We start from the raw sequence: 54,207 nt of genomic DNA, 5'->3' as shown, positions 1-54,207 counted from the left end.
CGGCATGGCGCGCCCACTCAAGGGCTGCGCGCGCGGCCTTCGTCTTCAGGCGCCGCATGGCGATGCCGGCAACCGCGAGTTCATGCGCGGCGCGTGAGGCCGGCGGAAGCGGCGACGGATCGAGCCCAGCCAGCACGTCTTCAGCCTCGTCGAGGCGGCCGATCAGCAGCAGGCGGCGCACTTTGAGATGCCCGGCATGCGCCGCGTTCAGCCGGTCGCCATGCTTTTCCAATGTCGACCGCGCCGCGTCGAGCGCCTTGGACGGCCAGCCGAGATCACGCGAAACAAGTGCGATCTCGGCTTCGGCGACAACGCACCTGGCGCGCGCCACCGCCTCCTTTGGACCGAAGGCACGGCCGGCCCTACGCAACAGTACTTTGGCGCGATCGAAATCGCCGAGCTGCGCCATGGCAATGCCGCGCAACGCCAGCGCCGGGGCATCCTCGCGCAAGGCGACGCGGTCGAGTGCCGCCAGCGGATTGCCCGCCGCCAGCGCCAGCCCTGCCGCGGTGATCAGCGAGTCCATGCAAATCCCGTCACATTTGTAACTCCCACCGCTCCCCTTATCGGCCCTAACTTAAGTCACCACCGCCAAGCAGCAAGCCGCGGACGGCGACCTAGCCATCTGGACTGGTTGAAGACGCCCAGGCCTGCGTTGACGGCAATATTCGCATTCGCTAGCCTGAGCATCTCAGACAGTCGCGTTAAGCTTCTCAATAAGGAAAAACCGACCATGCCTGCTTCCGAGAACTTCGAGCCCACCGTGCGGCCTCGCCACCCCTGCTGCGGTGGCCCGCCTGCAAATGCCGTCACATTTGTAACTCCGCCCTCGCCGCCTCGCGGCCCTAGCCTGCCTCACGATCAACAGGCAACGACAAGCCACAACGGCTCAACAACTGGCAAAGGAAACAAGCAATGACCAAGCACGTGGCAATGAAGACCCCACCGGTCGTTTCAAGGCAAGAATGGGAAGCCGAGCGCGAAAAGATGCTGGTGAAGGAAAAGGCAACGATGCGCGCCAGGGACGCGCTGTCGGCCGAGCGCCGGCGCATGCCATGGATGGAAGTAGACAAGGCCTATGTGTTTGAAGGTCCCAACGGCAAAGCGAGCCTGCTCGATTTGTTCGAGGGCCGGCGCCAGTTGATCGTCTACCGCGCCTTCTACGAACCCGGCGTCCACGGCTGGCCCGAACATGCCTGCCGCGGCTGTTCGCTCGGCGCCGACCAGGTCGGCCATCTCGCCCATCTCAACGCCCGCAACACCACGCTTGCCTATGCCTCCCGCGCGCCGCAGGCCGACATTGCCAGCTTGAAGCAGCGGATGGGTTGGGAGATGCCCTGGTACACAATCACCGACAGTTTCGACAAGGATTTCGGCGTCGACGAATGGCACGGCCACAACGTGTTCATCCAGGACGGCAAGAAAGTGTATCGCACCTACTTCATCAACAACCGCGGCGACGAGCAGATGGGCACGGTCTGGAGCTACCTCGACGCAACGCCGCTCGGCCGCCAGGAAATCTGGGAGGATTCGCCCGAAGGCTATCCGCAGACCGAGCTCTACAGCTGGTGGAACTGGCACGACAATTACGACGCCGCACCCGACAAGACGTGGGAGGAAGTGTCGGCGGCCAGCGAAGCCGCGTTCCGCAACAAGGACGGCAAGTAAGGACCTGGAGCGGCGCCCATCCAGCTTGGTTTCCTGTCCCTCACGGGACAGGAAACCCGGGCATTGATCATCAAGGGATTACGACCATGAGCGATATCGGCACAGGGACCGACAGTGAGGTCCCTAAACGCTCCGATGCAGTTTCTCTCCGCACCGCCGACTGGCTGTGCCTCGCCGCGGCCCCTGTTTTCGCCGTGATGGCGCTGCTTACCTGCATTCACGCTGGCGACGGCGTCATGTCGTGCCTGGGGGCCGATGCCTCCCCGCTCACCGGCATGCCGCTGATGTATCTCTTGATGAGCGCCGTCCATCTGGCGCCTTGGCTGCGCGTGATTTCCGGCCGGCCGGTCCGGCGATAGGCTGGACCGCCGCCGCCATGCTAACGCTCTTTACGTCGGAGAGAGACTATGAAGCTGGTCAGGCTGAGAGCGCCGGGCGGGTTGGACAAGCTCGACCTGGTCGAGGTGGATCAGCCCCGGCCTGGGCCGGGAGAAATGCTGGTCAGGATTCGCGCCTGCGCGCTGAACATGCGCGACGATTTCGCCGTACAAGGCAAGGTGCCGCTCGCCGAAGGCCGCGTGCCGCTGTCGGATGGCGCCGGCGAGGTGATCGCGATCGGTGACGGCGTCGACACGTTCAAGCCGGGCGACAGCGTCGTCAGTGTTTTCTACCCCTGGTGGCTGGCCGGCGACATGAGATCCGATACAAGCCGCGACATTCCCGGAGACAGTTTCGACGGCTTCGCCAGCGAGTATGTGTGCATGCCGGCGCACGCATTCACCAGGGCGCCGGCGGGCTATACGCATCTCGAGGCGGCAACGCTGACCTGCACGGGCGTCACCGCCTGGCGCGGGCTGGTGACATGCGGCAAGGTAAAGCCCGGCGACACGGTGCTGATCCTTGGCACCGGCAGCGTGTCATTGTTTGCGCTGCAATTTGCCAAGGCCGCCGGCGCAAGGGTCATCGCCACCTCGTCCGATGAAGGGAAGCTGGAGAAGCTCAGACGACTCGGGGCCGACAGCGTCATCAACTACAAGGCGGTGCCGCAGTGGGGCGGCAGGGCCAGGGAACTGACGGACGGACGCGGCGTCGATCATGTGATCGAGGTCGGCGGACCGGCGACGCTGGCGCAGTCGATAGCGGCCTGCCGGACAGGCGGGCATATCGCACTCATCGGCGTCCTGACCGGCTTTGCAGCAGAAGTTTCAATCCCGGCGCTGTTTTCAAACCAGATCCGCATCAGCGGAATTTCCATCGGCAGCAAAGCCGACCAGCAGGACATGATCCGTGCGATAGAGGTCAACCGCCTGAAGCCTGTCATCGACAGCAGCTTTCCACTGCAGGATATCGCCGCCGCCTTCAGGCACTACGAAGCGCAAAGGCATTTCGGCAAGGTCTGCCTCGAGCTTTAGATCCTGCGATCGGCATTCCTACCCAGCGGCCGGCGCCAGCGTCCCGCTTGCCATCAGGCCCCAGAGCTGATCGGCGGTCAGCTGTTTGGCCGAGCCGTCGTAAGCCACCCTGCCGAGGCTGAGCACGACGATCCTGTCGGCCAGCGCCCTGACCGTCGACAGGTCGTGCGTGACCAGGATGACGCCGGTGCCGCTGGCGGCGATCGAACGGATCAGCTTGACGACCTGCGCGGTCTGCTTGACGCCGAGCGCGGCGGTAGGCTCGTCGAGGCAGATCAGCTTGACGTGATCGGCAAGCGCGCGGGCAATGGCGATGGACTGCCGCTGGCCGCCCGACAGCGAGCGCACCAGAACGTTTTCGTCGCGAAGCGTGACGCCCAGCGCGGCAAGCCGGGCACGACACTGCTCGGCGGCCTTTCGGTCGTCGCGAACCGGGAAGACACCGAGCCAACGCCGCGTTTCCTCACGCCCGAGGATCATATTGTGGGCGACGCTGAGGTTCGGGCAGAGCGCCAAATCCTGATAGACGGTCTCCAGGCCGGCGCCGCGTGCATCCTGCGGGCTCCTGAAGGAAATCGGCTGGCCCTCGAGGGTCATCGCGCCGGCATCGGGCTGGATGGCGCCCGAAATAATCTTCACCAGCGTCGACTTGCCGGCGCCATTGTCGCCGAGCAGACAGACGATCTCGCCTTTGCCGACCGTGAAACTCGCCTCTTCCAATGCCGTCAGCGCGCCGTAGGATTTGCGGGCGCCGGCAATCGAGAATGCCGGACCTTGCGGGGCCTCTCCATTGCCCTCCGTCACGGCAGGGCCGGCCGAGGCGACGGCACCATTGTCCGCCACCGTGAAGTTGGTCGCGGCGGCCCGAGCGCGCCGGCCGCGAAAACCGATCGCAGCCTGGTCGGCCACCAACGCCAGCAACAGCATGCTTCCCACCGAAATGGATTGCCACCATGATTGCAGGCCGACGAAGATCAGTCCTGCATTGAGGATGCCGATGGTGGCAACGCCGATGGCGATGCCGAGCGGCCGGCCGGAGCCGCCGGAAAAAGCGACGCCGCCAAGGATCGCGGCGGTGAGCACGTCGAGCTCGAAGCGAACGCCGATGGTCGGCGTGATGCTGCCGAGACGACCGGCGATCAGAACCGAGACCAGGCCGATCAGCAAGCCATTGGCGGCGTAGAGGCCAACCACCGTGCGCCCCACCGGAATGCCGCAGAGTTCGGCTGCGCGCGGGTCGCCGCCTATGGCGTAGAGCCTCAAGCCGGTGACCGTGCTGGTCAAGATAAAGGCTCCGATGACAAAGACAGATGCGGCGATGATCACGGTGTACTGGATGCCGAAGATCTTGCCCCGCCCCAATTCGAGCAGAGCCTCGGGAAAACCATAGACCGCGGTGCTGGAGACGACGAAGGCAAGGCCGCCATAGAGCGCCAGCATCGCCAGCGTGACGATCAACGGCGAGATGCTCAGCCTGCGCACCAGCAGACCGTTGAGCAGACCGAGCAAAAGGCCGAGACCCAGGCCGACGCAGATTGCCAGCGGCGCGCTCTGCGTCGCCACCGCAACCTTGGCAGTGATGATGCCGATCAAGGCGACCATGCTGCCGATGGAGAGGTCGACATAGCCGGCGATCAGCAGCGCGGAGGTGCCGAGCACGGCGATCAGGATCGAGGTCGAGTTGACGCCGATGACGACGAAATTGTCGAGGCTGAAGAACGATTTGTTCAACAGCGAGAAGGCGATGATCAAGCCCAGCGCGACCAGCGCCAGCCCGATGCGGCCAGACGCTTCGCCCGGCGCCTTGACGCCCGGCAGCAAGGATGAAAACCGGCCCGTTTGCAGCGGTGTCGTCCCCGTTCGAAGGCTGTCTGTGCTCATGCTTGCCTCTCACTGAAGCGGGCGGTTTCAGGTCAGGCTGAACCGCCCGTATCGCGCGGGAAAAACAGGCGCTACTTTGCCTCGGATGACCAGGGGAAATTCACATACTGGTCGCGCGTATCGTAGCAAATGTTGCCGTACATCCTGAGATAGATGTCGCGGCGCTTCGGTCCTTGTAGACCGCGGCCGGGTCGGCGACATCGGCCTCGTACTGGGCCATGTAGTCGCTGGTCAGCGCCACGGGCAGGATATCCATCGCCTGCGGGATGCTCTTGCCCTCCAGCCAGTCGGCCGCGTGCTGGCCCATGGCATAAGCGAAGACTGGCGACGCCAGGCTGGATGCTTGCCTTGTAGGGACCGCCGCCTTTCTTGATCGCGGCGACTGCCTCCGGTTCGCCGTCGATGCCGCCAAGGAACTGGTCCGGCCGCGCCTTGCCCGCCGCTTCCAGGGCAGCCAGCGCGCCGAGCACGACCGTGTCGGCGCCGAGCACGACATCGACGTCGGGATGGGCCTGGAGAATGGTGCTCATCGTGGCAAAGCCGCCTTCCTTGTTGACGGGATTGGGTGAGATGTCGGCGACGATGGTGACATCAGGCATGGCCTTGAAGATGTCGCGCATGGCGGCAAAGCGCGGCGCCAGGAATTCCATGCTGTCATGGGACAGGATGACGACATTGGCCTTGCCGCCGAGCTTGTCCTTTATGTAGGCTGCGGCCGCTTCGGCCAGCACCTTGCCGGTCTCGTATTGCGGCGCATTGAGCAGCGACGTGGCTGGCGGCGGCACGATGGTGCCGACATAGGCGCCCGACCAGATAAGCTCCTGCAGGCTGCGGCTCATGGAGGCCGGGTCCACAGGCGCCGCCACCAGACCGCCGATCTTGGAGGCGAGAAACAATTGCACCTGCTCGACCCCCTTGGCGGCGTCATTGTTGGCAAGCGCGCGGCGATATCCCAGCCCGCGATCCTTGGCGGCGGCGGCCAGGCCGCGGTCGACGCCCTGCATGAATTCACGCTCGTTATCCTGCGCGAAGGCCAGCACCTTGTTCAGGCCGGGCGGTGGGCTGCAGGCCGGCGCCTTCGGATCGAACGGCGCAAATACCGCCGGCTTGGTGAGCCCGGCCGGGCCGTCCTGCGCGCCTGCCAGAATGGTACCGCCCGCGAGCACACCGGCAACGCCGAGCAGCGTCGCCAGCATCATGTTCCTGTCAGATCGCATTTCACTTCCTCCCTGTCGTTGATTGTTGCCGCGCATCGCAAGCCTCGCGGTCGCTACTCTTCCCAGTCTCCCCAGATACCCACCTTCCCGCTCGCAAGTCAAAACTTTTTCCAGTGGAATTAATTAATCAGAGATAGTCGGGTGACTCGCCCACGCGATCACGCCTTGCCGATCAGCGACTGGACGACTTTGGCCAATTCCGTGCCGAGCACGCGATGCGCGTCGCTGTCGAGGTGAATGCCGTCTACCGCGCTCGACTCGACGACATCGCCGGCGTTGAAGAACGCGGCGCCGGCGCGCCGGGCGGCATCACGGAACAAGCCGGCAAAGTGCATCGACTTTGAAGCGCCGCCCAGGAACATCTGGCCGAACCAGTCGACCTCCAGCATCGGCGGCGGCGCAACAATCAGGACCGCGGGCGCCACGCCTGCGGGGCCAGCTTCGCTGCGCAGCACAATTCTGGCCAAGATCTCAATAGAATCAGCGACATCATTCGGCGTTACCGAGAACCTATGCTTGAGATCGTTGGTGCCGAGCATAAGGATGACGAGGTCGAGCGGCATATGCGTTTCCAGGCACACCGGGAGCGATTTGAGCCCGTTCTTGTGGAGACCTTCGATCGGATCGTCGTGCACGGTGGTGCGCCCGCCCTGCCCTTCTTCGATCACATCCCATCCGCTGCCGAGCTGGCGGCGCATGATGCCCGGCCAGCGCCGGTCGGGCGTGAAGCGGTGCCGTCCGACCCGGGCCAGGGTGGGAATGGCGCCATAGGTATTGGAATCGCCAAAGCACATGATGGTCCGGGTCTGCGTCACGGCATTGCTCCTCCAGGCCTGCATACTTTGAACGACAGCGGGCCGGCCGGCGTCAACTACATTTTTCCATCGGGTGGATTTAAATGTTGCCTTGCCAGGCCCGCATTGCTACGTCAGCGCTTTGATCGGCTCGCCTTGCGGCCAACCTCCTTGCGCAGGGGAAAGCGTGACCGGCACCAGCTTCTTCAGTCTCGAAAAGATCGCCGAGGGCCGCAGCGGCGGAACCACGCAGGCCGAGAGCCGCGTCTACAACGAACGCCTGATCGTCTCGCTGATCCGCCGGCACGGCCAGCTGGCAAAGACCGATTTGACGCGGCTGACCGGGCTGGCCGCGCAAACCATCACCACCATCGTCAACCGCGCCGCCGACAACAAGCTGCTGCTGCGCCTGGAGCCTTTGCGCGGACGGCTGGGGCAACCCTCGGTTCCCTATGCGTTGAACCCGAAAGCCGCGTACGCCTTCGGCCTCAAGGTCGACCATCGCAGCGCCGATGTCGCCCTGGTCAATTTCGTCGGCGACGTGATGGCGTTCGAACGCACACTGTTCGACTATCCGACGCCCGTCGAGGTGATGAAATTCGCCAAGGGCGCCATCGCGCGCATGTGCCGCAAGCACAGATCGATAGAGCAAGACCGCATCGCGGGTCTTGGCATCGCCTCGCCATTCCATCAGTGGAACCTGAGCGAAGAGGGCGCGGTGCCGGCGAGCAGGCTGGATGCCTGGAGGGAAATCGACATTCGCGCCGAACTGGACCGGGCGTTCGACTGGCCGGTGTTCCTCTACAACGACGCCACGGTGTCGGCCGCGGCCGAACTGATGTTTGGCGCCGGCGGATCGCGCGCCGACTTTCTCTATGCCTATGTCGGGCACTTCATCGGCGGCGGCCTGGTGCTCGATCATCACTTGTTCCCCGGCCGCAACAAGCTGGCCGGGGCGCTGGGCGACATGCCGGTGCCCGCGCCGGGGCGCAAGGGCGACCGGATGACCCCGTTGCTGCGCGTCGCTTCGCTGCATTCGCTGGCCGGCAAGCTCAACGACCAGGACAATGGGGACGAGGGCGCCGGCCGCATCTGGTCGTCGCCCGACGACTGGGGCGACCTTGGAGAGCCGCTCACCGCGTGGATCGATGAGGTTTCGGACGGGCTTGCCTATGCCACCCGCAGTGCCGTTGCCTTGCTCGACATCGACAATGTGGTGATCGATGGCGCCATACCGAATGGCGTGCGCAAGGAGATCGCCAAGGCCATGCGCAGAAAGCTGGCACGGATCCTTGTCGATCGCCCCGAGCCGTTCTCCGTCATCGAGGGGACGTTTGGCCATCTCGGCCCCGTCATCGGCGGCGCCAGCATTCCGCTGCTGGTGAAATATTCGAACGACAAGGAATTGCTCTTCAAGGAATAGGCGCGCAGCCGCCGGCACCAGGCATTCCCCCAAAACAGCGAACTGTGAGACTTGTCACATACCTGCTCGTGAAGCGCGTGCTACTTGCACTCTGCGGTCGGTCGACGCCGAAAGAAATCGCCTGCCATGGTCTGGCGGTGACGGGCCTTTCACTTTATGCTGTGGCAGGTTGCATACTCTCAACGGACCTTGATGCCGCAAGCGGTGTTCTCGTCGGCGTCAGGCGGCGACCAGGAGTTTTGTCATGCTCCGACTTTGCGGATTCATCGCGGCCTTCATCCTTGCCGGCCTCACAAGCTTCGAGGCCTGCGCCGATCGAAGGGTCGCGCTTGTCATCGGCAATTCCGAATACCGCAACATTCCGGCGCTGAAGAACCCGGCCAAGGATGCCCAGGACGTATCGGCCGCGTTCCGGCTGGCGGGCTTCGAGGTTTTCGTCGCCGAGAATCTCACCAAGCAGCAGTTCGAAGGCCAGTTCCGGGACTATCTGGCCGCCGCCGACGGCGCCGATCTCGCCGTCGTCTACTATTCCGGGCACGGCTTTCAGATCGGTGGCGAGAATTTCCTGATACCGGTCGACGCCTCGTTGAAGAAGGCGGCCGATATCGAGGTCCAGGCCATCAAGCTCAACGACGTGCTGGAGCAGTTGCGCTCGAAGTCGAAGATCCAGGTGATCATCCTCGATGCCTGCCGCAACAACCCCTTCCCGCGCAACAATTACTGGCTGCGCGACCAGCTTGTCACCGCCGGCAATACCGGGCTGGCGCAGGTGCGAAGCTCGCTCAACACGCTGATTGCCTTCGCCACCGAACCAGGTGCGGTCGCCTATGACGGCAGCGGCGACCTGAGCCCGTTTTCATCGGCGTTTTCGCGGCGCGCGCTGGCGCCGAACCAGGAGATCCGCGCGGTCATGTCGGCGGTGCGCCGCGATGTCGTGCAAGCCACCAACGGCATGCAGGTGCCCTGGGAAAATTCCTCGCTGATCGACGACGTGGTGCTGGTGCGCCGCAACAATCGGCCTTCGCTGCCGCCAGTGCTGGAGAAGGTAGTGCTGTCGGGGGTCGGTCCTGTCACTCTCGGCCTGCCGGAGCCGGTCGATGTCGATGGCGGCGCTATTACCGTCAGCATCGAAAGGCCGCCCGCAATGGGCCGCCTGATGCTGGACGGCAAAGACGTCGCGGTGGGCGAACCGATCGCCGGCAAGGACCTGCCACGCCTGCAGATGGATATCCCCAAAGGGGCCGCCACGCAGGACGAGGTGGATATGCTGGCCTATGCCACGCATGACAATTGGGGCGGCGGAAGCCAGGGCATATTGGTGTTCCGCGTCAAGAGCGGCGAAGGTGCAGCGGGCCAGCAGATCATGGCTTCGCTTGAGGCCGAGCAGAAGCAGCAGGTGCTGGAGCGCGGCATCCACATCACCGGTGCCGCCGAAGCAATCGAGAACCGCAAGCTTGATATTCCCGTCGGCGTCGGCCCGGTCGCGCTCAATCTGGATTTCCCCACCGACGATCCGGCGGTCAGCCTGAAGGTCTCGGGGTATCCGGCAACGGGAACGCTGTCATTGCCTGATCGAACCTTGTCGCCGCAATCCAGCCTTCTGGCCGGTGAAGTCGACCATCTCCGTTACGAGCCGCAGATCGGCGCCGGCGCGCCGGTCGAGGTCGGCTTCGAAATCCGGGCCGACAGCAGCTCGGCTAAGCCCGCGACAATGAAGCTGTCGCCGACGGTCGATGCCTGCGATACCGCCGCCGGCGAGCCTCTCGACCTGCAAGGGGTGGTGCCCGGTCTGCTGCCGAACGAGATCGGCGCCGGTGCGGTGGCAGCCTGCGAGGCGGCCGTGAAAACCTATCCAGACGTCGCCCGCTTCCACTACGAGCTCGGCCGCGCCCTGCTTGCGGCAGGCCAGGTTAGAGAGGCCAGGACAGCCATCGAGGACGCCGCCAAGAAAGGCCATGTGCGCGCCGTCTTCGAACTCGGCTATCTCAACGCAACCGGAACCGGAACGACCATAGACCGCACCCAGGCCAACGCTCTCTACAAGGCTGCCGCAGACAAGGGCGATCCTTACGGCATGACCTCGTGGGGACGCGCGCTGTTCAATGGCTATGGCGTCAACCGCGATACGGCCAAGGGCCTCGACCTGCTGCTCAAGGCGGCGGCCATGGGGCACACTTATGCCATGAACGATCTTGCCGCCATCTTCACCGAGGGCCGCAACGGCGTGCCTGCCGATCCGGCCCGCGCCGTCGCCTTCCTGCAAGCGGGGGTGCAGCGCCAGGACATGTATTCGATGAACCTGCTCGGCCGCAATTACCTCGCCGGCCAGGGCATCGACAAGGATCCGAAGACGGCGCAGGCGCTGTTCCAGCAGGCCACCGATCTTGGCCAGCCCTACGCTCCGGGCAGCCTCGCCCGCATGTACAGGGATGGCGCCGGTGTGCGTCAGGACCCGGCGGAAGCGCAAAGGCTGTTCGAACTGGCGACCACGCGCGGCGATCCGTCGAGCGCCTATGATCGCGCGGCGCTTGAAATGGCGAAAGGCGACAAGGCCGATCAGGCTGTCGCGGTGCGCTTCCTGGCATTCGCCGTCGCGCTCGATCTGCGCAAGGAGCTGCCGGACGCCAAAAAGGGCCTGGCGCAGTTCGGCACCAAGCCGAAAACGGCAGCTTTGGACGCCCTGCGTCAGGAGCTCAAGTCGAAGATCCCCCCATCCGGTTCGCTGGACACGCAACTGGTCAATGCGGCCCGGGGGGTTTGGGAAGAAGCCAATCCTCGTCGGGATTTGTTCTGAACAATAAGGAGGCCATGGTGGGCAAGGCATTCAAGCAGACATTCGGGCAGGCATTCATCGGGATAATTCTATCCGGCGTTCTGGCCGGGCTCGTGGGCTGCACCTCGGTGTCGCCGATGTTTGAGCCGGCACCGCCGGTGAAACATCGCAAGGTGGTTCGCGCAGCACCCCAGCCAAAGGTGGTCAGATACAAGAAGGCGGCCACCGGCAAAGTGGTCAAGCCGGCCGAGGAGATCCCGCAAAAGCCGCCCGTGATTCCTTCTCTCGGCGGCAGCGGAGGCGGCGGTGGGGCTGGCGGCGGCGGCGGCGGTTGGGGATGAGATCGTCGACCAAGGGCGCTGCACTCAGCGGCCCCAAAGGGTCTTGCTAAATTCCGCATGAGCCTTGGACAACGTCAAGCCGAAATCGTCCATCCCTGTCGCGGCATCGGTTGGCCAGCGGACAATTCGGCGCAGCGCTGCACGGAAAAGGCAGCGGACGAACGCTGCCAGTGCAGAGGCCACGACCGCCGCCGGATCGAGTCTGCGAGCCGCCAATGCCCGATGGGCCTGTTGTGTTTCGAGATAGCGGGCCAGCGCAATATCGTGACGCGATGGTGCGCCAAGCTCCTGCCGGTCGCGCCCGGGGTCGTCATGCCAGATGGGCCACTCGGTCGGGCCAGGGTGATGCACGGTATCCTCCTGCGAAAAGAGATCCAGTGCGAACAATCTCCTCAAGCGCCGTGAGCAACGCGTGGGAACCTGCGTGATGGAATCGTGAAAAGCGCCTCGGCGGCGGAATAAGTGTTGAAATGGACCGAGCTTGAGCGGATCGTCGTCGCGCTGTGACCGTGGCGGATCCGATGACCGGACCTTATCTTCACCTGCTGGGTGGTTTCGACTTTGCTGGCGTCGGGGCCACGGTTCCAGCCATCAGCCGCAAGGCGCGTGCGATGGTCGCCTATCTCGCGCTGCAGTCGGGGCATTCGCAGTCGCGCGAGAAGCTGGCGACCCTGCTCTGGGGCATCAACAGCGAGGCGCAGGCGCGAATGAGCCTGCGGCAAGCGGTATCGTCTGTCAGGAAGGCCATGCAGACGTGCGGCGGCGGCCGCTTCCTCACCGATGGCAACAGCGTCGCTCTGCATCTCGACGGCCTTGATTTCGACGTCGCGCGGTTCGAGGCGCTGGTCGCCAGCCCGGCACCCGAAGACCTCGAACTGGCGCTCAATGTCTACCGCGGCGACCTGCTCGACGGCTTCGGCCTGAAGGAGGAGCCATTCGAGGACTGGCTGAGGATCGAACGCGAGCGGCTGCGGGCACTGGCCGTCGCGGCGCTCGACAGGCTCGTCGCGCATTATGCCGCGACGAACGATCCTGCCGCATGCGTGCGCGCGGCGGCGCGCCTGCTGGCCATGGACCCGTTGAGGGAGGATGTCCACCGTGCCCTGATGCGCGCCTATGCGGCGCAAGGCAGGACCAATCTCGCGCTGAAGCAATATGAGCACTGCCGCACCGCGCTTCTACGCGATCTCAAGCTGCAGCCGGAGCCGGAGACGCGGCAATTGTTCGAGACGCTGCGCACACGCCGCACAATGGCGCCGGCACGGCCACCCACGACTGATGCGGATGACGCTACCGGCTTCAGCCACGAACTCGCAGCCCCCCCGACCCACTATGTCAAATCGGCCGGGATCAACATCGCGTATCAGGTGACCGGCGACGGTCCGGTCGACCTGATCCATGTGCCGGGATGGGTCTCCAACCTCGACCACGCCTGGGGCTCGCCGCGGCTTTCGCATGTGCACCGGCGGCTCGGCACTTTCTCGCGCCTAATCCGCATGGACAAGCGCGGCACCGGGCTCTCGGACCGCAATGTCGGTCTGCCGACCCTGGAAGAGCGGATGGAAGATGTGCGGGCAGTGCTGGATGCGGTTGGCTCGAAGCGCACGGTGCTTTTCGGCAGCTCCGAGGGCGGCCCGATGTGCATGCTGTTCGCGGCGACCTATCCCGAGCGCACAGCGGCACTCGTGCTCAATGGGGCCTACGCCCGCGGCAGGTGGTCACAAGACTATCCGTGGGCGAAGACAAGCGAGCAGGTGGAAGAGGATCTGGCGATCGTCGAGAAAGAATGGGGAGCGGCGGCGGATATGAGCAACGCGGCGCCCAGTCTGATGAGCGACACGTTCGAGACAGAATGGTTCGCCGCCTATCTCAGGAATTCTGCCTCGCCCGCCGACGCGATCGCCCTGTGGCGCTGGGGAGCCGAAATCGATGTTCGCGACATTCTGCCTGCTGTCCATGTTCCGACACTGATCATGCAGACGACTGGCGACGGCTGGGTGAAGCGGGAAGAAGGACGTTACCTGGCGACGCACATCGAGGGCGCCCGATACATTGAGTTCGCCGGCCGCGACCACGTCATCTGGGGCGAGAATTCCGATCGGATCGTCGACGAGATCCAGGCTTTCGTCACCGGCGCCTTGCCGGCGGCCCCAGGCGAACGGCTGCTTGTGTCGGTGCTGTCCCTCGATATGACGGGCTCGCCTTTCGGCATCGACCCGGCCGAGCGGCACGCCGAAGCGCTCCGTGGCGAACTCCTCGCGGCCGAAGGCAGAGAGATCAGCCGATCGGACGGCAAGGTGCTCGCGGTGTTCCAGCGGCCAACGCGGTCGATCCAGTGCGCGATCGCCATCCGCGATCGCTTGCGGCAATCCGGTGTCGAGGTCCGCTCGGCGGTGCATATCGGCGAGTGCGAGCAGCGGGGCCATCAATTTTCAGGCGCGGCGATCGAACTGTCATCGCGTCTGCTTGACCATGCGCGGCCGGGCGAAATCATCGCATCAAGGACGGTGCGCGATCTCGTGGTCGGCTCCGGCCTGCGGTTCGAGGAGCGTGGCGAAATGGCGGCAAGCGGGCTGCCCGGCGCGTTTCGGTTCTATGCGGTCGATGGTTCGGCTTGAGCCGCTAGGTCACCTCTTCCCTGCCCCGAACCGCAGCCCGTCCATCAGCAGCTTGACCAGCCGGCGCGAGCGGTCGCGCCAGTCCTTGGTGTCGGGGGCCGAGTAGATGCCGCCGAGTGCGTGCAGCACATCGGAGGCGTCGACGTCGCTGCGGATCGAGCCTTCGGCCACCGCCGCCTCGACCAGTTGCCGCAAGGCCAGCGACACCCGGCCCGACATGTCGGAGAACACGGCGGAATTGGTGTTGAACAGGATGCGCAGGCTGGCCGCCAGGCCGCGCTTGGTGGCGATGTAGTCGACGAAGCGCTGCATCCACTGTTCCAGCGCCATGTCGGCCGAATGGTGGCTGGCGAGGTCATCGGCCGCCGCACAGAGCGCCTCGACTTCACGCCGGTAGACCACTTCGACCAGATGCTCGCGGGTTGGGAAATGCCGGTAGAGCGTGCCGATGCCGACGCCGGCCTGGCGCGCGATCTCCTCCAGCGAGGCATCGACACCGTGCTCGGCAAAGGCCGCTGCCGCAACCTCGACCAGCCGGTCGCGGTTGCGCTGCGCATCGGCGCGCAGCGGCCTTGGCGCTGCGGCTTCGCGCTTCTCGTCGGCAATTGCTTGCGACTGCTCGGTCAATTTTTTCTCCACTGTCGATATATGGGGGCTTGAACCCAAAGGGGTAAGTCCCCAACTAGATAAACGGAGGCGCCTCCGTTTTAGTGGAGCAGTCTTATCATATAATCAGGGGAGCCGGTATGTCACGTGTTGAGATTGTGAAGACTGAAGCATCCCTGCCCGCTGGAGAGTTGGGGCGGCAGAGCTGCCAATCTCCCCACTCGTGGGGGAGATTAGGCGCACCGTCGCCTCTTCCCTTGTCCTCTCCCACTCGAGCCCATTTCAATCCCCTAGCGTCAAGCAACTGGAGCCAGACGCCTCATGACCGACCAAACCAAATCCACCACTATCCCAATCCGTCTCACCATCAACGGACACAGTCACGAACTGCAGGTCGAGCCGCGCGTCACGCTGCTTGACGCCTTGCGTGATCGCCTCGACCTGACCGGCACCAAGAAGGGTTGCGACCAGGGCCAGTGCGGCGCCTGCACGGTGCATGTCGAGGGACAGCGCGTGCTGTCCTGCCTGACGCTTGCAGCACAGGTCGAAGGCCGCGAGATCACCACCATCGAAGGATTGGCCGGCGATGACGGCACGCTCAACGCGGTTCAGGCTGCTTTCCTCGACCAGGATGCTTTCCAGTGCGGCTACTGCACGCCGGGACAGATCATGTCGGCGGTCGCCTGCATCCGCGAGGGCCATGCCGGCTCGGATGACGAGATCCGCGAATACATGGCCGGCAATCTGTGCCGCTGCGGCGCCTATCCGCACATCGTTGCCGCCGTGCGCCAGGCGGCACTGGAGGTCGCGTCATGAGGGATTTTTCCTACGTTCGCGCCGATAGCATCGATGCGGCACGACAGGCAGCCGCCCTGCCTGGGGCCATGCTGCTTGCCGGTGGCACGACGCTGGTCGATCTCGCCAAATGCGGCGTGGCCGAACCCGACAGCCTGGTCGACATCACCCATCTCAAAGGGCTCGACGCCATCAAGGTCGACGCTGACAGTGCCATGATCGGCGCGCTGGCCAAGATGAGCCACGTCGCCGACCATGCCGAGATCAAGACCCGCTTTCCCGCGGTCTCCGAAGCGCTGTGGCAAGCGGCTTCCGCGCAACTGCGCAACATGGCGACCATCGGCGGCAATCTGATGCAGCGCACGCGCTGCCCCTATTTCCGCGATCCCGCGAATTTTTCCGCCTGCAACAAGCGCTCGCCCGGCACCGGCTGCTCGGCGATCGGCGGCGTCACCCGCGGCCATGCCGTGCTCGGCACCAGCGACGCCTGCATCGCCATGTATCCCGGTGACCTCGCCACCGCGCTGGTCGCCTTCGATGCCGTGGTTCATCTTGGCGAACGCCAGGTTGCCGTCGACGACTTCTTTCTCCTGCCCGGCGCCACGCCCGACAGGGAACATGCCATCCAACCGGGCGAGATGATCACCGCCATCAGCATACCGGCTTCCGGCACGGCCCGGCGTTCGACCTATCTCAAGATCCGCGACCGGCAGTCGTATGAGTTCGCGGCTGCAAGTGCCGCAGTCGGCATCGACTTCGAAGCCGATGGCCGCACCATTCGCGACCTGCGCGTCGCGCTGGGCGGCGTCGCGACGAAGCCGTGGCGGGCGCACGCCGTGGAAGCGGCGTTGAAGGGCAAGGTGCTCAGCGAAGACAGGGTGCGGGCAGCCAGCTTGCTCGCCGTGGAAGGGGCCATCGGCCACGGCGCCAACCACTACAAGATCGAACTGGCGCCGCGCGTCGTCGCCCGCGCCATCCTCAAGACGGGAGCCATGGCATGACCATTCACGACCCCAGGACACGGCACGGCGACGCTTCGGACGGCACTGCCGATCAGGTTGGCGGGCGGCTGTCGCGCGTCGACGGCCCGGCCAAGATTACCGGTGCGGCAAAATATGCCGTCGAGCAGCAGCTCGACGGGCTAACCTACGGCGTCCTGGTCGAAAGCACGATCGCATCAGGCAAGGTGCGCTCGATCGACACGTCAGCCGCCGAGGCGGCACCTGGTGTGCTCAAGGTGCTGACGCCGGACACCATCATGCCGCTGAAGACTGCATCGGACTGGTTCGGCACACCGCCGCCGGACAAGCCCTACTGCCCGCTGGCGCGCGATATCACCTTTTCGGGCCAGCATGTCGCCGCGGTCATCGCGGAGACCTTCGAGCAGGCCGTTGCGGCCGCAGCCCTGGTCAAGGTCAGCTATGACGAGACGCCGGCCATCGTCGACCTCAGCGACGCCAAGGCGGGCGACGGCATTCCGATCGCCGCCATGACCAAGGAATGGGGCGATGCGCAGGCCGCTTTCGCCGCTGCCCCGGTGCGCGTCTGCGGCGCCTATAACACGCCGCGCGAATACCAGGCGCCGATGGAGCCGCATGGCCTCATCGCCCGCTGGGAGGGCGACAAGCTCACCGTGTGGGAACCGAGCCAGTGGCTCGACGGCATGGCCCGCACCTATGCCGAATGGTTCGGCGTGCCGTTCGAGAATGTGCGGCTGGTCTCGCCCTATATTGGCGGCGGCTTCGGCTCCAAGGCGCTGGCGCTCGGCCATGGCGCGGTGGCTGCTGCCGCAGCCAAGATGCTGGGACGTCCGGTGCGGGTCGTGATGACGCGGCCGCAGACTTTTACCGGCTATGGCGGCCGCGCCGCGACCCGCCAGACGGTGACGATCGGCGCCGACCGTGACGGAAAGATCCAGTCGATCGTGCATCGCGGCGTCAACGAAACATCCATAGACGGAATGTGGGTCGAGCCGTTGGGCGTCGTCACCTCGATCATGTATGCGACGCCCAACTTCTCCTCGAAGCAGAATGTCGTGCGGGTGAATTCGGTGGTGCCCGGCGCCATGCGCGCGCCGGGCGAAAACCCTAGCGCCTTCGGCATCGAAAGCGCCATTGACGAGCTCGCCTACGAGGTCGGCATCGATCCGCTGGAGATCCGGCTGAGGAATTACGCCGAGCAGGATCCGCACGCAAAAAAGGCTTGGTCGACGCGGCAGTTGCGCGAGGCTTTCGCGGCTGGCGCCGAACGCTTCGGCTGGGCCCAGCGCACGTCCAAACCGCGTTCGATGCGCGACGGCAACCAGCTGATCGGCTGGGGCGTCGCCGCCGGCACCTATCCGGTGCGGCGCGCTTATGGCGAGGCCATCGTGCGTATCCTTGCCAACGGCTCGGTCGAGGTCGAAAGCTCCTCGATCGACATGGGCCAAGGCACGTACACGATCCTGGCGCAGACGGCGGCCGAAACGGTCGGCGTGGCGGCCGACCATGTCGTCGTGAAGCTCGGCGATTCCCGGTATCCCCGCGCCGGCGTGGCCGGCGGGTCGCGGCTGGCCGGCGTGATGACGGGCGCGGTCTACAAGGCGGCGACATCGGCGCTCGATCAGCTTGTCGGACTGGCGATCAGCGATCCGCGCTCGCCCTTCCACGCGCTCCAGGCCAACACGCTGGTCGTCGCCAATGGCCGCATCAGGTCGCCGCGCGGCGATGGTCCCGATGTCTCGATCGCCGACCTGCTGGCCAGCGTCGGCCGCGACCGCATCGAGGCCACCGGCGACACCATGCCGGCGAACTCGACCGCCGAGGATCGCTACAAGAACTACACCACCATCGCGGCGGCGCTGCCGCACACCGAGGGCGATTACTCGCGCCACTCCTGGTGCGCGCATTTCATCGAGGTGCGCGTCGACGAGGATTTCGGCACGGTGCGCGTGTCGCGCGTGGTATCGGCGCTGGATTCGGGCCGGCTCTACAACCCCAAGCTGGCCGAAAGCCAGTGGAAGGGCGGCATCATCATGGGCATCGGCCAGGCGCTGCTGGAAGAAGGCATTGTCGACCGCAGGCATGGCCGCATCGTCAACAACAATCTCGGCGACTATCTGGTGCCGACCAATGCCGACATCCCCGATATCGAGGTCATCTCGGTCGGCATTCCCGACCTGCACTCTTCGGTGCTCGGCGGCAAGGGTGTCGGCGAACTGGCCATCGTCGGCGTAGCGCCAGCGATCGCCAGTGCGGTGTTCCATGCGACGGGAAAAAGAGTGCGGGATTTGCCGATCACGCTGGAGAAGTTGATCTAGGAAGCGGCGTGCGTAATCTCCCCCCTTGAGGGGGAGATGTCGCCGAAGGCGACAGAGGGGGTCGCCTCTCGTAGAGCGCCAACCTCCTTCCGCCGCAGTAGGTCGAGCCCGGTCGGACCGACCCCCTCTGCCCTGCCGGGCATCTCCCCCTCAAGGGGGGAGATTGGCAGCTCGCGCGCCTCGGTTACCAGTCGAGCTTGAACGCAAGCTTGCCGAAATGCTGCCCGCCTGCCGCCATGTGCGCGTAGGCTTCGGCCGCCTGCTCCTGGCTGAACACCTTGTCGACGACCGGGTCGATGCGGGCGGCGGCGATGGCGCGGACGGCGGCGCGAAGGTCAGATACCGACCCGGTGTTGTTGCCGATCACCTTCAGTGCCTTGATGATGATCGGCAGCAGGTCGACCGTGGCCTCGGCGCCGGTGACGAAACCGATGGTGAACAGCGTGCCGCCAGGCGCGGTGGCGTTGACGGCGCGGGCGAAGGTGGCGGTGCCGGCGGTCTCGACGACGAGGTCGGCGCCGAGGCCGCCGGTCAGTTCCAGCACCTTGCCGTCCCAGTCGGGCGTTGCGCGGTAGTTGATGAGATGATCGGCGCCGAGTGCCTTCGCCCGCTCCAGCTTCTCGTCCGACNCGCTCCAGCTTCTCGTCCGACGAAGAAGTGATGATGACGGTTGCGCCGGCGGCTTTCGCCAGCTGAAGGGTGAAGATGGAGACGCCGCCGGTGCCGAGCAGCACGACGACCGAGCCCGGCCCGACATCGGCGGCGCGGACGGCGTTCCAGGCGGTGGTCGCGGCGATCGGCAGGGTCGACGCCGCCTCGAAGGAGAGACGAGCCGGTACCGGCACGAGCGAGTTGGCCGGCAGCGCGACATATTCGGCGAGCGACCCCGGCAGCGAAATTCCGCGCATCTGCGTCATCTCGTTAGGCCGGGGCGGACCGCCGATCCAGCGCGGCTTGGCATGGGCAACGACGCGATCGCCGACGGCGAAATCCGTAACGCCCTCCCCCAGCGCGACGATCTCGCCGGCGCCGTCGGCGACGGGAATGAGCGGAAAGCCGGGCACGCGATAATTGCCGCTGGCCACCGCCACATCGACGAAATTCAGGCTCGCGGCGCGCTGGCGGATCAGCACTTCGCCGCGCTGCGGTTCAGGCGTGGCAATGGTGGTGGCGCGAAAGGCGTCCAGCTTGGCGGCGGTCAGTTCGATGGCTTTCATGGCTCACGCATTCCTGTTTAAGGGGTCAATCGTCAGGATTGAGTGAAGCTATCTGCTGCGCTACAAGCAGATAATCTGGAATTTTTACATTTGAATCCTGTGCTTTATGCAGCAATCACACGACCCCGCCAGCCTTGCCGAAATGGCCGCCTTTGCGGCCATCACGGAAGCGCGCTCCTTCACCAAGGCAGCGTTGCGCGTCGGGCGCGACTCGACGGTTCTGTCACGCCGCCTGCAATCGCTGGAGGAGCGGCTCGGCGTGCGGCTGCTGCACCGGACCACCCGAAGCGTCTCGTTGACGGAGGCCGGAGCGGAGTTCCTGGTACGCGTCCGCGCCATCCTGGCCTCGGTAGACGAAGCCGAGGCAGCTGCTTCCGCGCATGCCAGCGGGGCGGCGCGGGGCTTGCTGCGGCTGGCGCTGCCGGGAACCTTTGGCCGTATGTGGATCGGGCCGCTGTTGCCGCAATTTCTAGCGACGTTCCCGGATGTCCGCATCGAGGCCGAGTTCTCCAACCGGTTCGTCGATCTCGTTGCAGAGAACTTCGATGTCGCCGTCCGTCTCGGCGCGCTGGAGGACTCGCGCCTGGTGGCGCGCAAGATCGCGACACGGCGGCGGTTGCTGTGCGCTGCTCCCTCCTACCTCGCCCGCCGGGGCACGCCGGAAGCGCCGGAAGCGCTCACAGAACACGCCTGCCTCGGCTTCTCCGGCTTCCAGACCTTTCCAACCTGGGAGATGACCGACAGTTCGGGACGCCGCGTCAACGTCGACGTCTCGGGGCCGATGGTGTGCGACGATGCAGAGGTGCTGGTCGAAGCCGCGGTGCAGGGCCTCGGCCTGATGATGAGCACCGACTGGCTGGTCGGACGCGAACTCGCCGACGGACGGCTGGTGCCGGTGCTGGCGGACTGGACGCTGGCCGACGAAGGCGCGGCCTATGTCGTCATGCCCTCGGCCAAGGGACAAGCCGCCAAGACACGCGCCTTCGCCGAGTGGATCGGCAAGCGCTTCGCGCCGGAGCCGCCCTGGACGTCAAGGCCGGTCTCAAAGGCTTGATCAATGGGGCGCGCCGGGGGCTAAGACGGCATATGCCGCTATCACCAGGCCTTTTGTCCTGTATGATCTCGTTGAAGGAAGCTTGGGAGGTGATCATGCAAAGTGCATTGGCGAAGTTCATGATGGCAGGTTCCGTTCTGGCCGCGCTGCAAGCCGCGCAGCCGGCTTTTGCCGCGTCCTGCAACTGGAGCGCCAAGATGGAAGAAGACGAAGGCGGCAGCGTGCTGACGGCTTCGGTGTGCGGCGGACCGAAGGCCGATGCGCATCTGATGCTCGTCTGTTTCGACAAGCCGGTGCTGAGCTACGATCTGGGTGGGGCCGGCCAGCAGCTGGAGCCCGGCATCAGCGCTTCCTTCACCTTCAAGGGCGGTGACAAGAGCGTGACCAAAAAGCTCGACCTCGAGGCCATGTATAATTACTTCACGGCTGAGCTGAGCAAAGACGATCCACTGCTCGGCCTGTTGCGCGGCAAGGGCGACGTCACGGTTACGGCCGACAAATATGGCGAGAACAGCTTTCCGCTGACGGGCTCGAGCGCTGCGATCGGTAAGGTGCTGGCGCAGTGCGGCAAAGGTTCGGCCGGCGAAGCGGACTGAAGCTCCCTACTTTCGACCACGCAGCTTGGTCCCGCGCCTCCGTCAGGGCAAAGCCAAGCAGGTTCTCGCCGCGCCCGGTTTGCCGTTTCGCTCATCGACGGGGGCACGGGTTTTGGAGGCGGCAATATGCGGCCTGAGTTTTCAACGCGAGCTGCGCTCTCCCTCCGGTGTCGCCACCACCAAGGCGGCGGCGGCATTGGCCGTGGCAATCGCCGCTTCTATCGGATGGCCACGCGCAAGGCCTGCCGCGAAGGCGCCGACGAATTCGTCGCCGGCGCCATGGGTGCTGACGACTTTTACCGGAATGGCGCCCAGCGCGAAGGCCGCGCCCGTCCGGTCGCAATAGGCGACCCCCTCACCGCCGGCGGTGACAATCGCCGAGGGGTAGGCATCGATAAGCCGCCGTGCGGCTTCGGTTGCGCCGGCGAGCGTATCGACCGGAACGCCGGCCAAAAATTCCGCTTCGATGGCGTTGACGATGACGATGTCTGTCAGCGCGGTCAATTCGGCCGACAGTGTTCGCGCCGGTGCGGCGTTGAGCACGACGCGGCCGCCGGATGCCTTCACCGCGCGCGCGGCAGCGATGTTGGCGGCATCGGGCACTTCGTTCTGCAGCAACAGCACTGCCGTCTGTACCACCACCTCGCCCGCAGCCGCGATGTCATCACCGCCCAGGATGAGATTGCTGCCGGAGACGATCACCGCACCATAGTCGCCATCGCTGTCGAAGATCGCCACGCTCATGCCGGAGCCTGCGCCGGCCGCCACGCGCACGAAGCGGCGATCGACGCCGGTGCGATCGAGATTGGCCAGCAGCGCCGTGCCGAAATCGTCGTCGCCGACGGCGCCGATCATCGCCGCACGCACGCCGGCGCGTGCCGCCGAGACCGCCTGGTTGCCGCCCTTGCCGCCGCATTTCGGCTGCCAGGCACGGCCGGTCACCGTCTCCCCCTTGCGCGGACGGTCGGGCGCGTCGACCATGATGTCGTAATGCAGGCTGCCGAAGACGGTGACCAGCGGAACCGTCATGTGCCCCGGTCTTTTCGCTTCGAGGTGACCGCCGACATGGTGCGGCCGAGATTGCGCTCCGCCGCCTGGTAGTCGCGCTGCGCCACCGCCACGAACAGCGCGTCGAGAATGTTGAGCTGCGCGATGCGCGCCGCCGCGTTCTCGCCCATCAGCGGCGACCCCTGTGCCGTCGAGCACAGCACGATGTCGGCAATCTGCGCCAGCGGCGAGTTGTCGTAGTTGGTGATGGCCAGCGTGCGGGCGCCGCTCTTGCGGGCTAGATGGATGGCGTCGATGACGGCCGACGTATTGCCGGAATGCGAAAAGCCGACGGCGATGTCGTCGGCGCCGAGCAGCGAGGCCGACATCAGCATCATATGCGAGTCGTCATAGACAGACGCGCGGATGCCGATGCGCAGGAATTTGTGCGAGACGTCACGGGCGATCTGGGCGGACCCGCCAACGCCGTAAAAGTCGCGGTTCCTGGCGCGGTAGAGCAGATCGGCGGCACGGTCGAAATCGTCCATGTCGAGGATCGCGAGCGTCTCCTCCAGCGCCTGGATCGAGGTGCGGAACACTTTCTGCACGATCTCGGCCGAGCTGTCGTCGACCGACAGTTCCTGGTGCATCTCGGCGGTCGGGAGGCGGCTGTATTCATAGACGGCGGTGCGGAAGTCGCGGTAGCCGGAGAAGCCGAGTTTCTTGGCGATCTTGACCACCATCGCCTCCGACACGCCGGCCTCCTCGGCGATCTGCTTGAGCGGAATGGTCTCGTCGAAACCGCGCCGGCCGAAGACGGTTTCCACCACCTTGGCCTCAAGCGGGGTGAGATGCGGCATCATCATGCGGATGCGCGGCCCTACGGCTTTCAGATCGAGATTGCTCAACGTCATCCACGTCCCCTCGTCTCCGGCCCGAGCATGGCTTCCTGGACGATAGCCTGCGACGTCACGGCGTCCTGGCTGGCCATCGCGGCGGACAGGCGGTTATCCTTCTCCAGCCGGTCGACAACGCGCAACAGGCGCTTGACGGTGGCGATGTTGACTTCGCATTCGCGCACCGGATCGAGCCCGGTCATGTCGGGGAAAGTGTCGAAGTAGATGGCGCCGGCGTAGCCGTCGCGACGGATCTGGCACAGCAGTTCGATGGTCTGCAGCGTGTGCACCGCGCCGACCATCAGGCCGTCGTCGCGCTTGGCATAGCCATCGTTGAGATGGACGCCGAGCAGCTTGCTGTGGCGAGCGATCAGCGCCGCGGCGAAGGCCGGCTGTTCGTCGGCATAGAGCACATGGGCGAAATCGAGCGTGACGCCGAGATTGGGTAGGCCGACCTCGCGGATCGCCAGCAAGGTGGTCGCCGCATCCGGCATCAGCGAGTAGGAGCGCGGTTCGTTAGGCTTGTACTCCAGGCTGATCTGGCAGCCGGGATCATGCGCGGCAACTTCACGAATCCCCTCGATTTCGTGCTGCCAGAGCGTCGCATAGTCAGTTTGAAATGCATAGTCGAAGCCATCCTGGCCCAGCCACAGCGTCATCAGACTGGCGCCGGCCGCGCGCACCGCATCGATACCGGCCTTGGTCAAGTCGATGGCTTCGCGGCGCACCGCCGGGTCCGGATTGGTGAAGGCGCCGAGCTTGAAGGCCGGATTGGAGTAGTAACGCATGGCAAAGCCATTGATGGAAAGCCCGAAATCGCCGAGCTTTCGGGCGATTTCAGCCGGCTTTTCACTGACATGATCGGGGAAATTAAGATCAAGATCGGTCAACCCGTCGACCTTGGCCGCGCGAGTGGCCATCTGCAGCATGGACGGCTTGCCGGTGAGATCAGGCCATTCGGCTTGCGGCCGCGAGGCGAAGGAATTCAGGCGGGTGGCGAAGCGACTGTTTGTCATGATCGACCTTTCAGTGATTTACTTCACATAAATATGAGTATTTGTAAAGTTATCATTTGCGAGGCGGTTTGTAGCGCGCAACATCCTGCTTGGCCGAGATCTTCGGCTGCGCCTCTGCATCCATGCCGGGAGTTTCGAGTCCCGCAACGGTGCGGATGCTGGTGCGAGCCCTTGCGCCCTGCCTGCCGATTGACCAATCTGGCCGACACTGTCATGAGCCGCGGTTGGGGGATCGCACATGCCAACGCTTTATCAACTGAAACCGGCCTTTCAGGCCAGGCTGCGGCCGTTGGCCGACCGGCTGGCCGATGCCGGCGTCACCGCCAACCAGATCACGCTTCTCGCCGCAGCACTGTCCATCGCCACAGGCCTGGTGGTCACTGCCTTTGCCTTCCGTCCCCTGGTGTTCCTGTTGATGCCGGTGGTGCTGTTTGTGCGCATGGCGCTCAACGCCGTTGACGGGATGCTGGCCAGGGAACATGGACAAGCATCAAAACTCGGCATGTATCTCAACGAACTCTGCGACGTCGTCTCGGACCTGGCGCTGATCCTGGCCTTTGCCACCTTGTTCCCGGCCTGGGGTGTCGTCGCCTTCGCTATTACCGCCATGCTGGTCGAGTTCGCCGGCGTGCTTGGCGTTGCCGCAGGCAGCGGGCGCAACTATGCCGGGCCGTTCGGCAAGAGCGACCGGGCCCTGGCGCTCGGCGTCATCGCCTTCCTCATCGCCTGCGGCCTGTGGTTCCAAGCGATTGTGCCCTTTGTGTTTCCGGTCATGGCTACACTGTCAGTCGTAACCGCCATCAACCGGATACGCGGCGGCCTTAGAGCGGGCGGCGCATGATGCCAAAGCGTCAGGCGCCCGACCGCCAGAGGGAAACCATGATCCACCAGACCATTGCAGCCGGAGCACCGGCAAGCCTCGAGCGCATCGCGCTGGAGCGCACGTTCAAGAGCCATGACGGCACCGAGATCTTCTACCGCTACTGGCCGGCCGCCGGGTCGACGCCAAAGGGTGCGATCCTTCTGTTCCATCGCGGCCACGAGCATGGCGGCCGCATGGCGCATCTGGTCGACGAACTCGCCATGCCCGACCATGCCTTCTACGCCTGGGACGCGCGCGGCAATGGCCGCTCGGCCGGTGAGCGCGGCTATGCGCCATCCTTTGCCGCCCTGGTTCGTGACATCGACTGCCTGGTGCGGGAGATCGGCCGGGATGGTTTTGGCCAGCGCGACATCGCGCTGATCGCGCAGTCGTTCGGCGCCGTGCTGGCCGCTGCCTGGGTGCATGACTATGCGCCCGACATCCGCGCGCTGGTGGTGGCTTCACCGGCCTTTTCGGTCAAGCTCTACGTGCCCTTCGCCAAGGAGGGCATTGCGCTGTGGCAGAAGCTCAAGGGCCGCTTCTTCGTCAATTCCTACGTCAAGGCGAAGTTCCTGACGCATGATGCCGAGCGCATCGCTTCCTTCGACGCCGATCCGCTGATCACGCGACCGATCGCCTCCAACATCCTGGTCGAGCTTTACGACCACGCTGCCCGCATCGTCTCGGACGCGCGCGCCATCACCGTGCCGACGCAGCTCTTGATCTCTGGCAGCGATTGGGTGGTGCGGCATGGACCGCAGCACGAGTTCTTCGTCAATCTCGGCAGCAGCGCCAAGGAGCGGCATGTGCTGCCCGGCTTCTTCCACGACACGCTGGGCGAGCGCGATCGCAAGCAGGCGCTGGACCTGATCCGGCCATTCCTCGAAAAGCAATTTGCCACGCCGGAGAAAACCATCGACTTGCTTCAGGCCGACCGCGCCGGCTACACCCGCGACGAGGCCGAGAGGCTGGCCTCGCCGCTGGCGCTGCTGTCGCCAAAGGGTATCTACTGGGCGATAAGCCGCGCCTCGATCGGCATCGGCGCCTGGCTGTCTTCGGGCATGAAGATTGGCATCGCCACCGGCTTCGATTCCGGCTCGACGCTCGACTATGTCTACGAGAACGACGCGCGCGGCATCGGCTTCATCGGCCGCATGATCGACCGCACCTTCCTCGACGCCATCGGCTGGCGCGGCATCCGCCAGCGCAAGCTGCATCTGGAAGAGCTGATCGGCAACGCCGCCGCCAGCCTGAAGGCAGCCGGCCGTCCCGTCCACATGCTCGACATCGCCGCCGGTCACGGCCGCTATGTGCTCGATGCCGTCGCCAAATGCACTGAACCACCAGCAAGCGTGCGGCTGCAGGATTATTCCGAGCTCAATGTCGGGTTGGGTTCGAAGCTGATCGCCGAGCGGCGTCTGCCGACCAGCGTCAGCTTCCACCAGGCCGACGCCTTCGATGCCGACATGCTGGCCGGGCAAAAGCCGGCGCCGGACCTCGCCATCGTCTCCGGGCTTTACGAATTGTTCGCCGACAACACGATGATTTCCCGCTCGCTCGGCGGGCTGGCCAGCGCCATGCAGTCCGGCAGCCTGCTCGTCTACACCAACCAGCCATGGCATCCGCAGCTGGAGATGATCGCGCGCAGCCTGACCTCGCATCGCGGCGGCCAGGCCTGGGTGATGCGGCGGCGCACGCAGGGCGAGATGGACCAGTTGGTGACGGCTGCCGGTTTCGAAAAGATCGACCAGCGCATCGACCAATGGGGCATCTTCACCGTCTCGGTCGCACGGCGCGTCTGAGACCATGGCCCTGCCTGTCACTGACCCTGCCCCGGCGCGGGAACCCTATTTGGGCATCGTGCTGAGGGCCGCCCTTTGGCTGGCGCTGCTGGCGCCGTTCTTCTATTCGACCTATGGCTTTGCCAACTGGCTGGCGTCGCGGCGCGACCATGTCGGCAGCATCATGTTTGCCTGGGAACACGCCATCCCTTTCGTCGCCTGGACGATCGTGCCCTATTGGTCGATCAATCTGTTCTACGGCCTATCGCTGCTGCTCAACACGACCAGGCGCGGTGTCAACCGGCTCGCCGGCCGTTATCTCTCGGCGCAGATCATTGCCGTCGCCTGCTTCATCGCGTTCCCGCTGACGGCGACATTCGTGCGGCCGGAAACCACCGGCCTGCCGGGTTTCCTGTTTGCAGTGCTCGGTGGTTTCGACAAGCCGTTCAACCAGGCGCCATCCCTGCACATCGCACTCCTGGTGATCATCTGGGACCATTGGCGTCACGTTCTGGCACGTCACCGTCTCGGCGGCATTCTCCGCCCGGTCTGGCACGTCTGGTGTTTTCTCATCGGCGCCTCGGTGCTGACGACCTGGCAGCATCATTTCATCGACATTCCGACCGGCGCCCTGCTCGGCCTGTTTGCGCTGTGGCTGTTTCCGTCCAAGGGCGAGCTGCCATTCTGGGGTTTTCGGTTGACCGCCGACCCAAGGGCGCGGCGGCTGGCGGGTTATTACGGGCTGGGGGCGGCCCTTGCCCTGGCCGGCGCTGCCGAGGGCGCGTTGGTCTCCGCCGATTTTCTCATCCTGTTGTGGCCGGCATTGGCGCTGGCCATCGTCGCCTTCGGCTATGCTGGGGCCGGCGCCAAAGTGTTCCAGAAGGCAGCCGATGGTAGCGTCTCACTGGCCAACCGTATCCTGCTCCTGCCCTACCGGCTTGGCGCCCGGATCAATGTGTGGGTATGGACCCGCCAACTGGCGCCGCAAGCGGAGATCACCGACGGTGTTTTCCTCGGCCGGTTTCCGAGTGCCGACGAGGCCAACCGCTTCGGCACAGTGATCGACCTTGCCGGCGAGATGGAACGGCCGCGCGGCGTGACCTGCCGCTGGATCAGCTACGCGATGCTCGACCTCGTGGCGCCGCCTCACGACAGGCTGGAGCGAGCGGTGGCGGCGATCGAGCTGGCGCGCCGGCGCGGCACCGTCCTGGTCTGCTGCGCGCTCGGCTTCCAGCGCAGTGCAGCCGTCGTCGCCGACTGGCTGGTTGTGACCGGACGCTCGCNGCCGCCGGACTGATGGTGCAGGCGGTGTGGCCGATCCTGCTCGTGGTGGCGGCTGTGATGGCAGCGCCGGTCATCGGCCTGGTGGCCGGGCCGCAGACGACAGCGCTGTCCGCGGCGGCCTGGCTGGTCACGGCGGCGAGCGCCGTGGCCACGCTGGCTCTTTCGGCCTTGCTTTTGTTCGATGCGCTGCTGTTCCGGCTGATGGCAAGCCACGCCAGCGAGGCCGCCGGGGGTGCCGCGGTCGACGATGTGCTGGCGCGCATGCGCCTGAAATCCACCACTGCCGGCGGCCGCTCGCTCGACCATCGCATGGCAGGCACGCGCCGCCTGCTGACAAGGCAGCGCATGGCGCTCGCCATGTTTGCTGCGGCATCCCTTTTCGCAGCATTTGTTTGAGCCATGACAAAACTTCACCTGCGCGCCAACACCTTCACCTTGCTGCAGACGGTGACGTCGGTCGGCCTGTCGGCGGCGGCCTGGGTGGTAACCGGCGTCAGACCAATCTGGAACGGCAGCCAGCCGTCGGAGCGGCAGCGCATCTACTTCGCCAACCATGCCAGCCATGGTGATTTCATCCTGCTGTCGGCTTGTCTGAGCGAGAAGGTGCGCGCCCGCACCCATGCGATCGCGGCGGCCGAATATTGGGGCAAGTCGCGGCTGCGCCGCTTCATCGCGCAGGACATGCTGTCGTCCGTGCTCATCCACCGGCAGTGGACCGACGAAACGCAACACCCGATCTCGATCATGCTGTCGGTGCTCGACGACGGCCACTCGCTGATCCTGTTTCCCGAAGGCACTCGCAACACGACGGAGGCGGATCTGCTGCCGTTCCGCTCCGGCCTCTACAATCTGTCGATGGCGCGGCCGGATGTCGAACTCATCCCGTGCTGGATCGAGAACATGTCGCGCGTGCTGCCCAAGGGCCAGTTCCTACCGGTGCCGCTTTTGTGCCGCGTCGTCTTTGGTCCGCCGGTGGCGATCGCGCCCGGCGAAGAACGCCGCACCTTCCTCGAGCGCGCGCGCCAGACGCTGCTGTCGCTCAACCCGCGTCCCGATCGGGACCACTAGCATGACCAGGCAAAGAGACTTCGTATGACACTGCCGCCAATGCATGAAACCGTCATCCTGCTGGCCGGCCTGATCTGCGTGCTCACCATGGCGAGCATCGTTGCCGGTATCCTCTCATGGCGGGCGCCGAAGCCGCTGCCCTCGACGCTCGTCAACTTGAACCAGCGCATCAACGCCTGGTGGGTGATGGTGCTGGCGATCACCGTCGCCTTCTTCTTCGGCCGCACCGGCATGACCATCCTGTTTGCGCTGATCTCGTTTGCCGCGCTGCGCGAGTTCGTGACGCTGACGCACAGCCGGCGCAGCGACCACTGGGTGCTGCTCGGCATGTTCGGCATCATCATTCCCTTCCAGTACTGGCTGGTGTGGACCGCCTGGTACGGGCTGTTCACCATCTTCATCCCCGTCTACTGCTTCCTCTTGATGCCGGCGATCACCGCGCTCAACGGCGACACCGAGCGCTTCCTCGAGCGCGTGTCCGCGCAGCAATGGGCGGTCATGATCTCGGTCTACTGCGTCAGCCATGTGCCGGCGCTGCTGACGCTCAACGTGCCCGGTTTCGAGGGCCGCAACCTCCTGCTCATCGCCTTCCTGATCATCACCGTGCAAGGCAGCGACGTGCTGCAATACATTTTCGGCAAGCTGTTCGGCCGGCATTTTTTGTCGCCGTCCGTTTCGCCATCAAAGACTTGGGAAGGGCTGATCGGCGGGCTGGTGTCATCGAGCCTGCTCGGCGCGCTGCTGTCGTTCCTGACGCCGTTCTCGCCGCTCGCGGCGGCAGGCGTCGCCTTCATCGCCTGCCTGATGGGGTTCCTCGGCGGGCTGGTGGCGTCGGCGATCAAGCGCGACCAGGGCGTCAAGGACTGGGGTCACCTGATCGAGGGTCACGGCGGCATGATGGACCGCGCCGACAGCCTGGTCTTCGCCGCACCGGTGTTCTTCCACATCGTCCGCTATTTCTGGACGTGAGCTAAGCCGTTCAATCGCGGATGGCGCGGCCTGCCTGCTGCAGCAATTCGAAGGCGGCGAAGCGCTTGTCGTGCCAGGGCACGAGGTCGCCACCGGCCGGGCGATAGATGTCGCCGATGCGCGACATGCCGGTCATCGCCGCGATCACATCGGGAAATTTTTGCGCCGCCACCGCAGCCAATATGGCTGAGCCGAGCAGCACCGGTTCGGGCGAGGTCGAACCGGCGACGGTCAGGCCTGTGGTGTCGGCCAAAAGCTGACGTACCAGCTCGCTTTGCGCCGCACCGCCGCTGACGACGATAGTGTCGATGGGAATGCCTTTTTTGGCCATCGCCGCCAGGATCTGGCGAACGCCGTAGCCGATGCCCAGCAGGCCGGCGACATAGAGCGCGACCAGACTGTCGAGGGACGTGTCCATGCCAAGCCCGGCGATCAGGGCCTTGGACTCAGGATCGGCGAAGGGCGAGCGGTTGCCGAGGAATTCCGGCACGACATGCAGTCCATCGGCTAGGTGCGCTACTGCGGACAGGTCGGCGGACTGTTTCGCCGCCTGCTGACCAAGCCAAGCGGTCAGGCCGAGACCTTCCGCCTTGGCTTTTGCGGATGCCTCAGCCGTGGCCGGATGGAAAGCGACGAGGTGGTCGATTGCAGCACCCGCCGCCGATTGCCCGCCTTCATTGAGCCAAAGCCCCGGCACCATCGAGGAAAAATACGGGCCCCAGACGCCGGGCACGAAGGCCGGCTTGCTGGTGCTGGCCATGGTGCAGGCCGAAGTGCCGAACACATAGGCCATGCGCGACTGCAAGGTGCCGACCGAGCCCTGCCCGCCAACCGTGCCGACGCCGCCGGCATGGGCATCGATCAGGCCGGCCGCAACCGGCGTTCCCGGCAGCAGGCCGAGATCGGCCGCGGCGGCCACAGTGAGGCCTTGGGCAAGTGCCGTGCCACCCTCGACGATTTCGGTGCCGATGCGGGCAAAGCCTTCATCGGCGAGCGCGCCGAGGCCGATGGCACGGAAATAGGCATCGTCCCAGCGCCGCTCATGACCGAGATAGGTCCATTTGCAGGTCAGCGTGCAGATCGAGCGCGCCAGGCTGCCGGTTGAGCGCCAGGTCAGATAGTCGGTGAGGTCGAAGAAGTGCTCGGCTGCATCGAAGGTGTCGGGCAGGTTTTCGCGCAGCCACAACAGCTTTGGCGTTTCCATCTCCGGCGAGATGGTGCCGCCGACATAGTCGAGCACGGCGTGCTTGCCGGCATTGATGCGCTGCGCCTGGTCGAGCGCGCGGTGATCCATCCAGACGATGATGTTGCGCTGGCTGTCGCCGGAGCCGCCGACCGCCAGCGGCGCACCGTCCTTGCCGACCACGACCAGCGAACAGGTGGCGTCGAAGCCGATGCCGGCAATGTCGCGGCCGGCAAGCCCCGACTCCGTCACCGCCTCGCGCACGCTGGCGCAAACCGCGCGCCAGATGTCCTCGCTCGACTGTTCGGCGATTTCGCCGGGCTCGATGAACAGAGCGATGTCGCGCTTCGCCGAGGCAAGCATGGTGCCCTTGCTGTCGAACACCCCCGCCCTGGCACTGCCAGTGCCGACGTCGATGCCGAGGAAGTGGGACATGGGGAACCTCAGAAGTTAGGCAGTAGGCAGTAGGCAGTAGGCGAGATGGTCAGCAGTGAACGGCCAGTTGCAAGAGCCTCTCCCCATTCCCTACTGCCTAATGCCTACTGCCTCACAAATCATTGCTCTGCGGCAGGATCACCAGGTCCCGGATGGTGACGTTCCGTGGCCTAGTCAGCATGAACAGCACGGCTTCGGCGACCTCGACCGGTTGAATCAGGCCGCCCTTGGCCAGTTCATCCTCAAGCTTGTCCTTCGGCCAGTCGCTGATCAGCGCTGTCACCACCGGCCCCGGCTGCACCGCGCCGACGCGCAGGCCGTGCGGGGCGACCTGGCGGCGCACCGTATGGACGAAGGCCTGCACGGCGTGTTTCGACGCTGTGTAGATCGGCTCCCAGACCACGGGCACCAGTCCGGCGATCGAAGACGTGACGATGATGTCGCCGGTCTTGCGTTCGACCATATGCGGCAGCACGGCGTGGATGGAACGAAAGACCGCATTGATGTTGAGGTTCAGCATGCGGTCCCACACATCGGGGTCGCCTTCGAGCACCGGGCCTCCGACATAGGCGCCGGCATTGGCGTGGAAGATATCGAGCTGGCCGGCCTTGTCCAGGATTTGCGGCATCATCGTCGCGACGCTGGCCGGCTCCATCAGATCGATCACCAGCGGGATCGCGTTGGGACCGAGTTCGGTGCAGACGCTTTTCAGCGCGTCGGCGGCGCGGTCGACGAGCACAACGCGAACGCCGGCGGCAATCAGCGCTCTCGCGCATTCCAGGCCTATGCCCGACGCGGCGCCGGTGATCGCCGCGACCTTTCCACTCAAATCCTGAGCCATTCTATCCTCGTATCGATTGCGGTTGCGTTCAGGCGCGGCCGTGGGAAACCCGCGAGCGGCGTGCCAGGGAGTCGACGATGACCGCAATTGCCAGAACGGCGCCGGTGATCATGTAGCGAAGCGACGATGACAGATCGAGCAAGGTCAGCCCGCTGGCGATCGACTGGATGACGATGATCCCGAGCAGCGCGGAATAGGCGCTGCCACGGCCGCCAAACAGGCTGGTGCCGCCTATGACCGCCGCCGCAATGGCGTTGAGGTTGACGTCGCCGGTGCCGGCCTGCTGGCTGGCAGAGGCCAGCCGCGCCGCCGACAGCACGCCGCCAAGGGCGGCGAACATCGAGCACATGACGAAGGCGCTGAGGTAGATCGAGCGCACCTTGATGCCGGCGCGGCGCGCCGCTTCGCGGTTGCCGCCGACGGCGGTCATCGAGCGGCCCCATTGGGTGCGGGTCAGCGCATAGTTCATCGCCACCACCAGGCCGACGAACAGGCCGAACATCCACGGTATGCCGCGCGCCTGGTTGAGATAGCCGACGATCAGTTCGAGCAGGATGGTCAGGGCGGCGACGCGCACGATGAGGCCGCCGACAGACGGCGCCGACAAATTGACGGCCCGGCGGCGGCTGACGGTGCGCAGGCCGCTGATCAGCATGACGATGCCGGGCAATGCCGCCAGTGCATAGGACAGCCAGTCCGGCATGACCAGCAACTGGCCGAAATTCACCAGGTTCGAGCCATAGGGCAGATTGATCGAGCCGGTGGAGCCCAGAATATACAGCTGCAGGCCGAGCACGGCGAGCAGGCCGGCGAGCGTCGAGACGAAGCTTGGCATGCCGAGCCGGTTGAACAGCAAGGCATAGAGCGCGCCGATGAAACCGCCGACGGCAATTGCGGCGAGGATGGCGAGCGCCACCGGCCAGCCCTGGTTGACCCACAGCGTGCCTACCATGGCCGAGGCAAAGCCGCTGATCGAGCCGACCGACAGGTCGATCTCACCGACCATCAGCACACAGACGATGCCGAGCGCGATGACGCCGACGGTCGAGCAGTCGAACAGGAGATTGACCAGATTGCTCGACGAGACGAAGACCGGATTGAGGGCGGTGAACACGCTCCAGATGATGACCAGGCCGACGATGACCGGCAACGAGCCGAGGTCGCCGGAGCGGACGCGGTCGAAGAAGGCGCTGATGGCGCCACCAACGCCGGCCTGGTGCTTGACGCGCACGTCGCTGCGGTCGAGGGCCGTCGACGAGGAGGTGTCCTGCTTGGGCTCCGCGCTCATGGCCGCTGCTCCTGATTGTTCGCTTGTTCGGCGGCCTTGCGCCGTTCGGCGCGGCGCGACACTGCATTGTTGGCGGCGCCGGTGATGGCGCTGACCAGTTCCTGGTTCGAGGCGTCGGGTTCGAAGACGCCGTTGTTGCGGCCGAGCCTGAGCACGACTATGCGGTCGGCGACGGCGCGCACGTCCTCCATATTGTGACTAATCATCAGCACGCCGAGCCCACGCTCGCGCACCCGGTCGATGAGGTTCAGCACTTCCGCCGTCTGGGCGACGCCAAGAGCGGCGGTCGGCTCGTCGAGGAGGATGACCTTGGGGTCGAGCAGCAGCGAGCGGGCGATCGCCACGGTCTGGCGCTGGCCGCCGGACAGCGAGGCGACCGCCTCGCGGACGCTTGGAATACGCGCCGACAATTCGTTGAGCAGCGTCCAGGCGCGAATTTCCATCGCCACCTCGTCCAGCCGCAGCGGGTTGATCTCCTTGCCGAGAAAGATGTTGGCGACGACGTCGAGGTTTTCGCACAGTGCGAGATCCTGGAAGACGGTGGCGATGCCGAGCGTCAGCGCGGCGCTCGGGTCGGGCATCGTCACTTGCCTGCCGCGGAAATTGATGGTGCCCGAGCTCGGCTGGTGGACGCCGGCCAGAATCTTGACCAGCGTCGACTTGCCGGCGCCATTGTCGCCGACCAGCGCCACCACCTCGCCGGCATGGACATCGAGATCGATATCGGTGAGCGCCGAAACGGCGCCGAAATTCTTCGAGATGCCGCGCAGGCTGAGCACCAGCTCGCCTGCCGAAACCGGTCCGTCAGAGATGTCAGACATGGTGGCAAACCTTTCCGGATGGGCGGTCAAGAGTGACTGCGAACTTCCGGCCACCGCAAGGGCGGCCGGAAAGCAGGATCAGGATTCTAGGTCATCCTTTTATGCATGTCGTTATCCCAAAACCGCTGCGCACTTTTGGGCGACCTGCATTGTCACTTTGTAATGCCGAGCTTCTTGCAACCTTCGGCGTAGCGGTCGACGCAAAGCTCTTCGGCGGTGTTGATCTTCTTGTCGATGATCTCGGCCTTTAGGTTTTCCTGCGTCACCACCGCCGGCGTGAACAGCTGCGAAGGAGTGTCGTAGAGGGTCATTTCGGCCTTCGGCGTCTCGCCCGACAGAAGCTGGACGGCGACGTTGGCGGCAGCCGCCGCAACGATCTCGCTCGGCTTGGAGATGGTGTTGTACTGATCGCCGGCGATGATCAGCTGCAGTGCGGCGATCGTCGCGTCGTTGCCGGTCACCGGCGGCACCGGATCGACACCGGCGGCCTTGAAAGCGGCGATGGCGCCACCACCGGTGCCGTCATTGGCCGCAACGACGCCGACGATCTGCGTGGAGAAGCGGGTGATCTGGCCGCTTGCCCATTGCTGCGCCTTCGGCGGCGCCCATTCCGGCGTGTCGTATTCGGCAAGGATCTTGTAGCCGCTGTTGTCGAGGCTGGAATGGATGCCCTTCTTGATCAGCCCTGCGGCCGCGTCGGTCGGCGAGCCGTTGATCTGCAGCAGGCCGCCGCTGGCCGGGTCGACCTTCAGCGCCTTGAGGTGTTCGACGAGCGAGTCGGCAATGGCCTTGCCGATGCCTTCATTGTTGAACGAGACGTAGAAGTCGGCAGGTGCAGTCGGGATCGGGCGATCATAGGCGATGACCTTGACGCCCTGGCTCTGCGCCAGCTTGACCAGCGAGGCGGCGGCGGTCGAGTCGACAGGGTCAAGCACGATCGCCTTGGCGCCCTGCGAGATTACCGAGTTGAACTGCTGCTGCTGGCGCGAGGCGTCGGCATCGGCGTTCTGGTAGATCACCTTGCAGCCGGGGCAGAGTTTTTTCATCTCGGCGACGAAGCCGGGATAGTCGTGCTGCTCGTAGCGCGTCGAGGCCTGGTCGGGCATCAAGAAGGCGACCGTGGCGTCGGTAACCGGGGCGGCAAAGGCAGCGGTGCCGCCAAGAAGAGACAGAGTGAGCGCAATGGCTCCCGTCGATTTCCAGGCAAATCTGGTCATTTTGATAGCTCCGTTTCAAGGAATGGTTTCATGAAGCCCTGGACACCACATGGCGCCGGGCCTTGACTGCAGTCGGCTGTTGCGAGGAACAACGGAGCACTTGATCCGTGCTGCGCATCCCCTTGATATCCCTGGATTTCGGGACAAGCGATCTCCAGCACGGGGCGCCTCCAACGCACCCCGCGTTCTTACCTCAGTAAACGTCTAGGCTCCTCCCGGTCCTCCCTGTTAGGCGGCAATCTCCGCGCTGATGTTTTCCGCCAGCAGGGCCCTGAAGCGCGAAGGCGACATGCCTTTCTGGGTCAGGAACTGGCGGTTGAAATTCGAGATGTTGTTGTAGCCGGCGGCATAGCAGATCTCGGTGATCGGCATGTCGGCCTCGCTCATCAGCAGTTGGCAGGCGAGGTTGATGCGCAACCGGTTGACATACTGCACCAGCGCCATGCCGGTGTGACGGCGGAAGCTGCGCGAAAACGCGCTCGGGCTGCGCCCGGCGATCGCCGCCAGATCGCTTTCGCTGAACGGCTCGGTCAGGTTGGCGTTGATATAGGCAAGCGCCTTGTTGACGCCGGCCGACATGAAGCCTGAGGGATCTGGCAGATAGCTGGCGCTGGTCAGCGTCCGCACATCGGCGGCGCGGCTCAGAATATCGATCAGCTCCATGAACAAAGCGATGCGGCGAACGCCTTGCGCTTCGACCAGTTCGGCCAGCACAGGTGCGGCGAGCTTGGCGGTAGCGGTGGAGAACAGCGCGCCGCGGCGGCTGAGCTCGAGAATGTTTTCACAACCGGCAAGTTCCGGCAACGCGGCGGTGGCGTCGGCAATGAACTCTTGCGAGAACTGCACGACGCGGCCGCGCAGCGGCACGCTGGCGCCTGCCGGCACGTCGCTGACCCAGTTGTGCGGCAGGTTCGGGCCGGTGAGCACGAGATTGCCGGGCTCGAACTCGCCGATGAAGTCACCGACGAAATAATGGCCCGTGGTGGCGACGACGTGATGGATTTCGTATTCGGGGTGGAAGTGCCAGCGCACCGTGTGGAAGGGGTAGCCGTGGGCCCAGGCCTTGAACGACTCGCCGCGTCTGATCTGGACGACTTCCAAGTCCGGATTCATGTCAGTTCCTCCCGGCGCCGGTCCGGTCATGCGACCAGTTGCAGTGCCATCTCCCGCAGGCCGCGTTTGCCGCTCTCTGCAGTGATCGAAGCTTAGGCGGCAATTCATGCAGCCGCCACCACGGTGTGTCCACCTCACTGATACTTTTTTGACGTTTTTGTGGTCAAGGCGATACGTTTGCGAGTACGCGGGAGAGATCAGGCCCCGCTTGCGAGACGGTGACGACGCAAACGATGTCGCCGGCGGCGAGAGCTGGTCGCTCGATTTCGGCTCCGTCACAGTGATAATATGCAAAGGGAGCGGATCGGCATGACAAGGACGTTCACCTATTCCGGCAGCCCTGCGCATATTGTCTTCGGCAATGGCGCGTCGTCCGAGGTGGGCACCTGGATCGAAAAGCTTGGCTGCAAGCGCGCGCTGGTGCTGTCGACGCCGCATCGGGCTGCCGACGGCGAGGCGCTTGCCAAATCCCTCGGCGCGCTGGCGGCCGGCACCTTTTCGGGCGCCGCCATGCACACGCCGGTCGAGGTAACCCAAACGGCAATGGCCAAGGCGACCGAGGTCAACGCTGACTGCGTTGTCGCGCTTGGCGGCGGCTCGACCACCGGTCTCGGCAAGGCGATCGCCTGGCGCACCGACCTGCCGCAGATCGTCATCCCGACCACCTATGCCGGCTCGGAGGTGACGCCGATCCTCGGTCAGACCGAGAACGGCGAAAAAACCACAATGCGTGACGCAAGGATCCTGCCGGAAGTGGTGATCTACGATCCAGAGCTGACCGTCGGCCTGCCGATAGCGATGAGCGTCGCGTCAGGACTCAACGCCATGGCGCACGCGGCCGAAGCGCTTTACGCGCAGGATCGCAATCCGATTTCCACCCTGATGGCGAAAGAAGGATTGCGCGCCATGAAGACTGCGCTGCCGGTGTTGACCAAGGAGCCTGGAAACATCGATGCACGCGGCGATGCGCTTTACGGCGCCTGGCTGTGCGGTACGGTGCTCGGCGCCGTCGGCATGGCGCTGCATCACAAGATCTGTCACACGCTCGGCGGCTCTTTCGACATGCCGCATGCCGAGACGCATGCGGTGATGTTGCCGCACACGATCGGTTTCAACGCCGTCGCGGTGCCCGACTTGTTGAAGCCGGTCGCCGACTTGTTTGACGGCAGCGCCGGTAGCGGTCTCCAGGATTTCGCCAAGGCGGTCGGCGCGCCCCTTACATTGAAAGAACTCGGCCTCAAGCAGGCCGATCTCGACCGCGCCGCCGAGATTGCGACCAGGAAGCCATACTGGAATCCGCGGCCTTTCGACCGCGCCGCAATCCGCGCCCTGTTGCAGGACGCGTGGGAGGGAAGGCGTCCGCAAAACTGACGGCAACAAGCAAGGAACTTACCCGCCGCGAATTCATCAGGATACCGCCATGAGTGGCTCCGCCTGATCGGCGCAGGCCGCTCACGGTTTTGTGCGCGTGAAAAACTGCGCGGCTCGAAAAGCCCATTGACATCAGCCGTATTTTCGACGCAAACGTTATATTGTTACTGTTATACAGTTACACAGCCCGCCTCTCCGGCGACATACATTTCAGACTGCAAGGAGACCACGGATGCGTCGCATTCCCTTTCTCGCCGCGCTGCTCGTCGCGGTGCCGCTTTTGACCGGCACGGCTGCCCGCGCCGAAGACAAGCTGACCATCGTGGCGGCCGAGAATTTCTATGGCGACCTTGCCCGCCAGATCGGCGGCAGCAACGTCACCGTCACCAGCATCCTGGCCAATCCCGACGACGATCCGCATCTGTTCGAGACCAGCCCGTCGACGGCGCGCACCATCGCCGATGCCAAGATCGTCATCTATAACGGCGCCGATTACGATCCGTGGATGGACAAGCTGCTGTCGGCCTCGACAGCCAAGGATCGCACGACCATCGTCGCCGCCGACCTGATCGGCAAGAAGTCGGGCGACAATCCGCATCTGTGGTACGACCCGGCGACGCTGCCGGCCATCGCCAAGGCGCTGAGCGCCGATCTTGCCAAACGCGATCCGGCCAATGCGGTGCACTACGAGGCGAACCTGAAGGCATTCCAGACCTCGCTCGAGGCCATTGACAAGGAAATCGCCGACGTCAAGAAGACGTACGCTGGCACCGAGGTGACGGCTACCGAGCCGGTCTTCGGCTACATGGCGGAAGCGCTCGGTCTCAAGATGCTGAACTACGATTTCCAGGTGGCCTTGATGAACGATGCGGAGCCGAGCGCCACGCAGGTGGCGGCGTTCGAAAACAGCCTGAAGGACGGCTCGGCCAAGATCCTGTTCTACAATTCGCAGGTGACCGACGAGGCAACGACAAGGCTGCTCGACATCGCCAGGCAGAATAAGGTCACGGTCATCGGCGTCACCGAGACGGAACCGGCGGGCCAGACGATCCAGACCTGGTTCGGCGGCCAGATCGACGCGGTTCAGAAGGCGCTCGCCGCCCGCACACAATGAACGTGACTGCGAATGAATGTGACTAAATGAACGCAATCGAATTCGACAAAGTCACGCTGACCTATGGGGGACGCCGGGTTTTATCCGACGTCTCCTTTTCTCTACCGCAAGGCGCCTTTGTCGGCCTGCTCGGCGCCAATGGCGCCGGCAAGACGACGATGCTGCGCGCCATTCTCGGCCTGATCAAACCGGCCGGCGGCGCCATTTCGGTGCTTGGCAAATCGCCGACGCGCGGCAACGCCGACATCGGCTATATGCCGCAGGCGCGGCGCGCGCTTGGCGATGTCGGCGTCAGCGGCCTCGACTTCGTGCTGAGTGCCGCCGGCGGGCATCGCTGGGGCTGGCCCGTCGCATCGGCTGCCGAGAAGGAGGCGGCGTGGAAGGCTCTTGAAGAGGTGGGCGCCGGCGACCTTGCGCGGCGGCCGCTGGGCGAGCTTTCCGGTGGCGAGCGCCAGCGCATCCTGATCGCGCAATCCTTGATCGGCAATCCGCAACTGCTTTTGCTCGACGAGCCGCTGATCAGTCTTGATGCGGGCCATCAGCGCGCGATCATCGACCTGGTGCAACAGATCGGCGAACGGCTCGGCATTGCCGTGCTGTTCTGCTCGCACGAGATCAACCCGCTGCTGCGCGCCGTCGACCGCGTGCTCTATCTCGGCAACCGCAAGGCGGCGATCGGCTCCGTCGACGAGGTCATCAGCGGTCCGGTGCTGTCGAAACTCTACGGCACGCATATCAATGTGGTGCGGGTTGCCGGCCGCATCTTCGTCATGGCCGACGATGTCGAACTGGAGAGCGGGGCGCATGTCCACGATCTTTGACTATGAATTCATGCGCAACGCCTTCTATGCCTGCACCATCGTCGGCATCGTTTCGGGCGCGGTCGGCTATTTCCTCGTGCTCCGGGGCCAGACCTTCGCCGGCCATGCGCTCTCCCATGTCGGCTTTCCCGGCGCCACCGGCGCCGGCCTGATCGGGNTTCGCCGGCCATGCGCTCTCCCATGTCGGCTTTCCCGGCGCCACCGGCGCCGGCCTGATCGGGCTGTCGCCGTTTCTCGGCCTCACCGTGTTTACCGTCGTCGCCGGCATCGGCATCGGCCTGCTCGGCGAGCGCGCGCATCGCGACGTCGCCATCGGCATCGTTTTGACGCTGTCGCTCGGCCTGGGCTTGCTGTTTCTGCATTTCTACACCGCCTTCGCCTCGCAGGCGACCAACGTGCTGTTCGGCAATGTGCTGGGCATCAGCCTGCGCACCGTTATCGTGCTTGCGGTGCTGGCGGTGGCGATCCTTGCCGGGCTTTTGCTGATCGCGCGGCCGCTGCTGTTCGCCAGCCTGCAGCCGGAACTCGCCGAAGCGCGCGGCGTGCCGCTCACTCTTGTCTCGACCCTGTTCATGGTGCTGGTCGCCGTCGCCACGTCCGAGGCGGTGCAGATCGTCGGCGTGCTGCTCGTCTTCGCGCTGATGGTGGCGCCTGCAGCCACCGCGCTCAGGCTTACCAGCGGCGTCGGAGCCGGCGTGCTGACGTCCATCGCGCTTGCCGTGATCATCGCCTGGATCAGCCTGACGCTCGCCTTCCTGACCGACTGGCCGACGAGCTTCTGGATCACGGCGCTGGGCGCGGCGGCCTATGTCGTCAGCGGCATGGTCCGGCGCCCGTCGGTCCGAGAGACTCAGAGCGCCGACGCCGGCCCCTGAGGCTTGCCCTCCGGCGGGTCGATCGGGCCGGCTGGAGTGCAATACTGACGTGAGGGAAATACACCCAAAAAAAGTCAGGTCTACAAACCGGCTCCTGAAACGTTTCAGCCGCGAAAGACAAATTCATCCAATCGCCTAGATCGCGACCTCTGTCGCGCCAAAGGGCCGCTCCGGAGCGGCCGGAACACCCGGAAAACCGCCATTTCAAGCGCATTTTGCAGCGGCGAATGGCTTGCGCGAGGCCGGCTGGAAAGCTGGCCGGGAGGCGCAAAAGGGACCTCCCGCGGCCATTGCGGGCGGCGTTGACAGACCGCGGTGCTGCATGCGTATAGCAAGCCATGGGTCACGCCATGGCCGTGGCGGTTGAGACGGGGCTGGGGGGTTTCGTAACAACAGCATTGACGGCCCGGCGCCGGACGGGCGGCATGCACTCTCGAAGTGCGCCGCTCGCTCTTGGCTGACGCGCCGGCGACCCGGCAGCAGTCCTGGCCTGCGTTATCTCGACCAGGCTCCGCAGAACGCCATCGTCTCAGCTTTTCGATCCGCATCGGTTCGAAGCGAACGAGGTGATGCCCTCTTAACCGATATTCGCTTCGCTACGTCCCCCTCCCCCTGCTGGGCGAGGGGGACGCTGGCGATGAACCGCGCCGGCCGACGTGTATCGGCACCGATCAGGCACTCCTGACGACGCGATCAAGCAAGCTTGACGACGAAGTGCTTGGTTACCGGCTCGATGATCTGCCAGGTGCCCTTGAAATCGGCTTCGACCACGAACGCATCGCCCGGACCGACCTCGACCGGCGTGCCGCCATCGGGCGTGATGATGATGCGGCCGGCGATCATGTGCACGAACTCATAGTCGGTGTAGGTGGCGTGATAAGTGCCGGGCGAGGCCCGCCAGGTGCCCGACAGCACCTTGCCGTCGGCGGTGGTGTGCTGCACGGCGGTCTGCATGGTCGGCCGGCCCGCGACAACGATCCAGCCCGGCAAGTCGCCGCCCTCGGCATGCTCGACAGCGCCGAATTTGAAAATGGTGGTGTTGGTCATGGGAGGCTCCGTTTGAATTGCATGGCTGCCGGTTGGATAGCCGATGCGTGTGACGGGAGCAACGCAAGGGCCGACCCCGGATGTCGGAGATTTGGCGAAGGAGGCGGGGAGCTAATCTCCCCCATCGAGGGGGAGATGTCGCCGAAGGCGACAGAGGGGGTCGCCGCGCGTGGAGCGCCTGCCTTCACTTGCAGGATTGGGCCGAGTCCGGTCGAACCGACCCCCTCTGGCCTGCCGGCCATCTCCCCCTCAAGGGGGGAGATCAGCGGCGTCGCCTCCTCCAATGTTGCACTGCGTTAGATTTGTTGCATTGCGATATCGACCCATAGGGCGGAGTCTTGGGCCGACTGTCAACGGCTGCGCCGTGTCCCGTTGGGCGCGCACAGCTGCGGCACGTATGATCCCGGAGCGATCGTTGCTCGCTCCAAGGCGGGATCATGCACCAGCACGAGGTGGCAAATCGTGTCAGCATCGTTCCGGCCCGATATCGAAGGACTGCGCGCCTTGGCGGTGGCAGGCGTGATCGCCTTCCATTTCGGCTTCACCGGTCTGCCCGGCGGCTTCACCGGCGTCGACATCTTCTTCGTCATCTCGGGCTATCTGATCACAAAACACCTGCTTGCCGAAATCACCGAGACCGGGCGGCTGAACCTGTGGCGCTTCTACGCCAGGCGCGCCCGGCGGCTGTTGCCGGCGTCGCTGTTCGTCATCCTCGCCACGCTGGTGGCCGGCGCCTTCATCCTGTCGCCGGAGGAACAATCGCTCTATTCGAGGGGCGCCATGTTCGCCTCGGCCTACATGATCAATCTGTGGCTGATCCGCTGGTCGTTCGATTATTTCGCCGCCGATGCGGCCAGCAACCCGTTTGTCCATTTCTGGTCGCTGTCGGTGGAGGAGCAGTTCTATGTCGCCTGGCCGGCGCTGCTTGTGCTGGCGGCATGGCTGCGCCCCGGCAAGCGCGGCGCGATCCTGGTGATCGGCATTGCCGGCCTCGTCTCATTCGCCGTCTGCGCGTGGCTCACCACGGTCTCGCAGCCCTGGGCCTTCTATTTCTCGCCGCTACGCGCCTGGGAGTTCGCCGCCGGCGGGCTGGCCAGCATGGTGCCGCAGCAAGTCTGGCAAAACCGCCCGCGGCTCGCCACGCCGCTGGCGTGGCTCGGCCTGGCGCTGATTGCCAGCGCCTATCTTTCCTTCAGCGACGAAACGCCCTTCCCGGGTTTCCTCGCCCTAGTGCCGGTGGCCGGCACCGTGCTGTTGCTGCTGGCAGGAGCGGCGCACGCGCAGCAGGAGAGCGCTAAGAAAAGCCCGATCGAGGCACTGGCGCTGGCGCCGCTGCAATGGGTCGGCAAACTCTCCTACTCGCTCTATCTCTGGCACTGGCCGGTGATCGTGTATGCCACGATGCTGACGCCGGAACTTTCGCCGCTGCAGCGGCTCGGCTGCTTGGCGCTGACGCTGGCGCTGTCGGGGTTCACCTATCATGTCATCGAAAACCCGATCCGCCGCAATGGCTGGCTGATGGCCAGTGCGGCGCGGGCGCTGGTGCCGGCCGTCCTCCTGACCGGCACCGGCGTCGCAGCCGCCTACGCCAATGCCAGGCTTGCCGTCCACGATCTGGACCCTGAGCAGCGCAGCATTGCCGCCAGCGCCGCGCAGCCGTCCACGGCGCGCGCGGCCGGCTGTATTCTCTCCTTTGAGACGGTGACGCCGAAGGCCTGCGTGTTCGGCAACAAGGACGCCGGGCGCTCGATTGCGCTGTTCGGCGATTCGCATGCCGACCACTGGTCGACGCCGCTGATCGAGGCGGCGGCCAAGAACAATTATCGCCTCGTCACCTATCTCAAATCGTCCTGCCGTGCCTCGCGGGTGACGACCTGGAACTGGCGGCTGAAGCGCGACTACACCGAATGCGACCAGTGGCGGGAGCAATCGGTCAAGGACATTATCGCGTTGCACCCGCACATGGTGGTGATCTCGGAATTCTCGATCGGCAATGTGATGAAGGAATCGCCCGAGGAACTGAAGCACGCCGATTGGAACGAGGAGTGGAAGGCCGGCCTGCGCTGGACGCTGGCGGCATTCAGCCGGGCCGGGATCAAGGTCGCGGTAATCCGGGACGTTCCCTACAATGGAAGCTATGCCGACAAATGCGTGGCGCGGGCGCTGTGGCGCGGGCAGGTGCCTGAAGTCTGCGACACGCCGAGGGACGCGGCGGCGAACGACGACATCGCCGCGGCCGAGCGCGACGTCGTGCGCAGCGTGCCCGGCGCCACCTATGTCGACCTGACCAGCCAGTTCTGCGACGCCCAAACCTGCCACGTGTTCATCAACGGCCAACTCGCCTTCCGCGACCGGCACCACCTGGCGACGCCATTTGCTGAATCACTGGAGCCGGTCTTGGAGAAGGCGGTGTTTTAGGGGGCGGCGAGGTAGGGGGACCTGACGGCTGACCGCTCAGTTGATGCGAGCTATGCCACAAACACATCCTCTCGATGGTGAGCGAGGTAAGCCTGCTGCGGCGGGGTGAAGGTGCTAGTGCGCCAGACGGCGGGGGCTTCGGCAAAGCCGAAACTCTGCATCACCAATTGCTCGAAACCGAGCCGCCGCAAATCAGTCTTGTCGACGCGCTGGGATATGAGGACCTGCCCGCTATCTTCAAAACTGATGAAGCCACGGTCAAAGAGGTGGTCGGCATCAGGCGTGAGGAGCAGCCCGTTCATGCCGTCCAAGCGCTCCTGCGCAGAAGCGCATAGGCGCCAAGGCTTGATGTGGCTTGCAATCAGCAACGAGGGATTGGTGACCCCTGTGAGTCGGCACGAGCGCTCCATGGCTTCGACATTGGAACGAAATTCACCTTGGCCGCGACGAGCTTGAATGACGCTCGTCTTTACAGTGCCCTCGAGTTGGAGGTCGTCTCGGATACGGCGCTCAACGACGTCCTCTAAAATTTCATTGACGACTTCGAAAGTGAGACTGTTTGCGCCACCACGCCTCAGAGCTTCGCGGTCGAAAGCTGTACCCGCGACAATGGTGTGAAACACCTCTTGCGATACGCTCGCGAGATAGGCGTTTTGACGGCCTGATCCGGAGTTTGGGTCGATGGGCGAGTATCGGGGAGGCAGAAGCGGACCCAATTCGCCAATTATGTCCGACGGGCGCACCGTCGGCAGGAGCGGCGCCCAATACACCGGGAGAAGCCAACCTTCCTCGTTCCAATTGGCTCCAGTGTTCTTGAACTCCGGTGGTTTCGGTGCTGTGAATGCAAACTCCGCTACCCGACCAATATAGCGCACGGCTTGACCGAAAAAAGACAACACGAGGTCACCAGGTGTCGCCCGACGCATATTTTTGTAGAACTCGCTGCGTGCCCCATTCTTCTGAGTTTTGGGCGACCAGAGATATTGCCCGTCGATCTCTTGGCGGGCGGTCTGACTGTGATTTACCCACCAGAATTGCGACATCGTTTTGGTTTTAATAGTTGCCGTCGGTTGGATAAGCTCTATTCGAGACCTGTCTCGCCTTCAAGCAGGGAGCCGACCTTATTGCCAGGTGCGACAGGCGGCGTAACTGCATCTTTCGGCGAGACACCAAGAAGAGCGTAGGGCGACGATAGTCGCCGCCCCCACCCCGCTTGCAAATCGCCCCCCAAATGCCATCTACATCACAGGCGCACCGCCGGTGCGCGGAATCCACGGAGCATTCACTTGACGCAGCGAAGCGGCAGTGCGGACTTGCCGCTGCATGGCGGGCGAGTTCCGAAATGGCTGGGCGATCGTATGACGCGGCTGGGTGCGGTGTTGTGCGAGGCGATCATCCATCACTATGGCCGCGACGAGCTGTTGCGGCGGCTGGCGCATCCGTTCTGGTTCCAGTCCTTCGGCGCCGTCATGGGCATGGACTGGCACTCCTCGGGCATCACCACTTCGGTCGTCGGCGCGCTGAAGCGCGGGCTGAACCCGATGTCGCGCGAGCTCGGCATTCATGTCTGCGGCGGGCGCGGCGCGCATTCGCGCAAGACGCCGCAGGAGCTGACCGCGATCGGCGAACGCGTCGGCATCGATGGCGCGGCCCTTGCCACCGCCAGCCGCCTGGTCGCCAAGGTGGACAGCGCGGCCGTGCAGGACGGCTTCGACCTCTATCTGCATGGCTTCATCGTCACCGACGACAGCCGCTGGGTGGTGGTGCAGCAAGGCATGAACGGCGACAGCCGCCAGGCGCGGCGCTATCACTGGCTGTCGGAAGGGCTGACAAGCTTCGTCGACCAGCCGCATGCGGCGATCGAGGGCGAGCGGCAGGGCGAGATCGTCAACCTGACCGACCATCGCGCCGCGCCGTCACGTAGCGGCCAGATCGACCTGTTGAAGACCATGAGCCCGGAACGGATCCTCGACGAGCTTGCCGTGCTGGAGCCGCCGCCGAAAGCAGCGCCTGCGAAACCGGCGGCGCAGCCGATGCTGCCCAATCTGGTGATGCCGGCGCATCACGACGTGCGCGAGAGCGACATCGTCATGCACCGGCTGCATGGCAACATTTCCGCGGCAATAGAAAGCGGGCCGGCCGATTTTCCCGAGCTGCTGCTGGTGCCCGGCGTCGGCGCGCGCACGGTGCGGGCGCTGGCCATGGTGGCGGAAGTGGTGCATGGCGCGCCCTGCCGCTTCTCCGATCCGGCGCGCTTTTCGCTTGCCCATGGCGGCAAGGACCGCCACCCCTTCCCGGTGCCGCTGAAAGTCTATGACGAGACGATTGCGGTGCTGAAATCGGCCGTCGGCAAGGCCAAGCTCGGCCGCGAGGAAGAGCTCGGCGCGCTGCAGCGGCTGGATGGCGAAGCGCGGCGGCTGGAGCGCTACGTCACCGGGCCAAGCCTTAAGGAGATCGTCGCCGGCGAGTTCGATCAGTCGCATCTGCTGGGAGGGCGCAGTGTGTTCGGGTGGGAGGGGGCGGCGGAAAGCGACGACGGTTCAGACAGGGGCCGCCAGTAGCGGCCTGTCCATCATGCAGAGATAGTGCGCGGCCCATAGAAACACGTGCTCGGCTTGTTTTGATAATGCTTGCAAAGACCCATTTCTCAAGTGATGCTCTGCCAGGCGAGGCTCGGCATGAAGACATTCGCATGGACGTTGGTTTTCGTGCTGCTGGCGATTGGCGGCGCGATCGCCCAAACGACGCCTGAGCCTGCCATACTGGCATATACACCGCCGATGCACTTCGTCGTTGTACGCAACAGCACGCCAGGATGCGAGCCGACATGCCCGGAATGGATTTCGGCGGAAGGTCACATCGTGGCCGGCACGCCAGCTTTGCTGAAGGCTTTGCTGAAAAAACTCGGCCCCCGCAAATTGCCTTTGGCGTTGAATTCCCCGGGCGGCGAGACCGATGCGGCGATGGCGCTTGGCCATATGATCCGCGCCAGCGGGCTCGACACGATGGTTGGCAAGACGGAGTTCTCCGAATGCGCGCCAGACACAAAAGCCTGCGGGCCGGGCGACCTCCGCTTCGGCGTCGCCAACCCCGTCGGCGCAGTCTGTTCGTCAGCTTGTACGATGGTTCTTGCGGGCGGCGTACGGCGCCTGGCAGACAGCCGCGCCTTTGTCGGCATTCACCGGATTATGCTGCCGGCCGCCAAGAAAATCCACGGCAAGAAGACCATCGTCCTCGTTCCGATACCCAAATGGTATGAACGCAAGGTCGACAGCTATTTCACCGAGATGGAAGCAGGTTCGTGGATCGTATCGGCCATGCAAAAAATACCCGACGACAGCATACGATACCTCGTGACATACGAACTTTTGGACCTGAATCTGATAACCGAAACCGGTCACGGCGACACGCGCACCTCCATCGATATCTGCAAGACCACGCCGCCGGCGGGCAACTGCCGAACGGTCAGGCAATAGGAATAGCGGGCCACGTAGGTCGTCGAAGCGCCTGTTTCTCAACAGCAACCCTTCACTTTACGCTGCGCCCTTCAACAGGTCTTCCGGCCGGCCCTCGACGAGCGCAGCAATATAGCTTTCCAGGCTGGTCGTGCCGCGCTCCGGGTTTTCCGGCTGCATCGGCTTGTCCAGCGTGGCCCCGGTCATGCGGGCATAGGACTCGGCCGCCGCTTTGGAGAAGCCTAGTTTTTCGTAGGTTTCTGTCCAGCGCTCCCGCGGCACCGTGACCACGCGCACGTTTTTGCGCAACGCCGCACTGAAGGCTGCGGCGACATCGGCGGCGGAGTAGCGCCGAGGACCCTCGATATAGTGCGTGCCGGTCTTGTCCGCCGGCTCCAGCAGACGTCTCGCCGCAGCCTCGCCGAGATCCTGCGGCGCCACCATCGGCAGCTCGAAATCCGCCGGGAAGAAGGAGGTGATGACGCCGTCGCGCCGCGCCGTCTCCAGGGCCTGATCCCAGTTGCTCATGTAATAGGCGGCGCGGTTGATGCTTGCCGGAATGGCCTGGGCCTTCAGCTTCTGCTCGAGGCCGTAAAGGACGGTGAGATCGCCGACACCCTCGCCGGCCTGCGCGCCATAGGTCGATTCCGCTACCACTTTTTCGAGGCCGGACCCCTCCAGTGCCGTCGCAATGGCGCCAACCGTCTTGCGCTCCTCGGCGTCGGTGTCGGTCGATGGATCGGCCGGCGGGTTGAGCAGAAACGCCCGCTTGCCGCGCCGCAAGACTTCACGCAGCGCCTCGACATCGAGCACATCGGCAACCGCGGCCTCCGCGCCCTGTTCAACCAACCATGCGGCCTTCGACTCGTCGCGCGTCACCACCGTGACATCCTCGCCCTGCCGCAACAGCGCCATTGCCGCCGCCGAGCCGACATGGCCGGTACCTCCAAGAATGACATGCATGGTCTCGTCCTTCCCTTGCTGATTCATGCCGGATTAATGGCTGGGGCGGCGAAGTGTTCAAAAATCGGGGGACGATGCTGACAGGAGGTGACGCTGACTTTCCTCGCAAGCACGGCGCAGGGGTCGTTCGCATCTTGCAAAATTATGGAACGAGGTCGTGTCCAGCGAGTTATATTAGCGCAACCTTGAATAGGAGGCAGCTATGAGAAAGCTCCTGCTTGCTTCGGCTATCGCTATCACTGCGGCGGCGGCGATGATCGCTCCGGCGAATGCCGGCGGGCGCGTCGTGATCGGCATCGGCAACGGCTACTATGACGATGACTACAATGACAGCTATGGCGACTATTACGATCGCTACGCTCCTCGCCCCTACTACCAGTATAATGCCTACGATAACGGCTTCAGGTACCACAGGTATCACAGGCACCATCGCCATTGCCGCATAGAGTTGGTCAAGCATTGGCGCCATCATCACAGGATCGTCGAGGAAATTCGCGTTTGCGAACGGTGATCCGATAGGGTGAAACCGGTTCGGCCGGCATCTGCCGGCCGGCCGCTTCACTACGCGGCTGCCGGCCTTATCGCGGCTTCCGCATCATCATCCCGTAATCAACGGCCAAAAGGTCGAGCCCGACCTTCAACAGCTTCACCACCACATCTCGTCCCTCGCCGGTGCGTTCGGCGAGCGCCTTCACCGACTGGCCTTCGAGGCAGATTTTGCGAACCACCTCCGCCACTTCCCAGTGGGCCATGGCGGCGATGGCATGGGTGTGGGCGCGGCCCACGCGGTCGGGGATGCCGCCATTGATGCGGCCGCCGTCAATGCGCTCTTCCCACGGCATCGGCCGCAGCCCGTCACGCGAGGCGCGCTCGAAATCGTCGCGAAACCGCTGGCCGGCCTCACGCTGCTGGCGGGTCAGTGAGGTGATGCCGACCAGCGGATCGACATTGCGCACCCGCACGATGCCGCCGGTCGCGGTGTAGCCGTCATTGGAGACCTCGTAGACGCGCCGCGCCTCTTCGGTGCCGACGCTCAACCGCTTGCGGCCGAAGCGATCGTCCTTCAGCGCGAAATCATGGCCGATCTCGCGGCGGATGCGCACCTGCTCGGCTTCGCCTGTGGGGAGTTTTGGTGGCTGCCGTTTCTGCGCGGTTTTTTTGCTCATCGGAGGATCCTTGTGGGATTGGGTTGTTGAGCCGGAAGGTTGGCGTTCCTTCGCGCCCCCCTCTGCCCTGCCGGGCATCTCCCCCACGAGGGGGAGATTGGCAGTTTCGGCGGCTGCGCCTCTGCAACGTTGGCAATTGGCGAAATCGGCGGCGATATCCGATCGCCGCCCTCGTGGGGGTTGAGGAGTGGTCCGCGAAGCGGACGGAAAGCCAATTGCTTGGCTTTCCGAGCGACGAACGTCCGGCAGGACAGAGGGGGGCGCTGTCCCGCCGACCTTTCGATCATTGGTGATGTCGTTCCCGAGGCGAGGAACGGAGCCCAGCCGCTCACACCACCTCCGCCACAGGTCGGTGGAAACGCGTCTGATGATATTCGCAGTAGCTTTTCAGCGCCCTTGTGCGCAGGCCGCAGCACAGCATCTCGAGCCCCGGCCGACTGCCGGGAGCATCGTTGTCGGGGTCTTCCTCCAGCGTCAGGTCGAGCGGCGCGCGGCAGCGGTCGAACAGGCAGTCGATGAAGCGCATGGCGGCGACATGCGGCTGACGCCCGAGCGAGGCAGGGCGCGGCGCCGGCACATTGAAGCGGTAGATTTCGCCGTCCACCACCAGCCGTCCTTCGCCCGGGATCGAGGGCGCCGGACGGGCTGGCAACAGAGGCCTGGCCGATGGCTGACGGCTCGGTTTGGCGGCCGGTTTGACCGGCGCGGCCTGCTTCGAAACTCCTACTTCCCTTACGAGCTTGCTTGGCTGCGCCGGCGGATTCCTCTTGGCGGTATTCTCGTTTGCCGCAGTCTTCCCCGTCGCATTCTTCCTCGGTCGGCCGCCGGACCTGCCGCCTCTGGGGTTGGCGAAGCCGATGGTCTTTAACGCGCTGTTGCGGTGGACGATGCCGATGATGGCATTGCGCGAGACCGGACTGCCGCGCAGCGCCGTGAAGCGGACGGCGATCCCTGTGGCCGACAGGCCATCCCTCAGCCAGACGGCGATCTCCTGCAATTCGGTGTCGGTATAGGCAGTCATGTCGGTATCCATTGATTGCGCGCGCAAAGGCCGAGCGCCGGCCCCGAGGGCCCACGGGAAAAAATCAGAGCGGATGGTCGGTGCGGTCAGCCGATACTGGCGGCCGGCAGCGAGCCGGCGAGATGTCGCAAGGCGGCTTCGGCGGCCGCTTTGGTGAGGGCGGAAACCGCCCTGCCCGTCAGCCGGTCGAACAGGATGACGGTGCCATCTTCCGTGCGGATGCAGGAAAGGCCCTGCCCGCCGGAAACAGCCCTTGGCGCACCGGCGGCGCCATGGGCCGAAGAGGTGGCCGGAGCCGGGAGAGGAGCGGCTCCGGCCGTTCCGGTCGATCGGGGGAACGACGGTTCGACCGGATCCGGGGCAAGAGCCCCGGTTTGCGTCCGGACCGGGGAGGAGGACAGCCCGGACGATGGGAGAAAGCTGAGGATGCCTGCGGAAACGCTTGCGGTTTGTTCGATCATGCGCTAAGCGTACGATATGTACGAAACGTACGCAAGCGAAATCGTACGTATTGGACGATAAATTTCAGGCAATTTGTACGATGCAGGAACCGAGGCACAGATTGCAGCAGGCACGGGCGGAGGCGGGTTATGCCTCGCCGAGCGACGCCGCGCGGGCATTGCGCGACATCAACAAGAACACGCTGATCAGTCACGAGAACGGCAACCGGCCGCTGTCGCGCAAGGCGGCGGAGAAATACGGCCGCCTGTTCGGCGTCGATCCCGGCTGGCTCTTGTTCAACGGTGACGGCGGCAGCCTTGCGGGGGGCCATTTCGGCTTTGACGAGTCGGGCCGGCAGATCCCGATGCCGTCGCTGGCCACCGTCGATGTGCCCATCGTCTCATGGATCAGCGCCGGCGAACTCGGCAGCCAGGACATGGTGGTCAATCTGAGCGACTATCCGACCATCCCCACCACCGATCTGGAGCAGGGCCAATGGATTGCTCTGCGCGTCGACGGCCCGTCGATGAACAAGATCTCGCCACCGGATTCGATCATCTTCGTCAACCTCAGGGACAAGCGGCTGGTGACCAATGGCTGCTACGTCATTTCGGACGAATCCGGCCAGGCCACCTACAAGCGCTACCGCCCCAACGAGAACCCGCCCTTCCAGCCGGCCTCCTACATGGACATCCCGCCGCCGGCGCTCGAAGGCGCCATCACCATCATCGGCCGGGTGAAGCGCTCGATGATCGATATGTGAGGGAGAAGGCGGTGAGGCGCAATCTCCCCCCTCGAGGGGGAGATGGCCGGCAGGCCAGAGGGGGTCGCCGCGCGTAAGGCGCTGACGTCCTCTGTCCGCGATAGGAAGTCGCGTCAGGACGTACCGACCCCCTCTGTCGCCTTCGGCGACATCTCCCGAGGGGGGAGATTACGCGCCCAAAAACTCGTTCGTAAAATACCCCCCGAAATCCGGCTTCTCCTTCAGAACCTTGCCATCGCCATCGAGCAATATGCCGGCGTTGAAGAGATAGGTTCCCATCGCCTCGATCTTGGCCTTGTCGATGGTGCCGATGACGCCGGCCTGGCTTCTGAGGAAGTGCCCGTCGACGAGCATCTTCAGCGAAGCGTGGATCAGCGCCGGGTCGGTCAGCGCATCCTTGTTGGAAGCGATCAGCAGATCGCCGGCTTCCTGCGGGTGATCGCAGGCAAATTGGTAGCCGCGCCGCGTCGCCTCGACAAAGGATGACGCCGCCTTTGGATTTGCCTGGAGATAGGCATCACTGGAGGCGATCAAGGTGGTGTGCTCGTCGGGCACGCCGTAGTCGGCGTAGCGGAAGCCGCGCTGCCTGACGCCTTTCAACTCGGCAGCGACGCCTTCCCAGGTCGAGACCTCCAGCGTGAAGTCGACCGAGCCGTTGGCCAGCGCCTCATAGGCCGAGGTGCCTAATGTCACCGTCTCGAAAACGCCCTTGCCGCCATCGTGGCGGATGATGGTCGAGATCAGCGTGTTTTCCCAGGCGCTGCCGAAGCCGCCATAGGTCAGACCGTCGAGATTCCTGGGACTCTTGATCTCGCCGCGATCCGCGTTGAAGACCAACCGGCCGGTCTCCTGCTGGACCACGGCGTAGACCGCCTTGAGATCGGCGCCGGCAGCCCGCTGGGTAAACAGGCCAACGCCGGCAATGCCGAAATCGGCGATGCGGTTGGCGACCAGCGTGCCGGCGCCAGTATCGCCATAGGGCAGGATCTCAACATCGAGCCCGGCCTCGTTGTAGAATCCTTTGTCGCGGGCAACGAACAGGCCGACATGGTTGGTGTTGACCGTCCAGTCGAGCGCAACGGTGATTTTTTGCGCAGCCGCATGAGCGCGCGAGGCCAGCGGCAGTCCGGCAGCCAGCGTCAGCAGCAAAGCCTGCCGGCGTGTGAATTCGGTCATGAAAAACTCCTTTGAGCGGTCTGCGGAAACAAGCCCCGGTCAGTCCCGGGATTGAGCAGCGTGTCGAGGATGTCGGCTTCGAGCGCGGCGGCCTGGCGCGCGGCATCGCTGCCGGTGGTGCG

The 54,207-nt window shown here is 64.6% G+C and carries 48 protein-coding genes and 3 pseudogenes; 27 read left to right on the top strand and 24 right to left on the bottom strand.

What is annotated here, in order from left to right:
* Positions 1–526 (bottom strand): annotated as a pseudogene (locus X726_RS143290) (helix-turn-helix domain-containing protein); the annotation flags it as partial.
* Between the two features lie 389 nt (positions 527–915).
* Between X726_RS143290 and X726_RS143295 the strand changes: the two are divergent.
* From X726_RS143295 to X726_RS143305, 3 genes are all read left to right on the top strand, one after another.
* Positions 916–1,668, top strand: coding sequence for a thioredoxin family protein (locus tag X726_RS143295; RefSeq protein ID WP_023672531.1), 753 nt, complete (start codon positions 916–918; stop codon positions 1,666–1,668).
* A gap of 86 nt (positions 1,669–1,754) precedes the next feature.
* On the top strand, positions 1,755–2,027 hold the full coding sequence (locus X726_RS143300; RefSeq protein WP_023672530.1) for a hypothetical protein: 273 nt from the start codon (positions 1,755–1,757) through the stop codon (positions 2,025–2,027).
* Positions 2,028–2,075: 48 nt separating this feature from the next.
* Positions 2,076–3,080: an NAD(P)-dependent alcohol dehydrogenase gene (locus X726_RS143305; protein WP_023672529.1), complete on the top strand. Its 1,005-nt coding sequence runs from the start codon at positions 2,076–2,078 to the stop codon at positions 3,078–3,080.
* A gap of 18 nt (positions 3,081–3,098) precedes the next feature.
* On the opposite strand, the gene X726_RS1000000168260 is transcribed toward X726_RS143305, so the two are convergent.
* From X726_RS1000000168260 to X726_RS143310, 3 genes are all read right to left on the bottom strand, one after another.
* Positions 3,099–4,961: an ATP-binding cassette domain-containing protein gene (locus X726_RS1000000168260; RefSeq protein ID WP_081726142.1), complete on the bottom strand. Its 1,863-nt coding sequence runs from the start codon at positions 4,959–4,961 to the stop codon at positions 3,099–3,101.
* Between the two features lie 71 nt (positions 4,962–5,032).
* Positions 5,033–6,178: a sugar ABC transporter substrate-binding protein gene (locus X726_RS06250; protein WP_245272161.1), complete on the bottom strand. Its 1,146-nt coding sequence runs from the start codon at positions 6,176–6,178 to the stop codon at positions 5,033–5,035.
* 158 nt (positions 6,179–6,336) lie between these two features.
* Complete coding sequence (locus X726_RS143310) at positions 6,337–6,993, bottom strand: SGNH/GDSL hydrolase family protein (protein WP_023715137.1); 657 nt, start codon at positions 6,991–6,993, stop codon at positions 6,337–6,339.
* Between the two features lie 166 nt (positions 6,994–7,159).
* Here X726_RS143310 and X726_RS143315 point away from each other — a divergent pair, with 166 nt between their 5' ends.
* The 3 genes from X726_RS143315 to X726_RS143325 all read left to right on the top strand — a co-directional run bounded on the left by X726_RS143315 (position 7,160) and on the right by X726_RS143325 (position 11,509).
* Positions 7,160–8,395, top strand: coding sequence for an ROK family protein (locus X726_RS143315; RefSeq protein WP_023672525.1), 1,236 nt, complete (start codon positions 7,160–7,162; stop codon positions 8,393–8,395).
* Between the two features lie 244 nt (positions 8,396–8,639).
* A complete protein-coding gene (locus X726_RS143320) occupies positions 8,640–11,189 on the top strand; it encodes a caspase family protein (protein WP_023672524.1) in 2,550 nt (849 codons plus the stop codon).
* 14 nt (positions 11,190–11,203) lie between these two features.
* Complete coding sequence (locus X726_RS143325; protein ID WP_023672523.1) at positions 11,204–11,509, top strand: hypothetical protein; 306 nt, start codon at positions 11,204–11,206, stop codon at positions 11,507–11,509.
* 24 nt (positions 11,510–11,533) lie between these two features.
* Here the strand turns inward: X726_RS143325 and X726_RS143330 are convergent, their stop codons facing one another.
* Positions 11,534–11,896 (bottom strand): hypothetical protein, encoded by a 363-nt coding sequence (locus tag X726_RS143330; RefSeq protein ID WP_023672522.1) that lies wholly within the window; start codon positions 11,894–11,896, stop codon positions 11,534–11,536.
* A 134-nt stretch (positions 11,897–12,030) separates the two neighbouring features.
* Between X726_RS143330 and X726_RS1000000169715 the strand changes: the two genes are divergently transcribed.
* Positions 12,031–14,127, top strand: a complete 2,097-nt coding sequence (locus X726_RS1000000169715) for an alpha/beta fold hydrolase (RefSeq protein WP_031195131.1) — start codon at positions 12,031–12,033, stop codon at positions 14,125–14,127.
* 9 nt (positions 14,128–14,136) lie between these two features.
* Here the strand turns inward: X726_RS1000000169715 and X726_RS143335 are convergent, their stop codons facing one another.
* Complete coding sequence (locus X726_RS143335) at positions 14,137–14,754, bottom strand: TetR/AcrR family transcriptional regulator (RefSeq protein ID WP_023709407.1); 618 nt, start codon at positions 14,752–14,754, stop codon at positions 14,137–14,139.
* 300 nt (positions 14,755–15,054) lie between these two features.
* Here X726_RS143335 and X726_RS143340 point away from each other — a divergent pair, with 300 nt between their 5' ends.
* Genes X726_RS143340 through X726_RS143350 form a run of 3 tightly spaced genes read left to right on the top strand, consistent with a single transcriptional unit; the run spans position 15,055 to position 18,826 of the window.
* Entirely contained in the window at positions 15,055–15,549 is a 495-nt protein-coding gene (locus tag X726_RS143340; RefSeq protein WP_023672519.1) for a (2Fe-2S)-binding protein, read from the top strand.
* Positions 15,546–16,529, top strand: coding sequence for a xanthine dehydrogenase family protein subunit M (locus X726_RS143345; RefSeq protein WP_023672518.1), 984 nt, complete (start codon positions 15,546–15,548; stop codon positions 16,527–16,529). Before X726_RS143340 ends, X726_RS143345 begins: the two co-directional genes overlap by 4 nt.
* Entirely contained in the window at positions 16,526–18,826 is a 2,301-nt protein-coding gene (locus X726_RS143350) for a xanthine dehydrogenase family protein molybdopterin-binding subunit (protein ID WP_023672517.1), read from the top strand. Before X726_RS143345 ends, X726_RS143350 begins: the two co-directional genes overlap by 4 nt.
* A gap of 184 nt (positions 18,827–19,010) precedes the next feature.
* On the opposite strand, the gene X726_RS1000000171975 is transcribed toward X726_RS143350, so the two are convergent.
* Complete coding sequence (locus X726_RS1000000171975; protein WP_245272160.1) at positions 19,011–19,583, bottom strand: zinc-binding dehydrogenase; 573 nt, start codon at positions 19,581–19,583, stop codon at positions 19,011–19,013.
* Between the two features lie 139 nt (positions 19,584–19,722).
* Positions 19,723–20,043, bottom strand: a pseudogene (locus X726_RS1000000171970) (alcohol dehydrogenase catalytic domain-containing protein); the annotation flags it as partial.
* A 106-nt stretch (positions 20,044–20,149) separates the two neighbouring features.
* On the opposite strand from X726_RS1000000171970, the gene X726_RS143355 reads away from it, so the two are divergent.
* Positions 20,150–21,097: a LysR family transcriptional regulator gene (locus tag X726_RS143355; protein WP_023672513.1), complete on the top strand. Its 948-nt coding sequence runs from the start codon at positions 20,150–20,152 to the stop codon at positions 21,095–21,097.
* 95 nt (positions 21,098–21,192) lie between these two features.
* Positions 21,193–21,693: a hypothetical protein gene (locus X726_RS0136265; RefSeq protein WP_245272159.1), complete on the top strand. Its 501-nt coding sequence runs from the start codon at positions 21,193–21,195 to the stop codon at positions 21,691–21,693.
* A gap of 141 nt (positions 21,694–21,834) precedes the next feature.
* Here the strand turns inward: X726_RS0136265 and X726_RS143360 are convergent, their stop codons facing one another.
* From X726_RS143360 to X726_RS143370, 3 genes are read right to left on the bottom strand one after another with little or no spacing between them, the layout of a single operon-like run.
* Complete coding sequence (locus X726_RS143360; protein WP_023672511.1) at positions 21,835–22,722, bottom strand: ribokinase; 888 nt, start codon at positions 22,720–22,722, stop codon at positions 21,835–21,837.
* Positions 22,719–23,594 (bottom strand): MurR/RpiR family transcriptional regulator, encoded by an 876-nt coding sequence (locus X726_RS143365; RefSeq protein WP_023672510.1) that lies wholly within the window; start codon positions 23,592–23,594, stop codon positions 22,719–22,721. Before X726_RS143365 ends, X726_RS143360 begins: the two co-directional genes overlap by 4 nt.
* Positions 23,591–24,592 carry a sugar phosphate isomerase/epimerase family protein gene (locus X726_RS143370; RefSeq protein ID WP_023672509.1) on the bottom strand — a complete coding sequence of 334 codons (1,002 nt, stop codon included), beginning with the start codon at positions 24,590–24,592 and terminating at the stop codon, positions 23,591–23,593. The genes X726_RS143365 and X726_RS143370 overlap by 4 nt, the downstream gene beginning before the upstream one ends.
* A gap of 238 nt (positions 24,593–24,830) precedes the next feature.
* Here X726_RS143370 and X726_RS143375 point away from each other — a divergent pair, with 238 nt between their 5' ends.
* The 6 genes from X726_RS143375 to X726_RS143400 all read left to right on the top strand — a co-directional run bounded on the left by X726_RS143375 (position 24,831) and on the right by X726_RS143400 (position 30,556).
* Positions 24,831–25,433, top strand: a complete 603-nt coding sequence (locus X726_RS143375; protein ID WP_023672508.1) for a CDP-alcohol phosphatidyltransferase family protein — start codon at positions 24,831–24,833, stop codon at positions 25,431–25,433.
* 38 nt (positions 25,434–25,471) lie between these two features.
* The gene (locus X726_RS143380) at positions 25,472–27,256 is read left to right on the top strand and encodes a bifunctional alpha/beta hydrolase/class I SAM-dependent methyltransferase (protein ID WP_023805591.1); all 1,785 of its coding nucleotides are present in this window, start codon (positions 25,472–25,474) and stop codon (positions 27,254–27,256) included.
* A 4-nt stretch (positions 27,257–27,260) separates the two neighbouring features.
* Positions 27,261–28,532, top strand: a complete 1,272-nt coding sequence (locus X726_RS143385; RefSeq protein ID WP_023672506.1) for a phosphatase PAP2/dual specificity phosphatase family protein — start codon at positions 27,261–27,263, stop codon at positions 28,530–28,532.
* Positions 28,532–28,915: a hypothetical protein gene (locus tag X726_RS143390; RefSeq protein ID WP_023672505.1), complete on the top strand. Its 384-nt coding sequence runs from the start codon at positions 28,532–28,534 to the stop codon at positions 28,913–28,915. Before X726_RS143385 ends, X726_RS143390 begins: the two co-directional genes overlap by 1 nt.
* 3 nt (positions 28,916–28,918) lie before the next feature.
* Complete coding sequence (locus X726_RS143395; RefSeq protein ID WP_023672504.1) at positions 28,919–29,587, top strand: lysophospholipid acyltransferase family protein; 669 nt, start codon at positions 28,919–28,921, stop codon at positions 29,585–29,587.
* A gap of 39 nt (positions 29,588–29,626) precedes the next feature.
* Positions 29,627–30,556 carry a phosphatidate cytidylyltransferase gene (locus X726_RS143400; protein ID WP_031201228.1) on the top strand — a complete coding sequence of 310 codons (930 nt, stop codon included), beginning with the start codon at positions 29,627–29,629 and terminating at the stop codon, positions 30,554–30,556.
* A gap of 10 nt (positions 30,557–30,566) precedes the next feature.
* On the opposite strand, the gene X726_RS143405 is transcribed toward X726_RS143400, so the two are convergent.
* The 6 genes from X726_RS143405 to X726_RS143430 all read right to left on the bottom strand — a co-directional run bounded on the left by X726_RS143405 (position 30,567) and on the right by X726_RS143430 (position 37,454).
* On the bottom strand, positions 30,567–32,174 hold the full coding sequence (locus tag X726_RS143405) for an FGGY-family carbohydrate kinase (protein WP_023672502.1): 1,608 nt from the start codon (positions 32,172–32,174) through the stop codon (positions 30,567–30,569).
* A 112-nt stretch (positions 32,175–32,286) separates the two neighbouring features.
* Positions 32,287–33,015 (bottom strand): SDR family oxidoreductase, encoded by a 729-nt coding sequence (locus tag X726_RS143410; RefSeq protein WP_023672501.1) that lies wholly within the window; start codon positions 33,013–33,015, stop codon positions 32,287–32,289.
* Positions 33,016–33,043: 28 nt separating this feature from the next.
* Positions 33,044–34,303, bottom strand: a complete 1,260-nt coding sequence (locus tag X726_RS143415) for an ABC transporter permease (protein ID WP_023672500.1) — start codon at positions 34,301–34,303, stop codon at positions 33,044–33,046.
* Positions 34,300–35,124: an ATP-binding cassette domain-containing protein gene (locus X726_RS143420; RefSeq protein ID WP_023715131.1), complete on the bottom strand. Its 825-nt coding sequence runs from the start codon at positions 35,122–35,124 to the stop codon at positions 34,300–34,302. Before X726_RS143420 ends, X726_RS143415 begins: the two co-directional genes overlap by 4 nt.
* Positions 35,125–35,276: 152 nt before the next feature.
* Entirely contained in the window at positions 35,277–36,341 is a 1,065-nt protein-coding gene (locus X726_RS143425) for a sugar ABC transporter substrate-binding protein (protein ID WP_023672498.1), read from the bottom strand.
* Positions 36,342–36,569: 228 nt separating this feature from the next.
* Positions 36,570–37,454 (bottom strand): AraC family transcriptional regulator, encoded by an 885-nt coding sequence (locus X726_RS143430; RefSeq protein WP_023672497.1) that lies wholly within the window; start codon positions 37,452–37,454, stop codon positions 36,570–36,572.
* 309 nt (positions 37,455–37,763) lie between these two features.
* Between X726_RS143430 and X726_RS143435 the strand changes: the two genes are divergently transcribed.
* From X726_RS143435 to X726_RS01000000167465, 4 genes and pseudogenes are all read left to right on the top strand, one after another.
* On the top strand, positions 37,764–38,825 hold the full coding sequence (locus X726_RS143435; protein ID WP_031215388.1) for a maleylacetate reductase: 1,062 nt from the start codon (positions 37,764–37,766) through the stop codon (positions 38,823–38,825).
* Positions 38,826–39,057: 232 nt separating this feature from the next.
* Entirely contained in the window at positions 39,058–39,939 is an 882-nt protein-coding gene (locus X726_RS143440; RefSeq protein ID WP_023672495.1) for a zinc ABC transporter substrate-binding protein, read from the top strand.
* A 26-nt stretch (positions 39,940–39,965) separates the two neighbouring features.
* Positions 39,966–40,760 (top strand): ABC transporter ATP-binding protein, encoded by a 795-nt coding sequence (locus X726_RS143445; protein WP_023672494.1) that lies wholly within the window; start codon positions 39,966–39,968, stop codon positions 40,758–40,760.
* A 170-nt stretch (positions 40,761–40,930) separates the two neighbouring features.
* Positions 40,931–41,635: pseudogene (locus X726_RS01000000167465) on the top strand (metal ABC transporter permease); the annotation flags it as partial.
* 693 nt (positions 41,636–42,328) lie between these two features.
* On the opposite strand, the gene X726_RS143450 reads toward X726_RS01000000167465, so the two are convergent.
* Positions 42,329–42,682 carry a cupin domain-containing protein gene (locus X726_RS143450; RefSeq protein ID WP_023672492.1) on the bottom strand — a complete coding sequence of 118 codons (354 nt, stop codon included), beginning with the start codon at positions 42,680–42,682 and terminating at the stop codon, positions 42,329–42,331.
* A 462-nt stretch (positions 42,683–43,144) separates the two neighbouring features.
* Here X726_RS143450 and X726_RS143455 point away from each other — a divergent pair, with 462 nt between their 5' ends.
* Positions 43,145–45,100, top strand: a complete 1,956-nt coding sequence (locus X726_RS143455; protein ID WP_023672491.1) for an acyltransferase family protein — start codon at positions 43,145–43,147, stop codon at positions 45,098–45,100.
* Positions 45,101–45,150: 50 nt separating this feature from the next.
* Here X726_RS143455 and X726_RS143460 read toward each other — a convergent pair whose 3' ends face one another.
* On the bottom strand, positions 45,151–46,143 hold the full coding sequence (locus X726_RS143460; protein ID WP_023672490.1) for an HNH endonuclease signature motif containing protein: 993 nt from the start codon (positions 46,141–46,143) through the stop codon (positions 45,151–45,153).
* A gap of 243 nt (positions 46,144–46,386) precedes the next feature.
* Between X726_RS143460 and X726_RS143465 the strand changes: the two genes are divergently transcribed.
* Together X726_RS143465 and X726_RS1000000168250 are read left to right on the top strand one after the other, a co-directional pair.
* Positions 46,387–47,661, top strand: a complete 1,275-nt coding sequence (locus X726_RS143465; RefSeq protein WP_023689001.1) for a DUF763 domain-containing protein — start codon at positions 46,387–46,389, stop codon at positions 47,659–47,661.
* A gap of 147 nt (positions 47,662–47,808) precedes the next feature.
* Positions 47,809–48,576: a hypothetical protein gene (locus tag X726_RS1000000168250; RefSeq protein WP_156940709.1), complete on the top strand. Its 768-nt coding sequence runs from the start codon at positions 47,809–47,811 to the stop codon at positions 48,574–48,576.
* A 57-nt stretch (positions 48,577–48,633) separates the two neighbouring features.
* Here the strand turns inward: X726_RS1000000168250 and X726_RS143470 are convergent, their stop codons facing one another.
* Complete coding sequence (locus X726_RS143470) at positions 48,634–49,518, bottom strand: NmrA family NAD(P)-binding protein (RefSeq protein WP_023689003.1); 885 nt, start codon at positions 49,516–49,518, stop codon at positions 48,634–48,636.
* 202 nt (positions 49,519–49,720) lie between these two features.
* Between X726_RS143470 and X726_RS143475 the strand changes: the two genes are divergently transcribed.
* Positions 49,721–50,029 carry a hypothetical protein gene (locus tag X726_RS143475; RefSeq protein WP_023672486.1) on the top strand — a complete coding sequence of 103 codons (309 nt, stop codon included), beginning with the start codon at positions 49,721–49,723 and terminating at the stop codon, positions 50,027–50,029.
* A gap of 67 nt (positions 50,030–50,096) precedes the next feature.
* On the opposite strand, the gene X726_RS143480 is transcribed toward X726_RS143475, so the two are convergent.
* From X726_RS143480 to X726_RS143490, 3 genes are all read right to left on the bottom strand, one after another.
* Positions 50,097–50,684: a hypothetical protein gene (locus tag X726_RS143480; RefSeq protein WP_023672485.1), complete on the bottom strand. Its 588-nt coding sequence runs from the start codon at positions 50,682–50,684 to the stop codon at positions 50,097–50,099.
* 328 nt (positions 50,685–51,012) lie between these two features.
* Positions 51,013–51,705 carry a GcrA cell cycle regulator gene (locus X726_RS143485; RefSeq protein ID WP_023693856.1) on the bottom strand — a complete coding sequence of 231 codons (693 nt, stop codon included), beginning with the start codon at positions 51,703–51,705 and terminating at the stop codon, positions 51,013–51,015.
* Positions 51,706–51,791: 86 nt separating this feature from the next.
* A complete protein-coding gene (locus X726_RS143490) occupies positions 51,792–52,166 on the bottom strand; it encodes a hypothetical protein (RefSeq protein ID WP_023672483.1) in 375 nt (124 codons plus the stop codon).
* Positions 52,167–52,246: 80 nt separating this feature from the next.
* Here X726_RS143490 and X726_RS143495 point away from each other — a divergent pair, with 80 nt between their 5' ends.
* On the top strand, positions 52,247–52,909 hold the full coding sequence (locus X726_RS143495) for a S24 family peptidase (RefSeq protein WP_023672482.1): 663 nt from the start codon (positions 52,247–52,249) through the stop codon (positions 52,907–52,909).
* A gap of 168 nt (positions 52,910–53,077) precedes the next feature.
* Here X726_RS143495 and X726_RS143500 read toward each other — a convergent pair whose 3' ends face one another.
* On the bottom strand, positions 53,078–54,085 hold the full coding sequence (locus X726_RS143500; protein ID WP_023672481.1) for an ABC transporter substrate-binding protein: 1,008 nt from the start codon (positions 54,083–54,085) through the stop codon (positions 53,078–53,080).
* Positions 54,086–54,207: the final 122 nt, after the last annotated feature.

This window comes from Mesorhizobium sp. LSJC285A00, assembly GCF_000503155.1.
Classification (GTDB): Bacteria; Pseudomonadota; Alphaproteobacteria; order Rhizobiales; family Rhizobiaceae; genus Mesorhizobium.
The sequence above is the reverse complement of the archived record's forward strand: the minus strand, read 5'-3'. Positions and strand labels throughout refer to the sequence as shown.

What these genes read in the sequence shown, in the direction of transcription:
- X726_RS143295 (WP_023672531.1), top strand. Translation starts at nt 916, where the DNA reads ATGACCAAGCACGTGGCAATGAAGACCCCACCGGTCGTTTCAAGGCAA.
- X726_RS143300 (WP_023672530.1), top strand. Translation starts at nt 1,755, where the DNA reads ATGAGCGATATCGGCACAGGGACCGACAGTGAGGTCCCTAAACGCTCC.
- X726_RS143305 (WP_023672529.1), top strand. Translation starts at nt 2,076, where the DNA reads ATGAAGCTGGTCAGGCTGAGAGCGCCGGGCGGGTTGGACAAGCTCGAC.
- X726_RS1000000168260 (WP_081726142.1), bottom strand. Translation starts at nt 4,961, where the DNA reads ATGAGCACAGACAGCCTTCGAACGGGGACGACACCGCTGCAAACGGGC.
- X726_RS06250 (WP_245272161.1), bottom strand. Translation starts at nt 6,178, where the DNA reads ATGCGATCTGACAGGAACATGATGCTGGCGACGCTGCTCGGCGTTGCC.
- X726_RS143320 (WP_023672524.1), top strand. Translation starts at nt 8,640, where the DNA reads ATGCTCCGACTTTGCGGATTCATCGCGGCCTTCATCCTTGCCGGCCTC.
- X726_RS143325 (WP_023672523.1), top strand. Translation starts at nt 11,204, where the DNA reads ATGGTGGGCAAGGCATTCAAGCAGACATTCGGGCAGGCATTCATCGGG.
- X726_RS1000000169715 (WP_031195131.1), top strand. Translation starts at nt 12,031, where the DNA reads ATGACCGGACCTTATCTTCACCTGCTGGGTGGTTTCGACTTTGCTGGC.
- X726_RS143340 (WP_023672519.1), top strand. Translation starts at nt 15,055, where the DNA reads ATGACCGACCAAACCAAATCCACCACTATCCCAATCCGTCTCACCATC.
- X726_RS143345 (WP_023672518.1), top strand. Translation starts at nt 15,546, where the DNA reads ATGAGGGATTTTTCCTACGTTCGCGCCGATAGCATCGATGCGGCACGA.
- X726_RS143350 (WP_023672517.1), top strand. Translation starts at nt 16,526, where the DNA reads ATGACCATTCACGACCCCAGGACACGGCACGGCGACGCTTCGGACGGC.
- X726_RS143355 (WP_023672513.1), top strand. Translation starts at nt 20,150, where the DNA reads ATGCAGCAATCACACGACCCCGCCAGCCTTGCCGAAATGGCCGCCTTT.
- X726_RS0136265 (WP_245272159.1), top strand. Translation starts at nt 21,193, where the DNA reads ATGCAAAGTGCATTGGCGAAGTTCATGATGGCAGGTTCCGTTCTGGCC.
- X726_RS143360 (WP_023672511.1), bottom strand. Translation starts at nt 22,722, where the DNA reads ATGACGGTTCCGCTGGTCACCGTCTTCGGCAGCCTGCATTACGACATC.
- X726_RS143365 (WP_023672510.1), bottom strand. Translation starts at nt 23,594, where the DNA reads ATGACGTTGAGCAATCTCGATCTGAAAGCCGTAGGGCCGCGCATCCGC.
- X726_RS143370 (WP_023672509.1), bottom strand. Translation starts at nt 24,592, where the DNA reads ATGACAAACAGTCGCTTCGCCACCCGCCTGAATTCCTTCGCCTCGCGG.
- X726_RS143375 (WP_023672508.1), top strand. Translation starts at nt 24,831, where the DNA reads ATGCCAACGCTTTATCAACTGAAACCGGCCTTTCAGGCCAGGCTGCGG.
- X726_RS143380 (WP_023805591.1), top strand. Translation starts at nt 25,472, where the DNA reads ATGATCCACCAGACCATTGCAGCCGGAGCACCGGCAAGCCTCGAGCGC.
- X726_RS143390 (WP_023672505.1), top strand. Translation starts at nt 28,532, where the DNA reads ATGGTGCAGGCGGTGTGGCCGATCCTGCTCGTGGTGGCGGCTGTGATG.
- X726_RS143395 (WP_023672504.1), top strand. Translation starts at nt 28,919, where the DNA reads ATGACAAAACTTCACCTGCGCGCCAACACCTTCACCTTGCTGCAGACG.
- X726_RS143400 (WP_031201228.1), top strand. Translation starts at nt 29,627, where the DNA reads ATGCATGAAACCGTCATCCTGCTGGCCGGCCTGATCTGCGTGCTCACC.
- X726_RS143405 (WP_023672502.1), bottom strand. Translation starts at nt 32,174, where the DNA reads ATGTCCCACTTCCTCGGCATCGACGTCGGCACTGGCAGTGCCAGGGCG.
- X726_RS143410 (WP_023672501.1), bottom strand. Translation starts at nt 33,015, where the DNA reads ATGGCTCAGGATTTGAGTGGAAAGGTCGCGGCGATCACCGGCGCCGCG.
- X726_RS143415 (WP_023672500.1), bottom strand. Translation starts at nt 34,303, where the DNA reads ATGAGCGCGGAGCCCAAGCAGGACACCTCCTCGTCGACGGCCCTCGAC.
- X726_RS143420 (WP_023715131.1), bottom strand. Translation starts at nt 35,124, where the DNA reads ATGTCTGACATCTCTGACGGACCGGTTTCGGCAGGCGAGCTGGTGCTC.
- X726_RS143425 (WP_023672498.1), bottom strand. Translation starts at nt 36,341, where the DNA reads ATGACCAGATTTGCCTGGAAATCGACGGGAGCCATTGCGCTCACTCTG.
- X726_RS143430 (WP_023672497.1), bottom strand. Translation starts at nt 37,454, where the DNA reads ATGAATCCGGACTTGGAAGTCGTCCAGATCAGACGCGGCGAGTCGTTC.
- X726_RS143435 (WP_031215388.1), top strand. Translation starts at nt 37,764, where the DNA reads ATGACAAGGACGTTCACCTATTCCGGCAGCCCTGCGCATATTGTCTTC.
- X726_RS143440 (WP_023672495.1), top strand. Translation starts at nt 39,058, where the DNA reads ATGCGTCGCATTCCCTTTCTCGCCGCGCTGCTCGTCGCGGTGCCGCTT.
- X726_RS143445 (WP_023672494.1), top strand. Translation starts at nt 39,966, where the DNA reads ATGAACGCAATCGAATTCGACAAAGTCACGCTGACCTATGGGGGACGC.
- X726_RS143450 (WP_023672492.1), bottom strand. Translation starts at nt 42,682, where the DNA reads ATGACCAACACCACCATTTTCAAATTCGGCGCTGTCGAGCATGCCGAG.
- X726_RS143460 (WP_023672490.1), bottom strand. Translation starts at nt 46,143, where the DNA reads ATGTCGCAATTCTGGTGGGTAAATCACAGTCAGACCGCCCGCCAAGAG.
- X726_RS143470 (WP_023689003.1), bottom strand. Translation starts at nt 49,518, where the DNA reads ATGCATGTCATTCTTGGAGGTACCGGCCATGTCGGCTCGGCGGCGGCA.
- X726_RS143475 (WP_023672486.1), top strand. Translation starts at nt 49,721, where the DNA reads ATGAGAAAGCTCCTGCTTGCTTCGGCTATCGCTATCACTGCGGCGGCG.
- X726_RS143480 (WP_023672485.1), bottom strand. Translation starts at nt 50,684, where the DNA reads ATGAGCAAAAAAACCGCGCAGAAACGGCAGCCACCAAAACTCCCCACA.
- X726_RS143485 (WP_023693856.1), bottom strand. Translation starts at nt 51,705, where the DNA reads ATGACTGCCTATACCGACACCGAATTGCAGGAGATCGCCGTCTGGCTG.
- X726_RS143490 (WP_023672483.1), bottom strand. Translation starts at nt 52,166, where the DNA reads ATGATCGAACAAACCGCAAGCGTTTCCGCAGGCATCCTCAGCTTTCTC.
- X726_RS143495 (WP_023672482.1), top strand. Translation starts at nt 52,247, where the DNA reads ATGCAGGAACCGAGGCACAGATTGCAGCAGGCACGGGCGGAGGCGGGT.
- X726_RS143500 (WP_023672481.1), bottom strand. Translation starts at nt 54,085, where the DNA reads ATGACCGAATTCACACGCCGGCAGGCTTTGCTGCTGACGCTGGCTGCC.